Source organism: Oceaniglobus sp. K40-3 (genome assembly GCF_055808395.1).
The window spans coordinates 679321-734351 of sequence record NZ_CM147868.1 but is presented as its reverse complement, the minus strand read 5'-3'; the positions used below and the strand labels follow the sequence as shown (position 1 = coordinate 734351).

Below are 55031 nucleotides of genomic sequence, written 5' to 3'. Positions count from 1 at the left end.
GTGATCGCGCCGCCCTCGTCCGGGGTGACAGAGGGGCAGCGGATCAGATCAGCGGTCAGGGCAACGGGATCAATTGGGGTTTGCTGTGCGCTCATCGGTCCTGTCGTCCCTCTTCGCTGGTAACCGGGTCATAGAACGGGGTCATCTGGGCGACGATCACGGCATTTTCGGCGCGGGCGCGCGCCATCAGGGCCTGTTCATCGTCGTCGATGTCATGGCCTTCGGCCAGCCGCTCTTCCAACGTGCCGTACCCGGTGACATCCAGCGGCGCCATATCGGCCTGTTTCAGGATCGCGACGGTTTCGCGCACCGCCTCGCCTTCGTCTACGCCGCTGGCATAACACATGAGCGCGGCGCCGGTTGCCCCGTCGGGCAGACCGTCACCGGATTTGCGGCCAACCTCGACCAGCAGGGTATAGACGTGATGGGGTTTTTCAGATTTTGCCATGGCGCATGTGGTGGCAGGAACGCGCGCTTTGGGCAAGTCTTTAATCGGTCGCCGCGCACCCGCCCAAGACGGCTGCACTGCCCCCACGATAGCCCGAGATCAGCCGGCTTTTGCAACGAAATCAGCGCGGTCAGGCACAACCTGATGCAAGGATTCCTTATAGGGCCGCGCCGTGGGGGAGTTCGCGGCGAATGTAATACTCCGGGTCTTTGCGCAGCTTCCACATTGCCCCGGCCAGTTCACGATAGGCGTCCCAGATCGACGTGTTGGGCGGTGGCAGATCATCCTTTATCATCTCGTGCAGCCTGGGCAGGGCATGATAGGGAACCATGGGAAACATGTGATGTTCGATGTGGTAATTCATGTTCCAATACAACCAGCGGCTGATCGGGTTCATATAGACCGTACGCGAATTCAGCCGGTGATCGGTCACGTTTTCGGCCAGGCCGCCATGCTGCAACAGCCCGGTCATTATCATGTGCCAGCACCCATAGGCCCGCGGCCCGCCGATGATAAGCAGCGGAATGGCCGATTTCCAGCCCATACCACCCAGCAACATCGCCAGCGTCACCGCAAGCGTGGCCAGATAGATCGCCATATGGACCCGGCCCCAAAACACCACCCTGGGCCATTCGGATTCGGGAATGTAATCTTTCTCATCCGCTGTCAGCCGCCCCATGGCGTTGTTTGCGATCACTTTCAGCGACAGCACCAGATGATGAACCCCGACAAAGCTGAGCGCCTTGAGAAACAGGGTGATCGGGCGCATCCATGCGATTTCGGGGTCGCGGCCGACGATGATGGTGTCGGTGTGGTGGCGCGCGTGGCTCCAGCGCCAGTTGATCGGGTTGCGCATCACCTGAAACGACGCGATGTGATAGACGACATCATTCATCCAACTGGTGCGGAATGCGGTGCCGTGGCCACATTCATGCCAGCGTGAATCGCTGGCCGATCCATACAGCACCCCATAGGCCAGCCAGAACGGCACCGCGACCCACGATCCCCAGAAATAGATCCCGCCCAGCGCCAAAAGGATGTGCAGCGCGATCCAAAGCGCCGTGTCGCGCATAGCCGGGCCGTCGCGCCGCTTCATCAATTGTTTCATTTCCTTGCGCGGAATCTGGCTGTGATACCATTCCGCCGCAGCAAGCCCCGCCTCGACCGCATAGCGTGAATTTTCGCCGGTCAGGGCATAATCCCGCCCGGTCGGGGCGGTGGGCATATCAATGCTGGCGGTTGGCATGATACTTCTCACTTCGGGTTTATCGACATATGGGCCGTGACTGCGCCAATCTTGGCCGATTCAATGAATTCCGACAAGGGCGCCGCCACATGAATTTCGCGGCGTCGCTGGATAGGTTTTCGGTTGCGCTGCGAAGATAGGCCATCGCGCACACCCCCGTCGGTTGGCCTGTCCATGGTGCGGGTGGACGCGCCCAAGCGCGCCCGCTAACCTTTATCATGCGATGCCCCGATCCATCCCCGACACCGGAGCCCCTGATGCAAGACACATTCGCGCGCACTCTGGCCGGCGCCACCACACCAGAGGCCGCGCAGGCGGCACTGCACCGGCTGGCCGATGCCCTTGTCGGGGCGAAATTGTTCACCGTCATGCGCGTCGACCTCGCGGCGTCCGTCGCACGCCGCGCCTATACCAGCGATCCGGTGAATTACCCCGCTTCGGGGACCAAACCGATCGAGCCGAACGATTGGTTTGATGTGGTCGCCGGGCGGCACGAAATGTTTGTCGCCAACACGCTGGCGGATATTGCCCTTGTGTTCCCGGATCACGAACTGATCGGTGCGCTTGGCTGTGGGTCCGTGATCAACCTGCCGGTACTGCGGGGCGGGGCGCTGATCGGCACGATCAACATTCTGGATGCCGAACATCATTATACCCCGGAACGGCAGACCATCACGCGCCGGTCGCTGACCTTGCCGGCCATGGCGACACTGCTGACCGTGGATGCTCTGGCTCAGGATGCCGCGCCAAGGGTCAGTTCCGCCACGAAATCGTAACGATCCCCGCGATAGGACGATGTGGTCACCTCGATCGGCCGGCCGTTGGCCAGAAGCGATCGCCGCTCGACCCGCAGGATCGGGATCGTTTCACCGTTGCCCAACAGCCGGGACTCTTCCTCGGTGGAAATCGCCGCGTGAATCCGTTGCAAGGCACGACTGGGCATAACCCCCGCTGCCTGCATCGCGGCATAAAGGGAATCCTTGACCGCTGTATCCCCCAGACAGGCCGCCGGGATGACGGCACGTTCAATCGCCAGCGGTTCGTCATTCGCCAGCCGCACCCGATCAAGGCAAAACACCTTTTCGCCCGGTGACAGGCCCAGTTTCAAAACATCGACCGGCGAGGCATCCTCTGTTCCCTGGCGCAGAACAACCGACCGGGCGGCGGCGCCGCGCAGGCGCATGTCTTCGGTAAATCCCAACAGCACCGAAAGCGGCTGATCAATGGCACGGGCCACGAAATTGCCCGCCCCCTGCTGCCGGGTGATCAAGCCCTCATCGACCAATATATCAATCGCCCGCCGCACCGTCGCCCGCGACAGCCCCGTCGCGCCGGTAATCACCCTCTCGGGGGGCAGGGCCATACCGCCACGCCATTCGCCCAATTCGATCAGCCCGCGCATGGCCGCGCCAAGCTGGGCATAGCGTGGCCCGGTCGACACATCCGCGCGCCCCAGCCCCAGCAACAGCCGCGCCAGTGGCGTGGTGCCTTCGGAAACCTGCGCCTCGCTCATGTGGCGGCCTTCAGACGAGGATCAAGACTGTCGCGCAGGGCATCGCCCAACAGGTTGAACCCGAACGACAGAAACAGAATCGCAAGGCCCGCGAAAATCGCCGGTGACGGGGCCAGCAACAGGAAATTGCGCCCTTCCGACAACATCAGGCCCAGTGACGGCGTGGGCGGTTGCGCCCCAAGCCCCAGAAACGACAGCGACGCCTCCACTAGGATCGCGGCAGACAGCAACAGCGAGGTTTGCACCAGAATGATCGACGCCAGGTTGGGCAAGACATGGCTGGCCATGATCCGCAGATCCGACGCGCCAATCGCCCGCGCCCCTTCGACATATTCGCTTTCGCAGATCACCAAGGCCGGACCGCGCAGCAGCCGGGCAAAGATCGGGGTATAAACCACGGCGATGGCCAATGCCGCGCTGAGCGATGTGGCGCCGAGAATGGCAATCACCGCAATGGCCAGCAACAGGATGGGAAAGGCAAAGATCACATCCATCAGCCGCATCACGATCCGGTCAAACCAGCCGCGATAAAAGGCCGTCAGAATTCCGATGCTGCCGCCGATCAACAGCGCCAGCCCCACCGCCGTAAGGCAGGTCAGCAGAGAGGTGCGATAGCCATAGATGATCCGCGCCAGAACATCGCGGCCCAACTGATCGGTGCCCAGCCAGTTCAGGGCATTCGGCCCTTTCATCCGCTGCACGATCACCTGTGCAAACGGATCTTGCACCCCCAGCACCGGGGCAAAGATGGCCAGCACCACCTGAAACACCACCAATGCGGTGGCAAAGGCCAACAGGCGGTTATTGCGCAACAGAGTAATCATCGCCGGCGCACCCTCGGATCAATCACCGCATAGAGCAGATCAACGCCAAAATTCACCAGAACGAAACTGCCGGTCATCACAAGGATCGTCGCCTGCACCAGGGGATAGTTGCGTTCTGAAATCGCGCCCAGCACCAGCCGCCCAAGGCCGGGGATGGCAAACACCTGTTCCACCACGATGGCCCCGCCCAGCAGATACCCCATGGATACGCCGACGCTGGTGATGAACGGGATCAGGGCGTTACGCAGGGCGTGTTTATACACCACCCGCCGCCGCCCCGCGCCCTTGGCCCGGGCGGTGCGCACATAATCCTGCCCCATGGCATCGAGCATGGCCGAGCGCACAAGCCGCGACAGATTGGCAAGAATCGGCAGGGACAGGGCAAAAACCGGCAGGATCATCCGCCGCAGGTTATCAACCGGGTCTTCGGTGAACGGCACATGGCCCAGCACGGATGTGCCGGGCAAAAACTTGCTCACCAGCAGGATCGAAACGATACCCAGCCAGAATGACGGGATGGTCAGCCCAGCAATGGCGCCCACCCGCACGCCAACCTCACTCCAGTTGCCGCGCGCCTGTGCCATGAAGGCGCCCAGCGGAATCGACAGGCCCGCCCCCACCAGCAGCGACAGAAAGGTCAGCTCCAGCGTGGGCCAGAGCGCGGCACCGATTTCCTCGGTCACCGCGCGGCCCGTCCACACCGAGGTGCCCAGATCGCCCTGCGTGACGCCCACCGCCCAGTGCCAGTATTGCACCAAAAGCGATTCATCGAGGCCAAGGCGCGAGCGCAGCTCCGCCACCCGTTCGGGGGTGATTTCGGTATTGGCCCCCAACATGATCGTGACCGCATCGCCGGGAACAAGCCGGATCATCAGAAACACAAGGAACGACACGCCAATCAACACAAAGGCAAGATCGGCCAGCCGCCCAAAAAGGAATTTCATGCTCATGCCATGGTCCCCGGCGCGGGGGCGGGCAACATGCGCCCGCCCGCCACCTTCATTCGCTCATGGTTACATCGGCCAGATTGTTCAACCGGCCCAGAGGGTTGATCACGAACCCTTCGACCTTTGGCCCAACCGCCGTCATCAGATCGCCATAGGCGATATGGGCAACCGGCCCCTGACAGGCCAACCGGCGTTGCAGATCGTCATAGATCTCTTTGCGTTTGGCCATATCGGTGACGCTGCGCCCTTCATCCAGCAGGGCATCAACCTCGGGGTTGTCATATTTGAACACGTTGGTCGATCCGCCGCCGTAAAAGGTGCGATAGAAATACAGGTCAGGATCAATCGCGCCGCCGTTGGCCGATACGAACATGTCAAAGTTGGAATTGCGCCAGTCCTGCACGAACTGCCCGATTTCCTGATTGACCAGCTCCACCTCGACACCGCCGGCAGCAAGCTGCTGCTGTGCCACCTGCGCGATGTCGCGGGCATCCTGACGCGGCAGCACGATCATGCGGATTTTCACCGGGCCATCCACGCCCGCCTCGGCCAGCTTGGCCTTGGCGCCGTCAACATCCTGCGTATAACAAGGGAATTCAGCAGTATCGAGCGCCCAACTGGTCAGCGCGGGCGACAGCGGCCCGGCGGGAACACCGGCCCCGAACAGCGCCGCGTCGATGATGCTTTGACGATCCAGCAGCATGTTCACCGCTTCGCGCACCTCGGGATTGTCCAGCGGCGGCGCCGAGGCATTCATCCCGATCAGGGTATAGGACAGATCGCGCGTATCCTGAATTTTCACGTTCGGGTTGGTCGACAGGGTCAGCGATGTGGCCGGGTCAATCCCGGGCAACAAATCATAATCCCCCGCAAGGAACCCGGCCTGCGCCGTGGCGGATTCCGGTACGAAATGAAACCGCACTTCGTCGATCTTCGGCTTGCCTTCCATGTAATAGCCATCGAACGCGGTCAGGCTGATATAGCCGTTTGGCTGCCATTCGGAAAACGCGAATGGCCCGGTGCCAACGGGCGTCTTTTGCAGCGCGTCGGGGTCGTTTTCAAACTCGGCCGGCACGATCGCGACGGTGGCCAGCGATGCCAGCAAGGGCGCGAAAGGCGCGTTCAGGGTCAGGCGCAGGGTGACAGGATCGACCACCTCGATCCCGGTGATCGGGCTGATCCGGCTGGCCAGCGGCGAGGCGATCTTTTCCGACTGCACCCGCCGCAACGAAGCCGCCGCATCCTCGGCGTCAAAGGTGCTGCCGTCATGGAACGTGGCCCCTTCGCGCAGCTTGAATGTGTATGTCAGGCCGTCCTCGGAAATCTCCCAGCTTGTCGCAAGGGCGGGGGTGATATCGAGATCGGCGTTGATCCCGGTCAGCGCCTCGTAAATGTTCGGGCTTGCAATCAGCACCGAATTGAACGCCGTCACAAGATGCGGATCAAGCCCGGCAGGCGGCGAATTCAGCGCCACATCAAGGGTCTGCGCCGCAGCGGCCCCGCCCATGGCAAGGCTGGCCAGAATCGTGCCACCGACCAGCGCCGCCTTTGTTGTTCTGATAAACATTAAACATCTCCCTGAACTGTCGGCCGCCGGTTTGCGCGCTGGCGGCATTGTTATTTTCCGCCGTGGCCGGGTTGGTCGGTGCGTACAGACCAATCCAGAACCACACTGGACAGAATTGACGTTAGGGGATTAAGCTGATCCACGCAATACATGCGTTACCGTCGCACACCGGCGGTTTTGGCAGGTGGAAATATACACGCGACGGCAGGAAAGTAAGGCCAATACATGACCAATTCAGCCGAACTGACAAAGCGACGCGGGGTTATCACCGCCGATACACCCCTGTTGCAGATCGACGGCCTGACCTTAAGCGCCGGGGCCAATGCGGTGGTCGAAGGTATCTCACTCGACGTGGCGGCGGGTGAAATGGTCGGGCTGGTGGGGGAATCGGGCTGCGGCAAATCGGTGACGGCGCTGGCCATCCTGCGCCTTTTGGCCGAACCGCAAATCCGCCCCACCGCTGGCCGTGTGATGCTGGACGGGCGCGATCTGTTGTCGCTGCCCATGGGCGACATGGAAAACGTGCGTGGCAACGATGTTGCGATGATTTTTCAGGAACCCATGACATCGCTCAACCCGGTCCTGACCGTGGGCGATCAGGTAAGCGAGGCGATCCTGCTGCACCGTCGCGTTGGCCACGCCGAGGCGATGGACGGCGCCGAGGCCTTGTTGGCCAAGGTCGGCCTGCCCGCGCCGCGCCGCGCCCTGGGCCGCTATCCCCACGAAATGTCGGGCGGTCAGCGGCAACGGGTGATGATCGCCATCGCCCTGGCTTGTGGCCCCCGCCTGTTGGTGGCCGATGAACCGACAACTGCATTGGATGTGACCGTGCAGGCGCAAATCCTTGACCTGCTCGATGATCTGCGCCGTGAAACCGGGATGGCGGTTTTGCTGATCACCCATGATCTGGGTGTCGTGGCGCAATATTGCGACCGGGTGGCGGTGATGTATGGCGGGCGGATCGTGGAACAGGCCCCGTCAGATGCCCTGTTCGCCCACCCCCGCCACCGGTATGCACAGGCGTTGCTGGCCACCATGCCCGCGTCAAACCCACCGGGCACCCGCCTGCCCGCCATCGCCGGTCTGGTGCCCCCGCCGGGCAAACGCCCCGTCGGTTGCGCCTATCATCCGCGCTGCACCCACCCGGTGGCCGAATGCGCCGCAAAAATGCCGCCTCTTGCCCCGGTGCAGGGCGGCGAAAACCACCGCGTCAGATGTTGGAACCCCGCATGAACCTGCTCACCGCCCGCAACCTTTCCAAGGTGTTTCCCGGCAAAACCGGCGCGCCAATCCGCGCCGTCACCGATGTGTCGATCGATGTCGCCCCGGGCGAGGTTCTGGGCCTTGTCGGTGAATCGGGCTGTGGCAAATCCACTCTGGGGCGCACCCTGCTGCGTCTGATCGAACCAACGTCCGGCCAGATCACCTTTGATGGTCGCGATCTGACCACCATGGGCAAACGCGACATGAAGGCCCTGCGCCGGGATATGCAGATCGTGTTCCAGGATCCCTTCGGCTCGCTCAACCCGACCCACAAAGTGGGCCATGTGATTGCCGAACCGCTGATCGTGCAGGGGGTCGGCGACAAGACATCACGCCGCGCCCGGGTGGCCGAACTGATCGAACTCGTCGGCCTGCCCGAGGATGCCGCCACGCGATACCCTCACGAATTTTCCGGCGGGCAACGGCAACGCATCGCCATCGCCCGCGCGCTCGCGCTTGATCCGAAACTGATCGTCGCGGATGAGGCGGTCTCGGCGCTGGACGTATCGATCCAGAGCCAGATCATCAACCTGATTTCCGATCTGCGCGCCCGGCTGAATCTGGCCATCGTGTTCATCAGTCACGATCTGTCGGTGATCCGCCATGTGAGTGACCGGATCGCGGTGATGTATCTGGGCCGCGTCGTCGAAATCGGCCCGGCGGAACAGATCATGCAATCGCCCCGCCACCCCTATACCCGCGCCCTTCTGTCTGCGATCCCCCGGATCGGCGCGCGCCGCGAAGATAGGGTGCGCCTGAGCGGTGAAGTACCCGATCCATCCGCGCCGCCCCCCGGCTGTGCCTTTCACGGGCGCTGTCCGCAGGTGATGGAGGTATGCCGCAAGGTGATCCCGCCCCTGGGCAGCCCCGCCGACACTCCGGACACCCCCGGAGAAGTCGCCTGCCATCTCTATCCGGTGTCCGCCCATGACTGACGCACAAACACGGGTAAACCGCGCCATGCAACCCGTTCACGCCGCAGTGGCCGCAGGGCGTATACCTGGCGCCACCCTTGGCCTTGTCACCACCGACGGCACCCGCGCCGTGGCGGTGGATGGCATGGCACAACTGCGCCCCGAACGCCGCACGCTGAGCCGCGACACATGGTTTGATCTGGCCTCACTGACCAAGGTGATCTTCACCACCAGCCGCATTCTCGATCTGGCCGCCAAGGGGGCGTTTTCGCTGGACGATCCACTAACCGTCCTGATGCCCGACCTGCGCCAATACGACATGAACGCATGGGAACGGCAGGTCACGTTCCGCCAGTGCCTTGGCCATCAAACCGCCTTTCCGGGGGTTGAACCGCTCTATACCTACGGTTCAAACCCCGACACCCTGCGCGCCTTTGTGCTGCAACGGGAATGGCGCGCTGGCCCGCCCGTCTATTCCGACATCAACTTTATCCTGCTGGGCATCGCGCTTGAACGGTATCACGGCTGCCGGTTGCGCGATCTCGATCCCGGCCCGGGGTTCAGCTTTGCCCCCCACCCGGCACAAACCGCAGCAACCGAAGATTGCACCTGGCGCGGGCGGGTGATCTGCGGCGAGGTGCACGACGAAAACTGCTATGCGCTGCAAGGGTCGGGCCACGCCGGGCTGTTCGGCACCATCGACGCGGTGCTGGATTTCGCCCAGAGCCTGTTCGATACCCCCGCCGATGCCCCCATCCGCACCCGCCTGTCCCCTGACCGCACCCATGGCTGGCAGGCCCCCCATCCGGGGTGGAGCGGCAGTGCGCGCATTTCCGACAATGCCATCGGCCACACGGGATTTACCGGCACGGGCCTCTGGGTCGATTACGACCGGGGCCACGCCTGGGCGCTGCTGACCAACCGGGTACATCCATCGCGCCACACCGACAGCGGCATCGCCGCGCTGCGTATCGAAGTAGGGGATCTGATCAATGAATGACATCTGGGCGGCCGGCCTGATGACCGGCACGGTTCTGGACGGCAACATCGACGTGGCCCTGATCCGCACGAATGGCGAGGGCGTGGCCGAATTCGGCGCTTACCAACTGGTGCCATACCCCGACGATCTGCGCGCCCTGTTGGTCGAAACGCTGGCACAGGCCCGCACATGGGCCTTCAACGGTCCAGACCCCGCAATCTTTGCCGAGGCTGAAACGCGCCTGACCCTGGCCCAGGCCGAGGCAGTGCGCCTGGTGGCCGAGAAACACGGGCCGGGGTTGGCCAACCTCGGCGTCGTCGGGTTTCACGGCCAATCGGTGCTGCACCGCGCCCCCGAACCGGGGCGCAAGGGCCAGACGCGGCAATTGGGCGATGGCGCGGCCATGGCGAAAGTGCTGGGCGTTCCCGTGGTCCATGATTTCCGCAGCGCTGATATGGCCGCAGGTGGTCAGGGCGCACCGCTTTCGGGCACCTATCACGCCGCACTTCTGCGCTCACTGGGCCGGCCCGAAGGCACGGCAGTGCTGAACCTTGGCGGGGTGGCCAACGTGTCATGGCTCGGTCCCGACGATAGGCTGATCGCGTTCGACACCGGCCCGGCCAACGCCCCGATCAATGATTTCGTCACGGCGCGCGGCCTGGGCGACATGGATCGCGACGGCGCGCTGGCCCGGGCCGGAAAGGTGAATGAGGCGCGTCTGGCAAAAGCGCTGGAACACCCCTATATGACCGCACCTTTCCCCAAATCCCTCGACCGGTTCGATTTCGGCACCGCCTTGGCCGATGGCCTGTCCGATGCCGATGGCGCCGCCACCCTCACGGCATTCTCTGCCGCTGCCGTGGGGCGCGCGCTCGATCTGTTGCCGATCCGCCCCACACGGCTGATCGTCTGTGGCGGCGGGCGGCGCAATCCGGCCCTGATGACGGCCCTCAACCACCGCGCAAATGTCGAGGCCGTGACGGCAGAAACCCAGGGCTGGCGCGGCGACGCGATCGAGGCGGAATGTTTCGCCCTGCTGGCGGTGCGCACCCTGCGCGGCCTGCCGATCAGCTTTCCCGACACCACCGGCGTGCCAAACCCAATGCCAGGCGGCCAAATCGCCCGCCCCTGATTTTTTACTGATAAAAATACTCGCGCCGCAGGCACCGCGCGCCAGCGCGGTTCACTTGGCCAGCGCCCGGTACAACCGCCCGTCGGCCTTGTCCAGCGCGGCCTCGGCATCGGCGCGGCTCAGCCCGCGCAGCAACATCACCACCGCCAGCTTGATCGACTGACCGGCCGCCTCCAGCGCCTCTTGCGCCACATGGGGGGCCACATCGGCCAGATCGGCCACCATTTCAACCGCCCGCCCGCGCAGCTTGTCATTGCTGGGGTTCATTTCCACCATCCGCCCGCGATAAACATACCCCAGCCGCAGCATCACGGCGGTGGACAGGGTGTTCAGCACCGCCTTTTGCGCCGTCCCGGCCTTGAGCCGCGTTGACCCGGCCAGCACCTCCGCCCCCGTGGCGGCGGCAATTTCGATCTCGGCGGCGGCGCCCACGGCGCTGTCTGCGTTGTTCACCACCGCGATGGTCAGCGCCCCCAATGCCCGCGCATGGGTCAGCCCGCCCACCACATAGGGGGTGCGCCCTGATGCCGCGACGCCGATCACCACATCCCGGTCGCTCAGCCCGATGGCCGTCATCTCCTCACCAGCGGCCATCGCATCATCCTCGGCCCCTTCAACAGCCCGGGTAAAGGCACCCGGACCACCAGCCATCAATGCCACGGCGCGTTCATAGGGCCAGTTAAAGGTGGGGGGCAGTTCGGCAGCATCCAGCGCCGCCAGCCTGCCCGATGTTCCCGCCCCGAGATAGATCAACCGCCCGCCCCGTTCCAACCGCGCGGCAGCGGCATCGACGGCATGGCTCAGCGCTGCGGCCTGCCCCTGCACGGCTGCGATGGCGCCCAGTTGCCCTTCGATGATCGTCAGCACGATTTCATCCGTGGGCCAGTTTTCAACGCCGATAAACCGGGCGGCGGCGCTTTCGGTGGTTTTGCTCATGGGGTGGGTCCGATCTTGCTTGCCATCTGTGCGGCCTGGGCGGCGGCATCGATGCGGGGAAAGGTGGGGTGTTGGCCGTCCATGTCGGCTTCGATCCGGGCGCGGATCGCCGGGTGCAGCCCGATGATTCCACCGATGAATGAGACCGGCGCGGGACCGCCCCGCCGGATCAGCGCCCGGGCAAGGCGCACCAGTTCGGTGCCCGCCTCTTCGATGATCGACAGGGCCATGGTATCGCCGTCACAGGCTGCGGCGGCGACGGCCTGGGCAAGCTGGCCCACCTGCCCGCGGCCCCGGCCATAGACATAGGCGTTGATCGCATCGCGCCCGTCACCGCCGGTTGCCGCAAACAGGTGGCGGGCCAGAATCTCGGCCCCCTCGGGCGCGCCCGCATGGTCGATCAGCCGGAACAACCGATCCAGGGCGCGCAGGGCGATCCAACTGCCGGAACCGCCATCGTCAATCATGATCCCGCGCCCGCCGACGATGATGGGGGGGCCATCCCGCTCGATAGAGATCCCGATTGAGCCGGTGCCCGATGAAATCAGATAGCCCCGCCCTGTTTCGCCAAAGGCCGCATGCCACGCCAGCACCATGTCGTTGGAATAGGAATAGGCGGCGCGGGGCAGGCCGAACACCGCCTCGACCTGGCTTTCGATCCTTGGGTGGGGCTGAAACCCGGCGCCGGTAATGCCGAAATGCGCGCCGGTGGCGGCGCCCGGCATGGCATCGCGGATCGTTTCCAGCGCGCCGGCAAAGCTGGCCATGCTGGCCGCATCAAAGATCAGCCCGCTTCCCCCTTCGGCAAGCCCGCGCGCCACCTCGGCGCCACTCTGATCACAGACCACCCAGCGCGACGCGGTGCCGCCCATATCCACGCCAAGGTAAAGGCTCATGTCAAACCACCTGTGAAACCACGGGTGATTTCGCGGGGGTTGGTGATGGCGGTTCCCACGACAACGGCATGGGCGCCTGAATCCAAGGCTGCGTGCACGTCTTGCGGCGTGCGGATGCGCCCCTCGGCCACGATTGGCACGCTCAGCCGGTCGGCCAGTGCCCGGATCAGTGCAAGGTCCGGCCCGCCGCCCGGCGGTGCCTGGGTATAATCGGTATGGCCCGACAAGGTGGTCGCCACATAATCGGCCCCGGCATCGGCGGCAGCGATACCTTCCGCAAGGGTGGAAATATCGGCAAAGCTGGCGCAGCCCTGCGCGGCGATATGGGCGATGATGGCGCGCCAATCGTCGCCCTGCCGTGGCCTTTCGGTGCAATCCAGCCCGACAATCTGCGCCCCGGCTGCCATCACACCATCGGCGGCGGCAATCGTTGGGGTGATGTAAACCGGCACATCGTCGCAAAACACCTTGTGAATCCCGATCATCGGCAGGTCACTGACGGCGCGGATCGCGGCAATATCATCCGGCCCGTTGGCGCGCAAACCCCGCGCGCCGCCCTGTTCGGCTGCCTGCGCCATGGCCGCCATATGCACCGGCCCGTGCAGTGGGTTATCAGCGCGCGCCTGACAGGACACGATCAACGCACCTTTGGGCAGAGTCTTCATTTCACGGCTCCTGATGTCATCCCGTTGATGAACTGGCGTGACAGCAGGATGTAAAGAATGGTGATCGGCGCGGCCGCCAGCGTCAGCCCCGCGAACATCACCCCCCAGTTGGTGACGAATTCACCAATAAAGGTGGTCATCCCCTGGGGCAGGGTTTTCAGGTTGTCGTCCTGAATGAACACCAGAGGGAAAAAGAAATCGTTCCAGATCGGCACAAGGTTATAGATCGCCGCGATCACCATGGCCGGACGGCAGAGCGGCAGCATGATCGCCCACATGATCCGCGCCTCGGATGCACCATCCATGCGCGCGGCATCTTCCAATTCGCGCGGCAGGCTGCGGATAAAACCGGTCATGATGAAGATGGTCGAGGGCAGGCCCATGGCGGTGTAGACCGCAATCAGCGACAGGTACGAATTCAGGATGCCCAGATCGCGGAACAGGATGAACAGCGGAATGATCGCCAGTTTCAGGGGCAGCATCAGCCCCGCCATGAAAAACAACAAGACAAACGCCGAGCCGCGAAAGGCATAGCGGCCCAGCGCGTAAGAGGCCATCAGCCCAAGGACCAGGATCAGGGCGATGGACACGCCCGTCACAAGGAACGAATTGAACAGATAGCGCAGGAAATTGCTTTGGGTTGCCATGGCGGCAAAGTTCGACAGATCGGTGAAATCGGGGATTGAAAATGGCGACTGGAAAATCTCCATGTTCGATTTGAAGCCCGAGAAGATCATGATGACGATCGGAAACAGCATCAAAAAACTGTTGGCGATCAGGATGATCTGCATCAACCCGTCACGCCCGAAGGTGGCCAAAAGGCCCCGGCCCGTGTCCGGTGCGCTGCTCACAGGTCAAGCTCCTTTTTGCGCAGGTGCAATGTCCAGAATGTGGCGACCACGGCGATGAACAGGAACATGATGACCGCCAGGGCCGAACCCAGCCCAAAATCCTGAACCCCGGCCGATTGGTTGCCAAACGCGGTGCGGTAAAAGAACAGGCCCAACACATCGGTTGACCCGAATGGCGACCCGTCAAGCCCGGCCATGATATAAGGCAGCTCAAACCAGTTGAACGAGCCAATGAACAGCAGAATAAACACCACCGTGGTCGAGGGCGCGATAAGGGGCCAGACGATCTTGCGGATCAGGTGCCATTCGCTGTCGGTTTCCATGCGCGCGGCGTCGATCAGTTCAGACGGGATGCGCTGTAACCCGGCCAGAAACACCAGCGTGGGAAAACCGACCCAGGCCCAGGCGTTGACAAAAATCAGCGCCGCCAGCGCCGTGTCGCTTTGGCCCAGCCAGGGTTGCACCAGATCACTCAGCCCCATGGCCTTGAACGATTGATTGACCACGCCGAAAATCGGGTGAAAGAACAGTTTCCACAGATAGCCGATGATCACGGTGGACAGGACCACTGGCAAAAACACCGCCACCCGGTGAAACCGCGCGCCGGGCAGATCGCGCCACAGGGCATAGGCCAGAACAAAGCCCACGCCATTCTGCACCACCATGAGCGAGGCAAAGACGATGATATTATGTTTGAATGCCCGCCAGGTGGTGCTGGCATAGGGTTCGTCAAACAGGATGGTGCGGAAATTTTCCAGCCCGACAAATCCGTCGCGGCGCAGCCCTGTCCAGTCATAAAACGCATAGGCCAACGCCGAAACGATGGGATAGATCACGAACAGCAGCATCACCACCAGCGGCGGCACCAGCAGGAACGTGATCCATGTGCCGCGCCCGGTGATCCAGCCGCGCGGGCGGTTGGCGGCGATGGGGGCGACGTCGGGCATTCGGAGTGATCCTTAAACGGGGGGCCGGGCGCCCGAAAGCGCCCGACGTTATCTTATTTCTGGAACGGCGCGTAATAGATGGCGATGCCGTCGGTCACGGCCTTGCCTGCCGCTTGCGCGTCACTTTCCCCGGCCAGCATGCGCTGTACTTCAGCCTGAATCAGGACCGAACCCGATGGCTCCTGAAAGCGGAAGTTGGTGAGGAAAATATAGGGAACCGAACTTTTGTTCAGGTTGGCCACGTCCTGCAACAGCGGGTTTTCCAGCGTCACGCCGGGAACCGGGCTGATGTTGCCCAGTTGGTTGGCGAAATCCTGTGCAAACCCCTTTGAGGCAAGGAAGGAAAGGAATTTCTTGACCGCTTCGGGGTGTTCGGTTTTCACATTCCCGGCATACCCGCCGTCAAAGAACACGCCCACCAGTTTGGGATCATCCGCCGTAACACCGGGGGCAGCAAAAACGCCCAGATTGATGTCGGGGTTCTGGCTTTGGATATTGGCCAGTTCGAACGACCCGCCCGCAAACATGGCGGCAAGGCCCGAGGCGAACAATTGCTGTGCCGAGGCGTAATCAAGGCCGGTAAACCCATCGGGGAAATAGGCGCTGTACTCCTGCAATGCCTTCAGCCCGCCGATAAAGCGTTCATCGGTGAAATCGGTCTTGCCCGCCGAAATGTCGGCATAGAACTCCGGCCCAACGATGGACGAGGCAAGCGCCGAAACGATGGTTTCGTTCTGCCACGCGGTGGCCGTGCCGTTGGCAAAGGCATACATGCCCGCATCCTTGATGGCCTTGGCATTGGCCAACAACTCATCCTTGGTCTGGGGGATGGACAGGCCCAGCTTTTCGTAGATGTCCTTGTTATAGATCACCAACATGGTCTGGCTGGCAAAGGGAACGGCATAAATCTTGCCATCTTCGCGCAGGGTTTCGGCGCTCAGCGCAGCCTCGGGGAAATCACCGAGGCCCGGAATGGATTCGGCATCCAGCGGCATCAGGTATCCGCCCGCCGCGACGGTTTCAAAGGCGCCATAGGCCCGCACCATCATCACATCCGGCCCCTGACCACCGGCCAGCCCGGTTGACAGGACGGTGTTGTAACTTTGGGCCTCGAAAGCTTCGAACTTGACGCTCACGCCTTCATTTTCGGCCTCGAACTTGTCGATCAGCGATTCGTAAACGGCGCGGTCTTCCTGCCGCCAGCTCCAGAATGTGATGTCCTGTGCCAATGCGGGCGCGGCGATCGCGCCGGCAATCAGGCCGAGGGTGGCAAGGGTAAAGGGGTGTTTCATGTGGCTCTCCTGTCGGTTGTCTTTTGATATTGCCCGTCCGGGGTCGCGTTACAGCCGCAACCCGGTTTCGGGGTCGAAAAAATGCAAGGCATCGGGGCGCGGGGCAAGGCGGATCTTGCCGCCCGATGCGGGTGCATCGACCGAAGGATCAACCCGGGCCGACACCAGCGTGCCATCGCCCAGCCGGGCATAGACATAGGCATCATTGCCCAGATATTCGGAATAGACGAAATCGGCGGTGAACCCCGGACCATCCGGCGTTACGCTCAACGCATCGGGGCGCAGGCCCAGCGTGATGTCGCGCCCGCTGTCGGGGGCGCCGGGCAGGTCCACCGCGCCGCTGCCTGCAATTTCAAAGCTGTCACCGCTGCGCTGCGCCTTGACCAAGGTCATCCGGGGCGACCCGATAAAGGTGGCCACAAAGGTATTGCGCGGGGTTTCGAACAATTCGCGCGGGGTGCCCACCTGTTCAACCGCGCCGCCGTTCATCACCACGATCCGGGTGGCAAGGGTCATCGCCTCGACCTGATCGTGGGTGACATAGATCATCGTGCCGCCAATATCCTCGTGCAGCTTGGCAATTTCCAGCCGCACATCGGCGCGCAGGGCGGCGTCAAGGTTGGACAGGGGTTCATCCAGCAAGAACACATCGGGTTTGCGCACCAAGGCCCGCCCGATGGCCACCCTTTGGCGTTGCCCGCCCGACAGTTCACGCGGCTTGCGGTCCAGCAATTCATCCAGCCGCAGCATGGTTGCGGCCTCGGTGATGCGGGCGTCGATTTCCGCCCGGGGCAGACCCATCAGTTTGACCCCGAATGTCATGTTTTCGCGCACCGACATATGTGGGTACAGGGCATAGGATTGAAACACCATGGCGATGCCCCGCTTGGACGGGGGAACATGGGTCATGTCGCGCCCGTCGATGGAGAATTCCCCGCCCGACGTGGGATCAAGCCCGGCAATCAGCCGCAACAGGGTGGATTTGCCACAGCCCGACGGGCCGACGAACACCACCAGTTCGCGGTCGCCGATCTCAAGATCAATGCCGCGCAACACTTCGGTCGTGCCGAATTGTTTGCGAATGCCCCTGAGCGAAAGCTTGGCCATGTGATATGGTCCCCCTTGCCACAGGCCTAGCAGGAAGGCTTTGGGTCGGTCAAACCATTTCAATACCTGTTGTCGGGCAATGGTCCGAATTTACCTCAATGCAACCGTATTGGTTGCGCCTTCCGGAAAATTGGCCTTATATTGGCATTGAAAATAAGCCGGGCGGACCAGACCTGTGACAGCCGAAGATGCACTCTTTGCCGATGCTCTGGCCCGGAACCGGGCGCCAGGGCCGCTTTATCGGCAGTTGGGCAATGCGATCTGCGAATTGATCGCTGATGGCACCCTGCCCGAGGGCGCCAGCCTGCCCGCCGAACGGGATCTGGCCCGGATGACCGGAATCAGCCGGGTCACTGTGCGCCGGGCCATGCAGACCCTGATCGAAACCGGCAAACTGGTGGCGCGGCAGGGGTCTGGCACCTATGTCGCCCCGCAACCCCGGCCCGCCACGCCCCCTGCAACATCTTACCTCGTTTTCCGAGGATATGCGCCGCCGTGGCCTGACCGCCGGATCACGCTGGCTGGCGCGGGGGTTACATGCGCCAACCAACGAAGAAATGATGTCGCTGGGCCTGTCGATGGCTGACCGGGTGACGCGGCTGGCCCGAGTGCGGCTGGCCAATGACCGGCCCATGGCGGTCGAGCGCGCCTCCCTGCCCACGACATTCCTGCCCGACCCGGACGTGGTGACAGGCTCGCTTTATGAGGTGTTGCAGGCGCGCGGGGTCTGCCCGGTGCGCGCGGTCCAGCGGATCACGGCGATCAACGTCACCCCCCGGGACGCCGAGGCACTGGGCGTTTTGCCGGGGGCCGCCGCGCTGAAGGTTGAACGGGTGTCCTACCTGCCCTCCGGGCGCGCGGTTGAACTTGTCCGTTCGCTGTATCGCGGAGATGCCTATGACGTGGTGGCCGAACTGACCTGAACCTGCATCGCCGCATCAATACTGGCCAGATGCCTGTCCATCGCCAACCGCGCGCCATCGGCATCGCCAAGGGCAATGGCATCGACGATCTGGTGATGCTGGGCGCTGTGCAGGCCGGTGAATTCGCTCACCCCGATCCGGCGATAGATCCGGTCCCATTCCCGTTGCCATGTGGCCCGGCGCCGCGCCCCGGACAAATAGCGTAGCAGGGCAATCAAAACCGGGTTGCGCGCCACCTGCGCGACGGCCTGATGAAAGGCATCATCGGCGGCCTCGCCTGCGGCCCGGTCGCGCGCCCGGCGCCCCGCCTCGACCCGCGCGTGCAGGAATGCGATGTCACCCGGCCCGTGCCGCACCGCTGCCGCCGCCGCGACCTGTGGTTCCAACAGCCGCCGCGCATCCATGAGATCCTGTGGCGTCACCGCCTCGATCAGCAGATTGTCGCGGATCGGCTGCCCGCGCGGTGTCGGGCCGCGAAAGGTGCCTTGCCCCACATGGCGCCAGATCTGGCCCTCGGCCTCAAGCGTGGCAAGGGCAGCGCGCAGGGTTTCGCGGCTGCACCCCACCAGCGTTTTGAGGCTGCGTTCCGGGGGCAGACGATCACCGGGGGCGGGGGCTGTTTCCTCCAGGATACGCCAAAGCACGCCGCGCACGGTTTCACGCCCCATTCCCACGCCACGCCCCTTTCAGACCAATTTGCAGACCAATCATGATGCCTGCCATAGAGCGCTGTCAATCAAACGGAGCCGCTATGCTGTCCTTTTTCGTCCTTGCCGTTGCGGGGCTTCTGGCGGGCGGCCTGAACGCCGTGGCCGGGGGCGGCACCTTTCTCAGCTTTCCGGCCCTTGTATGGCTGGGCGTTCCACCCGTGATGGCCAATGCAACGGCCACCCTCACGGCCCTGCCCGGTTATTTCGGCAGCGCCTGGGCCTATCGCCACGACCTGCGCGCCGAAGGCACGCTGAGCCTGCGGGCGATCATTGCGGTTGCCGTGGTTGGCGGTCTGGGCGGTGCCGTTCTGCTGTTGTTGACCCCGGGGGACGCCTTTGTCGGGATCGTGCCCTGGCTGCTTTTGGCGGCGACCCTACTGTTTGCCATCGGGCCGAATGTCATAAGGGCAATCAAGGCACGGGGCGCGACCGGCGCCGGCCCTGTGGTTTCGGCAGGCGCGATTTTTGCGGTGTCCGTCTATGGCGGCTATTTCAATGGCGGGTTGGGGATCATGCTGTTGGCCGTTCTGGGCCTGATCGGGTTCACCAACCTGCATGGCATGAACGGGCTGAAGAACATGCTGGCAGCGGTTCTTTCGGTGGTATCGGTCAGCACCTATGCCGTTGCCGGGCTGATCGCATGGGATTCGGTGCTGGTTCTGGCGGTTGCCACTGCCATTGGCGGCGTTCTGGGCGCGCAAATGGCCCGCCGTATCCAGCGCACCGAACGCTTGCGCGCGGCAATCGTCGCGATCGGCGCGGTCATGACAGTGCTGTTTTTCGTCACCTGAACACACGGCCCTGCCGCACTGGCGGTGGGTCATACAGATTCTCGATTCCCTGGATTTCACAAGATTGCGCGTGGTTATTGCGCTGCGACAACGTTTTGCCGCGGCGCAGCGCATAGGTACGGGTCAAGCCAAAATGATACATTGAAGGAGTAGCAAGATGGTAACCCGAAGAGCCGCGTTGCTGGGTGTTGCAGGCGCTGCCGCGCTGCCCATGCTGGCCAAGGCCGCCACAGCCGAAGAAATCATGGATACCTCCATGGCGGCGCCGGTCGATCTGTCGATGCTGAAACGCGTCAAGGGCAAACTGGTGCGCCCGCCCATGGTGCCCCCCCACGATCAGGTGGTCCCCCCTGAACCCCGGGTGGTTCAGTTCGAAATGCAGATTGTCGAAAAAGAGGTCGAGATCGACAACGGTGTCTATCTTCGGGCAATGACATTCAACGGATCGATCCCCGGGCCTTTGATGGTGGTCCACGAGGGCGATTATGTTGAACTGACGCTGTTCAACTCGCACGAGAACCTGATGCAGCACAACATTGATTTCCATGCGGCAACCGGCGCATTGGGCGGTGGGTCGCTGACCCTCGTAAACCCGGGCGAAAAGACGACCCTGCGGTTCAAGGCAAACCGCCCCGGCGCTTTTGTCTATCACTGTGCCCCCGGTGGGCCGATGATCCCGTGGCACGTCGTCAGCGGCATGTCGGGTGCGATCCTGGTTCTGCCCCGCGACGGGTTGAAAGACGCCGAAGGCCAGCCCGTCAGCTATGACCGGGCCTATTACATCGGCGAGAATGATCTCTACATTCCCAAGGATGAAAACGGCGAATACAAGCGGTTTGAGGATGTCGGCGAAAGCTATCCTGACACGCTGGAGGTGATGAACAAACTGACCCCCAGCCATGTCGTGTTCAACGGCAGGGTCGGGTCGTTGACCGGCGACAATGCCCTGACCGCCAATCAGGGCGAAAGGGTGCTGTTCATCCACAGCCAGGCCAACCGCGACACCCGCCCCCACATCATCGGCGGGCACGGCGATCTGGTCTGGGAACGGGGCAAATTCAACAACCCGCCCCAAAAGGACATGGAGACATGGTTCATCGCCGGCGGCTCTTGCGGCGTTGCGCTTTATGAATTCCGCCAGCCAGGCGTCTATGCCTATGTGAACCACAATCTGATCGAGGCGGTGAACCTTGGCGCAACGGCCCATATCGTGGTACAGGGCGACTGGGACAACGACCTTATGGAACAGGTGCAGGCGCCTGTTGAATACGACGCCGCCTATGAAGGGCGCACCGCACTGCCCTGATCCGGTGTTCAGAAACGAAGGGGGCGTCCGGATCACCGGGCGCCCCACTGTTGTTTTGACCCTTCGAACGGGGAAAGGACAGTGACATGGGACGCTTTGGAAAATTGGCATCAATCGCCCTCGCAACCTGCGCGGTGGCCGGTGTGGCACTGTGGCTCAACGCCCCGGACCAGCCATCAGGTGACGGCCCCGAAACCACACATATTGCAGCAGGCGATCTGACCTTCCGCCCCATCGGCAGCTTTCAACAGGCCACCAAGACCGTGACACCCCCGACACGACAGGTTTCAGTGGCCGCCTTCGACATCATGACCTATCAAGTGACGGGCGGCGACTATCGGGCCTGTGTCATAGCCGGTGCCTGCCCCGCTGCGGACACATCGCGTTCCGACACCATGCCCCAGACCAACGTAAACTGGAACGACGCCAACGCCTATGCGGCCTGGTTATCGGCCAGAACCGGCGAGATCTGGCGCCTGCCCACCGCCGAAGAATGGCAGCTTGCAGCGGCAGAACGGTTTGGCGATGCCGCCCCCGACGACTCGGTTCTGGACCCCGGCCAGCGGATGCTGGAACAATACGAACGGGGCATTCTGCTGCGCGGGCGGGTCACCTATGCCCTGCGTCCCTCGGGGGGTTCGGCGCCAATTCCCATGGTGTGGCCGACATGGCCGGCAACGTGTGGGAATGGACCGACGGCTGTATCGAAAACGGCACCCTTGCCGCCGATGGCACCGTCACCAGCGCCGAGCCCTATTGCGGTGTGCGCATCGCGGGGGCTGCACCGGGCGGCCGTGATTGATTTCGTCCGCGATGCCAGCGTCGGCGGTTGTGCCGTTGGCCTACCTCCTGATTATCTGGGTTTCCGGCTGGTGCGCGGCAAATGATGCCGGGCGTTCACGACGCCCGGCTGTAACGCACCCCGTCGCGCACATGGGCATCAAACGCGCTGGCCACGATCCGGGTCAGGGCGCGCCCCTCGGGCAGGATCGTCAGCGCATCGTCGCTCAGCGCAACCAGATCCCCGAACCGGGTGGCAACCGCCGCGCAGGTGGCATCCAATGCCACCGCCTGATCGGGGAATCCGGCGCGCAATTCCTGGCGATCCAACCGGAATTCGCACATCAGCATTTCGATGGCGCGGGCACGCAGCACATCCTCACCGCGCATCACATGGCCCCGTGCCCCGGCCAGTTGCCCGGCTTCGATCCGCTGAATATAGGCGGGGGTGGCGGCGGCGTTCTGAACATAACCCTGCGGCAGGCGCGAAATGGACGACGCCCCCAGCCCGATCAATGTGGCGCAGGTATCGGCGGTATAGCCCTGAAAATTGCGCCGCAACCGGCCACTGCGCGCGGCGGTTTCCAATTCATCCCCCGCCCGCGCAAAATGGTCGATCCCGATCGGGGCAAACCCGGCCTCGCGAAATTTCGCGCCCGCCAGCTCGGCCAGATGATACCGGGCCAGATCACCGGGCAGCACCGTTTCGTCGATCAGCTTCTGGCGCTTTGACACCCATGGCACATGGGCATAGCCAAACAGCGCCACGCGGTCGGGGCCAAGGGTCAGAACCTTGTCCACCGTATCGGCAATGCGCGGGTTGTCCTGATGGGGCAGCCCATACACCAGATCGGTATTGAGCGAGGAAACCCCCGCCCCGCGCAGATCGTCAACGCAGGCGCGCGTCACCTCAAACGGCTGGGCGCGCCCGATGGCGGCCTGCACCTTCGGGTCAAAATCCTGAATCCCGATGCTGGCCCGGTTCATCCCCTCGGCGGCCAGCGCATCAATCTTGGCGCGGTCCACCATGGTCGGGTCAATCTCGACCGAAAATTCCCAATCGCCGGCGGGCGGGATCACCGCCTTGACCGCCCTCGCCAGCCGATGAATCAAATGCGGCGGCAGGATCGTCGGGGTGCCCCCGCCCCAATGCATCCGCCCCATGCGCACCCCTTCGGGCAGCACCGCGCGCAACAGCGCCAACTCCTGCTCCAGCGTGCCAAGATAGCTTTCAACGGGGCTGAGCGTGGTTGTCCCCTGGGTGTGGCAGGCGCAAAACCAACACAGGCGTTCACAAAACGGGATATGCAGATACACCGACACCGGCACATCCGGGGGCAGCGCCGCCAGGGCCGTGGCCTGATGATCCGATCCAACCGCAGGTGAAAACACCGGCGCAGTGGGATATGACGTATAGCGGGGCACGCGCGCATCAAAAAGCCCGAGGGCGCGGAGGCGGTCAATTTGTTCCATATTCAAGGGTATGGCGATTCCCGCCATTGCCGACTTTGCGCAGGATCAAAGTCAGACGGGAAAGGGCGAAACCCCGATCACAAAGGTGTGCAGATGCAGAACGGCAAACCACAGCACCAGCGCAATCGCACAGCGCAGCAAAAGGCGCCGCCCACTGGCATGCCACCAGCGGCGATGAGCAAGCGGAGCGAGCGAAAAGCGCGCCGTTGCCGCAAAAAATGCCGGCGCGTCCGGCCCCAGCGCCCGCCGCGCCCGGTTATCAAACAGCGGCATGGCCCCAAAGGCCAGCAGGGCAAAGCCGCCAAACAGAATCACATGGGCAAGATCACCGTTGGGCACCATATGCGATGCCGCCCAAAGCCCCAGCGCCATCAACAACGGGTGACGGCAGACAGCGGCAAAACCGGGATTGGCCGGATTGAACGCCCGCTTTGGCCTGCCCCCCAACGTGTGGGGCTGTGCCATCCCGATGCCACAACAGGTCAGCAAAATGGCCAGCGGCATCGCCACATTCGGCACCCAGCGCATCCACGGCCATTGCGGCCAGAGTTCGACATAGGGCGCCCGCCCCGCCGCCACGACGATCCAGACCAGCAGCGCCAGCGACGCCAGCCCGTAAAGCGAAAAATACGCCCGCCGCCCCATGGCCGCGATCAACCGCTCACGCAGCCCCCCGACACGGGGCAAAAAATGGCTGCCCATAAACAGAGCCATCGCCAGCGTGAATTCACCCCAACCGTTCATCCGCCATCCGCCTTTCGCATGAGCCGGGCAATGTGACAGCCAAAAACCCATGTGGCCGGAACACCCAGCAACAATCCCCAGCCCGCCGCCTGCCAGGGTGTCAGCATGGGCCAGCCCAGCCAACCGCCGATCAGCGAGGCGAAAAACAGGTTCACCCCCGCAGCCCCAGCGCCGAACGGGTATAACCCTGCAAACAGGCGAAGGGACGGTCGCGGTTTCATCTGCGGTGCACCACGAAATGCACCGCCGCCAGCGCGACGATCAGGGCGATGGAGGCGATCAGAAACCAGAATTCCGCGGCCTCGGTCTGGGGTTGCGGAATCGGGCGCTCAAACGGTTCGGCCAGCGCGGCAACCGGCAGAGTGGCAAACAGAAAGATCAGGAAACGCATGTCAGTGCTCCGTTGTGAGTGATTGATAGATCTCGGGCAAGGCCCGTGGCAAGCGGCCCGGGTCGGGCAACAGGGTAAAACCGGCGCGCCCAAAAATCCGGGCGAACCAATCCTGCCCATCGGCATCGACAATGACACCATGCACCGATTGGCCCAGCGCGCGGGCCTCGCGCACCGCCATGCGGCTGTCTTCAATCCCGTGGATGCCTTCGTAATGGTCCAGATCGTTGGGTTTGCCGTCGGTGATCACCAACAACAATTTGCGCGTGGCCCCCTCGCCCGCCAAGTGCGCCGAGGCATGGCGCAGGGCGGCCCCCAACCGGGTATAATGGCCCGGGCGAAACCCGCCGATGCGCGCCGTGACCGCCGAATTCATGGGATCGTCAAACCCCTTGGCACGGGTCACAAACACCCGGTCGCGCCTGAGCGACGAAAACCCCCAGATGCCCAGCCGGTCCCCCGCCGTGGCGATGCCTGCGGCCAGCGCCGCCAACGCCTCGCGCCCCGTGTCGATCACCGAATGATCGCCCATGGCGGCCTCGGTCGAACGGGAACAATCGAGCAGGACCGCCACCGACAGATCCCGCGCCATGGGGCGGGTCGCCTGCCAGACACGGTCGCTTCCCTGGTGCCCCGCCGCCAGATCGCAGCGCGACGCAATCAACGCGTCAAGATCCAGATCGTCGCCATCCATCTGCCGGGGCAGAATGACCCGTCGGGGATGTAACGGCGCAAACTGCCGTCGCACCCGCGCGACCAGCCGGGCGTCGGGTGTGTAGTGGGCCGCTGGCTTGCCCTCGACCTCGAGAATTCGGGTGTGGCCGGGCATGTGGCTGGCGGTGCGGTGGTTCCATTCGGGATAGGTGAATTGGCCCGCCAGCCGTTCGTGTTCGGCGTCCTGCGGTGACAGATCCAACGAGACACGCAGCCGGGTGGCGGCGCGTTTCATTTGCTGGGACAGGCTCAGGTGATCCTGATCCTCGGCGGCCTTGGCGGCATTGTCGGGGTCGTCGTCATCAACCATCCGGTTGATGTTCAGGCTTTCCGCCCATGACATGATTGTTTCGAACCGGTGAATGATGAAACTGTCGGGGCGATCCGCCTGATCGCGGTTTTCGCGCCTGGCATCCTTGCGGGTTTCGATGCCAAAGGCGGGCTGTTGTTCTTCGGCGGCGTCGGGCGTGGCACCGGCCCCGCCTATGCGCGCGCGCAGGCGCAGCCAGATCGGCACCGGCGCAAATGTGCGGTATCCGCGCGGTGCGGGGCAGACAAGGCATTCTTCTGCCTCGGCCACGCCGTTCAACTGATCGAGGATCAACCGTTCAACCCCCGCTTCGCACCGGGGCAGCCCCCCACGGCGACGGGTGCTGGCAATCTGGCGGCAACAGGCCGCGTAAGCGGCGCGCAAACCGGGGCAAGCGGCATAGGCCCGATCAGCAGCCCGGGCCAGCGCGGTGATTTCAGCCCGGTCATCGGCCAAAAGATCGCCCGTGGCCACCGGCAGTTCAACCATGGCACCAAGGGCGGCCAGCCACAGAAAGGCAGAGCGGTTCAGATCGCGGGTGGGAAAGCCATCAATCACCGGCGGCAGGCGCAGCCGCTCACCGTCAAAATCGGCCACATGCACCATTTCACGGGGCGTGCCGATCCGGCGAAGCCGGTCAGGGCGGTGGTCGGACGCGGCGGCGGGTGCGGCGACAATCTCGGTCCCCGGCGCCCCGCCCAGTGCGCGGAACAGGGTGGCAATGCTGGGGCGCATGGCATCAAACGCGACGGCGCGCTGCGCATGCCCGTCGGCGCGGCCCACCCGCGTGGACATGTCGTGCCAGAGGTTGCCGACGGTTTCCTCTGGCTCCATCAGATCAAGCAGGCGGATCATGACGTCACCCGTAAACGCTGGCCGCGAGATCGCGCAGCGCCTGTTGCACATCGGGTTCATCGGACAGCGGCTCAACGATCGCGGCCTCGATGGCGCGGTCCACCTTCATGCCTTTGGCGACCATGGTGGCGGCATAGATCAGCAAGCGGGTGGACACGCCTTCTTCAAGATCCATGCCCGACAATCGCCGGATATGCCCGGCCAGCCGCACCAGCGCCCCGGCGCGGTCGGCGTCCAGCCCGCTTTCGGCCGCAACAACGGCGGTTTCCACGTCGGGTTGCGGAAAATCGAACCCGATCGAGATGAACCGCTGCCGCGTCGAGGGTTTCAGCTTTTTCAGGATATTCTGATAGCCGGGGTTGAAACTGGCCACGACCATGAAGTTTTTCGGTGCTGCCAATTCTTCGCCGGTGCGGTCGATCAGCAGGCGGCGGCGATCATCGGTCAGCGGATGCAGAACCACGGTCACATCCTTGCGCGCCTCGACCACCTCATCAAGATAACAGATGCCGCCGGTGCGCACGGCCCGCGTGAGGGGGCCATCGACCCAGATCGTTTCGCCGCCCTTGAGCAGATAGCGCCCGATCAGATCCGCCGCCGACAGATCATCATGGCAGGCCACGGTGTAAAGCGGCAAGCCAAGGCGCGCCGCCATATGTTCAACAAAGCGGGTTTTGCCACAGCCGGTCGGCCCCTTCAAAAGAAGGGGCAAACCGTTTGTGTGGGCCGTTTCAAACACGTCGCATTCGTCGGCGACAGGCTGATAGAACGGTAGTTCAGGATGGGATTGCATGTTCATTGCCTATTCCCCCGGTTGCGCGATGGGGCCGGGTTTCACAACTTCGCGGCGCACCACCAGCATCGAATAGATGAACAACAGCGCTCCCAGAACAACCGCCACGCCTGACCCAAAACGCATCATGTAGAACAGACCAAGATCGTCCTGCACATCCATGTAATAATCACCGATGATCCGCTGCATATGGGTCTGGATGGTTCCGGCAAAGGTAAGCGTGAAGGTCATGAACGCCATGCCCCCCGTCATCAGCCAGAAAGACGCCATGTTCAGCACCTGATTATAGGGCGCGCGGCCCCGCAGCACTGGCATGGCATAGGTGAACATTGCCAGGTTAAGCGCCACATAAGCCCCATAGAACGACAGGTGCCCGTGGGCCGCCGTGATCTGGGTGCCATGGGTGTAAAAGTTCACCCCGTGGAACGTGTGCAGGAACCCCCAGACGCCCGCGCCAAAGAACGCAACGGTCGATGCCCCAAGCGACCACAGAAGCGCCGCCTTGTTGGGGTGGTTCTTGCGCCCTTTCCAGACCATGAGGAACGCAAAGCTCATCATCGCAAAGAACGGAACCACCTCAAAGGCCGAAAAGATCGAACCGACCCACTGCCAATAACCAGGCGCGCCGATCCAGTAATAGTGGTGGCCAGTGCCAAGGATGCCCGAAAACAGGGCGGTGGCAACGATGACGTAAAGCCACTTTTCGATCACTTCACGGTCGACCCCGGTGAGTTTCAGCATCAGAAACCCAAGGATCGCCGCCATGACCAGCTCCCATGTCGCCTCAACCCAGAGGTGTACGACAAACCACCAGTACATTTTATCAAGCGACAGGTTGTCCGGGTTGATGAAGGCAAAGACCCAGAGCAGCGACAACAGCCACAGCCCCATCATCAGAATGTTGGTGATCGCCGTCTTGCGCCCGGCCAGAACCGTCATCGACACGTTGAACAGAAAGATCACCGCCGCAACGAGAATGCCGAATTTAACCCAGAGCGGTTGCTCCAGAAATTCGCGCCCGCCATGGATGCCCACAAGATAAGAGCCGACAGCCCCCAGGGTGCCAACCACCAGAATGACAAGTTGCAGATAGGCCAGCTTGACCGAGAAAATCTCGCGTTCGGATTCCTCGGGGATCAGGTAATAGGCGGCACCAAAGAACCCCAGCAGCAGCCAGACGATCAGGGCGTTGGTGTGGATCATCCGGATAACGTTGAACGGCAGCACCTCTGACAGGGTGTTGGGCGATACATAGATCCACCCGGCCAGAAGCCCGCCCAACACCTGAATTGCAAACAGGCCCATGGCCGTGAGAAAGTAGGCATATGCCACTTTTTGCGATTTATATTTCATTTTGTTCTCCTGACGCGCGATTTGGCCCGAACCCCGGTTTGCGGTTTTCGGATCGCGCATGTCTCTCTCAGCCTGCGTCGGTCGGCGGCCAGCCCTGGGTGTCGGTCTGATCGGCCCAGCGGAGGAATTCGGCAAGGCCGCGCATTTCCTCATCGGTGATCTCGAAGTGGGGCATCTGGCGACGGCCCTCGATGCCCGACGGTTGCGCCTGCATCCAGCCATCGAGGATTTCATAAGCCAGTTCAGGGTCGTCCGTCGCGCCCCAGCGGGTCATCACATTCCCCAGTTCAGGCGCGAAATAGGCGCCTTCGCCGTGCAGGGTGTGGCAATTGATGCAGGAGTGCCGCTCCCACACATGTTTGCCCAGAATCACTGCATCGGACAGCGGCATTCCGGCGGTCGATTTCTGGACGATGTAACGGTGGCTGTGCACCGTCAGGGCGATGAACACGACGACGAAGAAAATGGATCCTCCGTAGAACACGTTCCTGGCCCGGGTTTTGGTAAGAATTTCTGACATGTCGCGGTCCCGGTGACAATTTCCGATGACCGGTGAATATCGGCATGGTTGTGTTCGCTTATTGCGCTGGCGCAAAGAACACCAAGAAAGAGCGCGGCAAAATATCGGTTCTGATGGAGGAGCAGATGCGTCGCACCGATTTCGACAATCCAGACCTGACGCTGTCTGACCTGTTCAGACGCTGGCCAAAAACAGCAGCGGCCTTTCTTGAGCGCGGCATGCTGTGCCCCGGCTGCCCCATCGCGCCCTTTCACGGAATCAGCGAGGCCTGCGATGAACACGCGCTCAGCGAGCCGGAGTTTCGCGCCGAGTTGCGCCGAATCGCCGGGATTCCGGATTAGCCCTGTGCGCCGCTGATCATCACCAGGTGGTGAGGGTCAGTCACCACGATATGTTTGCGGGTAGAGCGGACGATGCCGTTCTTTTCCCAGGCCGACAACAGGCGGCTGACAGTGTGCAGCGTCGTGCCGGTCATATCCGAGATGTTCTGCCGGGTGACCGGAAAGGCGATTTCGATACCCTCGCTGGTTTTGCGCCCGCTTTGGGTCGCCATCCGCAGCACAGCCGCCGCCACGCGTTTTTCGACCGCCTGTGTTGCCATTTCGGTCAGCGTTTCCTGAACCTGCCCCATCCGTTGCCCCACGGTGCGGTAACTTTCGGTGGCAAACCCTTCGTATTTTTCGGTGAAACTGGGCCAGAGCCGGGCAGGCCATGACAGGGCAAGCGATTCTGCCGCCGCAATCGCGGTTGCCGGATAGGTATCGCGTTGCAATGCCGGAGCGATGCCAAAAAGCTGGCCCGGGGAAATATGCAGCACGATGATCTGATCGCCGTCCGGCGTGGTGCGCACAACACGCAGATACCCGTCAAGCAACAGATAAAACCGGTCTACCCCGTGCCCTTCACGAAAAATCGCCGTGCCTTCGTCAAACCGGCGTGGGGTGGCCAGATCCAGGATCTCGCGAATCTGCGGCCGTTCGAGACGACAAAAGGGCGGCAGGTTGGTCAGAAGAGTTTCATCAAGTTTTGACACGAATATCCCAGGAGTTTGTTTCAGAGCAACGTCCGCGCCCCGCTGATACCCCACATCAGCGTCAGACAAAACAACCGGATGACGACGAAAGGAAAATCCGATGATGAAAACTCTGTTGATGAGCGCAGCCCTGGTTATTGCAGCCGGAGCGGTGAATGCCGAAACCCATGAGGTTCACATGATGAACAAGGGCGAAGCAGGGGCGATGGTGTTTGAACCCGCCTTTGTTGCCGCGCAGCCCGGCGACGTGATCCACTTTATTCCCACCGACAAGGGGCACAACGTGGAAAGCATCAAGGGGATGCTGCCCGATGGGGTGGAAGCGTTCAAGACCAAGTTCAATGACGAATTTGAACTGACGGTCGATGCCGAGGGTCTTTATGGCGTCAAATGCACCCCTCACTATGCCATGGGCATGGTCGCCCTGATCCAGGTGGGCGATGCGACAAACCTTGAGGCTGCCGAAGGCGTCAAACAGCGTGGCAAGGCGAAAACACGCATGGACGATCTTTTTGCGCAGGTGAAATAACCAATCCTTCCCGATTGGGCAATCATGCGGGGCGGCGCCAAAGGCGCGGCCCCGTTTGCGTTTTGAGAACGCCCGTCGCAGGCCTTATAAACTTGCCCGCCGCCGAACATTCGTTCATATTCCAATAAGAGAATTTGGGAGGCGGCGATGACATTTACCAGACGGAGTTTTCTTGCAGGGGGCGCCGGGCTGACGGCAGGCACCACGTTGGGGTTGTTGCCCGGTCTGGCCCATGCCCAACTTGCTCTGGGTAATACCCGGTTGGATGTGGTCAGCGATGGCAACCTGACCCTGCCGGGCAGTTTCATTTTCGGACCGATGCCCAAAGATGAACTTGCGCCGATCCTTGCGAAATATGACCAACCTGCCGATGTTCTGACCCCGCCGTGCAATGTAACACTCATGCGGCGCGGGGATCGGACCGTGCTGTTTGATGTCGGTTCGGGGCCGGACTTTTCGCCCAGCGCCGGCATCCTGCTGGACTCACTTGACGCGCTGGGGGTCACCCCCGATGACATCACCGATGTCGTCTTTACCCATGCCCACCCCGATCACCTGTGGGGGCTGCTGGATGATTTTGATGATCCGCTGTTTCCCCAGGCAACCTATATGATCGGCAAGACCGAATGGGATTACTGGGTAAACCCCAATACCGTGGATAACATCGACGAAACCCGTGTTTCGTTTGCGGTGGGGGCCGCCCGCAGACTGAAAATGATCGAAGACAGCGTTGCTTTCTTTAACGACGGCGATGAAATCATGCCCGGTGTCGCCGCCCGCGCGACCTTTGGGCATACGCCCGGCCATATGTCGCTAGAGGTGCGGGACGGATCGGATTCGGTGATGATCCTTGGGGATTGCATCGGAAACCATCACATTGCCTTTGCACGCCCCGGTTGGAATTCCGGCTCGGATCAAGACCCGGAACTGGCCGCCAAAACACGGGTCTCGCTCATGGATCAGCTTGCCCATGAAAAGACGCGCGTGATCGGGTATCACCTGATTGGCAACGGTGTTGGCTATGTTGACAGCACGTCAGATGGCTATGCCTTTGTTCCGACGGCCTTGTAAGGGGCGCGCTGGCCGGTGCCACAGGCCATGGCCAGCGCAGGAAACGTGACGCTTTATTCCGCCACCGCGTCTTTTGCGATCTCATCCAGAAGGGTCTGAACCTCTTGCATCGGCCCTTCGGGATACTTGCGATAGCCGATCGTGACCTGCCCTTCGCGGTCTGCAACGAACACGCTGTAAGGGCAAAAGGCGACATTCATCGGGTCGGCCTCCATCACATGGCGGGACACAACGGCAGAGCAAAAGACATATATTTCCGCATTGTCGAACAGCTTTACGTCACTGCCGACATCGGCGCCGGTGCGATCCAGCATTTCACCAACATGGCTGACATATTCCACCACCAGGCCCTTGCCGATAATGGCGTTTTCCAGACTGAAGATCGCGTCCTCGAAACTGCCGTTAAACGGATAGGTCGTCGTTGCCCCGTCCGCCGTCGCAATGCCCGCAGAAACCCCGAGCAGAAAGCCGCCCAACAAAAGTGATCGCATGATGTGATTCTCCCATTCGTTGGTCAATCTGACCAAAAATCCGATGAAGCGCCCGGATTTTCATCAAGGCGCCCCGACGAGCGTATCATGACAGGCCGCTATTGCACTGCATAACGCCCGGCCCTCAGTCGGCCACCGACTTTAGATACTCGATGACGGCAACCTGATCGTCCTTTTTGCGAAGGCCGGCAAAGCTCATTTTTGTGCCCTTCAGATAGGCCCGTGGTTTTTCAAGGAATGCCGCGAGTTCGTCTTCTGTCCAGATCAACCCGGCGTCAGCCGCTTCGGAAAGTGCGGTAGAGTAGTTGAAATCGTCAACCCCAGCCGCCGGGTGGCCGACGACACCTGTAAGGATCGGGCCGGTTCTGTTTTTGGCCCCTTCCCCGATCTGGTGGCAGGATTTGCATTTCCTGAACACCTTTTCACCCTCTGCCGCCAGCTCTGGGTCAAAGGCGGCGGCGGTTTCCTCGGCGGCGGCGGTTTCCGGTTCTTCCGGCGTTTGCGCGGCGTCTGGGGTGGTATCAACCACGTCTGGGGTAACATCCAGAACCATCGCCCGCATGGTCACTTTGGCCTCGTCCTTGCATTTTGTCATGCAGGGTTCGCCCGTCCATTGCGCATATTCCGTTTCCGCCCGATCATCGACGATGAACCCGTCCGCATTGGGCATCTCAACATCCAGAAGCGTTTCATCCGACAAGACGAAATCATCCTCGATCAGGTCGTTCGAATAAAGGATATAGGCAAGGATTGCGTAAACTTCATCATCGCTCAACGTCCCGGCGTTGCCATAGGGCATGGACCGTCTGATATAATCAAAGGCGGTCGTCAGGTGTGGCCAGTAGGATCCGACCGTCTTGAGCGGGTCATCGTGATCGAGCGTGTCGGCCCCCCCGCCAGTTTGGGCCAGTTGCCGATCCCTTCGGCAAAATCACCGTGGCAGGATGCGCATCTGTCGGCAAACAGCTCTTCTCCGATCAGGGCATCGCCCGATCCGGCAGGAAGCCCGGTGCCATCAGGGCTGATGTCGTGATCCCAGGCTGCAATCTCGGCGGGTAAGGCCGGGCGACCCAAACCGAAGGTTTCGGCAAACGCCGGCCCGCCCACGACACCCAACGACGCCGCAACGATCAAAGCTGTGGATTTAAGAAACCTCGACATTTTCAGCCTCGCCGTTAGGACGCACCAACCAGGTTTGGATGCAGTTATTGTGATAGATCGAATTGACGCCCCGCACCGCGCGCAACTGGGTTTTGGTGGGCTGGACATAACCGGTGTCGTCCATGGCGCGCGATTGCAGCATCATTTCTGACCCATCCCAATCCGTATCGAGATAAAACCGGGCCAGCGCCATTTTCTCGCCCGGCTTTGCCAGACGGGCCGTTTCCCAAGTCACGCCGCCGTCTTTTGAAACATCCACACGGGTGATCGCACCGCGCCCGGACCATGCAAGCCCGGTGATCACCAGTGGCCCCTTGCCATGTTTGATCGGCGCTTGCGGGCTGGGGCTGGTGACGACGGATTTCGCATCCATCACCCATGTCCATTTCCGGCTGATGCCGTTTTCCAGCGTGTCTGTGTATTTGCTGGTTTCTTCGCGGCTTTCGACCGGGCCATCCATGACCTCGATCCGGCGGATCCATTTGACCCACATGTTGCCTTCCCAACCCGGAACGACAAGGCGCACGGGATAGCCGTGTTCCTTGCGCAAGGCCTCGCCGTTGGCCTTGAACGCGACAAGCACATCGTCCAACGCCTTTTCCATCGGAATGGACCGGCCGTTGGACGAGGCATCGGCCCCTTCCACATAGACCCATTTGTCTTTCAGGTCGCCCGCAGTATCCAACCCGGCTTCCTCCAGCAGGGTGCGCAGGGGAACGCCGCTGTATTCCATGTTGTGAACCATGCCATGGGTGAACTGCGCACCGTTCAACTGCGCGCCTGCCCATTCCATGCCGGTGTTCGCGGCACATTCGCAGAAATACACATGGTTTTGTCGGGGGAACCGCTCCAGATCAGCATAAGTGAACACCAAAGGCGTATCCACCAACCCATTGATCATCAGACGGTAATCTTCTTTTTTCAGATCGATCGCGCCGGAATGGTGCCGCTCGAACGCGCAACCCTGCGGGGTGATGGTGCCATCAAGGGCATGAATGGGCGTGAAGTTGACCGAACTTACCGTGTCGGCCGTCAGCCAATCAACATTGCGGCGGATAACATCGCTTTCATATTCGATAGGCAGGCCATAGGGCGTTGCATCCACCCCATCGCCAAAGGACTGCGCCCAAGGCTGAACCTCTGTGATCAACGGGTCCGGCGTCTTGGCCTGTGCGCTTCCGGCGGTGGAAATCGCGGCGCCTGCCACGATACCGCTTGCCAGAAACTCTCGACGTGACGATTTGTTCGTCATCGCAAATTCCTTTCAGTTAGGGTCGTACATCAAGCCGGAAAAAATCAGGGCCGGACGTAAGCATAGTCATTCTCTTGCAACTCGATCAGCCGCACGATTCCCGATGGCACCACTTCGGCTTCATCCATCAGCGAAATCTTTTTGCCCGCTTTCTTTTCCATGCCGGCCAGGGTGTTGGCGCAGGCGGAAAACGTCAGGTTGTCCATCCCCAGTGACATGGTGGAAATGCGGTCTTTGACCGGGCTTTTGTCCGCGACAAACATGTTCAGGCCGGGGCCATAGGCGACAAGTTCGATCACGACGGTATCGCCCTTGCCCTCGTAATAGCTGGTCACGTTTTCGGCGTTGTTCAGGGCCATGTTCATGACATGCGGGTCGTTCTGATCCACATGAATTGCCACATGATGCGTCACACCTTCGGCCCATGCGCCCGTTGCAAGCATCGCCGCGACACAGGCGCCACCAATCATCTTCATCATATCTTCTCTCCCTTTTTAACGGGTTGGATTATGCTCCAACCACTTTCACGCTGTTGTTCGGATCAAGTGATATTGTCCCCTGACGGGCGATATGCGCCTCGACGACATCCCAGATCTGCGGGCCTTCGGTGCCTTCGTTGACCGATGCCCAGCCTGCGATCTGATACGTTCTGGAGGGATCAATCGCCTCGCCTGTCTTGAGCAGGGTCATTTCCGTGATCCGTTCGCCCTGCGGTTTGGTAATATCAATGCGATAACCAAGCCCGCCAACGCGCACCATATCGCCGCCCTGCTGGTAATAGGGATCGGGGTTGAACAGGTTGTCGGCCACATCTTCCAGAACCACATGAAGAAATTCGCCGGTCATTTCGGTTCTGTAGGCCTGACCATAGGTCATCGAGGTGACATTCCAGATGTCCTCGCGGGTGATGTCCTGACCGGGCAGAATGGACGGCCCCCAGCGCACACCGGGCGACAGGGCAATATCGGCCTCGCGCTCTGAAATCAGGGCGTCGCAGATCAGATCATCCCATGTGCCGTTGAAGTTGCCACGCCGGTAAAGTGTCTGATCGTCGGCGGTGCGGCCTATCACCTCGGACAGCGCATCCTGATAGGGCGCGCGTTGCGCATCAATCACCTTGGCCACCTCGGCATCCGGCGTGATCACATCGGAAAAAATCGGAATAAGTTTGTGGCGGAACCCCATCATCCGGCCATCGCGCACATCCAGATCAACACGGCTGACAAATTTACCGTTCGACCCCGAGGCGACGATGATCGTTTCGCCAACCAGAACCGGTTCGGGCAGCGCGTCATGGGTGTGGCCCGACAGGATTACATCAATCCCACTCACTTTGCCCGCCATCTGTTTATCGACGTCAAAGCCATTGTGGCTGAGACACACCACCAGTTCGGCGCCTTTCGCGCGCACCTCGTCGACCATTTCCTGCATCCGTTCATCGCGGATACCAAAGGAATATTCCGGGAACATCCACCCCGGATTTGCGATGGGCATATAGGGGAACGCCTGACCGATAACGGCAATCTTGACCCCACCACGTTCAAAGAACTTGTAAGGCGGGAAAAGTTCGGTCGGCTCATCCCATTCGGCATCAAAGATATTCTGCCCAAGGGCCGCAAACGGCAGGCCCTCGACGATTTCATTCACCCGCTCAGATCCCAGCGTGAATTCCCAGTGGAACGTCATCGCATCGGGTTTGAGGGCGTTCATGACGTTGACCATGTCCTGCCCGGCGGTCTGATAACAGGTATAGCTGCCATGCCATGTATCGCCGCCATCCAGCAGCAGGGCGTCAGGGCGGGCGGCACGGATGGAATTGATCACGGTTGCAACCCGATCCAACCCGCCAACGCGGCCATAGCCCTGCGCCAGCGCCGCAAAGTCGTTATAGGTCAGCGCATAAGCCGACGGGCTGCCATCATCGATACCGTAAAGTTTCCTGAAATCCGCACCCGTAACATGGGGAACGGCGCCTTTGTTGGCGCCCACACCAATGTTGACCGAAGGTTCGCGGAAATAGATGGGTTTCAACTGGCCGTGAATGTCGGTGATATGGATCAACGACACATTACCGAACGTGTCGAATTCCAGCAGCTTATCCTGTGTCAGAGCCTGCTGCGCAGCGACCCTTGCCCAATTTCCAAAACCCGAGGTGCCATAGATGGCGGCGGCGGCCATGCTGGTCTGCAAAAAATCGCGACGAGAGATCATTTGAGGCTCCGAATCATGCGCACGTATGCGCATTTATGAATAGGATTGAGAGGAAACAGCCCCACGCCATCAAATGGGTGGGGCCGTCAGGAAAATCAGTTACGGACGGCGGGGCCCTCGACGCTCAGGCCATTTCCGCGTGAACCGACATACAGTTCAAGCGCAACAAACTCGGGGCTGCCGGGTTTATACGTTTCGGCCCGGGTATCGCGCACACAGCCTTTGAACCGGGATTGTACGGCGTTCAGCTTGGTGTTTTTCAGGCGGTAGACGGGAAAGCCGTTGATCTGTCCCTGCGAAAGGTGGTCGGCGCGGATCATCCTGCCATAGTTGTCTTCGTGGCAGTTGGCACAGGACAGTTCAAGCTGCCCGGTGCGGGTATAATACAGCTCTTTGCCCTGCTCCCATGTTGCATGGGCAGGCCCGTCAATCGCAACATTCACCGGCTTGCCACGCGCCACAGAGGCCAGAAGCGCCGTCATGTTCACCATGTCGCCACCGGTATATTTCCACGGCTCTGCGCCCATCCGGTTTTCGCGGCAATCGTTGATCTGCATTTCCAGCGTGCGAACCTCGCCTGCCGCTTCGTTCCACTTGGGATAGGTGGGCCGCACATCGGCCATATCCGCCGAGTCGCCATGACAACTGGCGCAGGATTTCCCTTCGGTGCCATCCGCAGTATTCCAGACCTCTTCTGCCTCTTCGACAAAGATCATGCCCGGGTTGTCAAAATCATCGGCCTGCATCGCCCGGGTTTCTGTACCGCGAAAAAGCCAGCCTGACATCACCTCGTCCAGTACATCAGAGAGATGCGCCGGCGCCGCTGTCCGGGTTACCAACTCTGTCTCTCCATTCAGGATCAGCGTGTCGTCGACCGGGTCCGCAAAGGCTGCGGCGGTTGTCAGCAATGTAGCCAGAATGGCTCCCGTCAGTATTCTCATGATGTCCCTCCCAAGACTTTGCCGTTCAGCCGATGGCGATCTTTTTGGATTCCTCGTAGACCGATCCATCATCGTCATACCAGGTGAACTTGAATTCACCGGCCTCGGGGACACGCGCCTCGAATTCCAGAAAAGGATTGGTCGAAATCGCAGGTTCCAGCGTCACGTCCAAAACATTTTCACCGTTAAAGTCACAGGTGAAACGGTTGATGATCGAACGCGGAATGACGTTGCCGTCATCGTCTTTGCGCTGGCCGGATTCCATCTTGTGGCTGATCAGCGTCTTGATGGTGATCACCTCACCTGCCTCAGCAGATTTCGGAACCTTGACGCGGGGTTTTACACCGGATGCCATGTTAGTCTCTCCTTCGAACCTTAGCCGCCGCAGCCGCCGATTGTAACTTTCACCGTGCTTGATGCCTTGACGAACGATCCGTCCGCAAGCTTGGCAATGGCGACCACATCCTGCGTTCCGGCAAGGCGGATGCGCGTTGATGCGGCGCTTGCCCCGGACAGCTTGCCGAATTTGAAGGTCGCGACCTTCGGAGTTGGATTCCCCAGCGCAAGAACCAGAATTTCGGTCGCCGAATCCGACGATACCTCGATTGGCACGGTATTGCCGTTTTCGGCGATTTCCGGCGCCGTCAGCTTGATATCGCCCGTGCCGACATCCGCGCCGCCGGTAAAAGCCGCGATCGCCTCATCGCTGGTGGCCGCAGCACCCTGTTTGGGCAGACCCGCAACAAAAAGCGCGCTTGCACCCAGAACGATGGCGTTCCGTCTCGTCAGTTCCATGAATTGCTCTCCTTCATTCCCCGAAGGGTTTGACTATTCTTTCAGCGTGGACAGATAGGCCACCACGTCTTCGATTTGTTGCGCCGTCAGAAGCGGCCCAAAGGTTTCGTCGGCCGCTTCGCCGGTATAGGCATTGCCGGGACGGATGAAGCCTTCGGTCTTATAGAAAGACGGCATCATGCTGTCTTGGAATGTCATCTTTGCATTGGCCACGATGCCGCGCAGTTCGGCCTCGTTCCACCGCGCGCCCGCACCATCCAGCATTGGGCCGATTTCACCCTGGAACGGAACATCGGCAAGATCCGAAACCTGATGGCACGCCACGCAGTTGCCTTTCTTCTTGTCGCCCACGATCAGGCGACCGTTCGCAGCATCGCCGGGCACGCCCGACAAAGACATTTCAACCGCACCGTCAGTATAAGCCACAGCAGTTGGCAGAACCTCTTCGGCCTGCACACCCGAGCCGATAATCCCGATGGCGACAGCCCCAATGAAAGAAATCTTCATGCGTCCTCCCAAACACTAAAGTTCCGTACACTTTGTCGCACCCTAACGCGCAAAGGCAGCCCGGCGCAACAACGAATTCACTTACATGAATTTTACTATCTGATCCTCAAAGGCGCAGGTCACCTGCCCGCGCCCACGATACCTTATTGAGATTGCTCGGCAATCTTTCGGGCGTGATATTTTTGAAAACTTTCGTCGCCATCGTACCCTTTTTCTACAACCCAGTTGAGCAAGTCGAACGTCGTGTGGCGCCCGAACGCCCCGGGCATCTGTGCAACAGCGGCCTGCGCGGCGGTCACGCCGTCCTCTACCTCTTCGGGCAGAAACAGGATCATCGGCGTGAACAACGCGCCCCACCTTTTGACCATGTCTTTTTCGGGCAAGGCGGTGCCATCGAAATCGGTGACCTCGACATCGCCGAACATGTTGATCTGAATGACGAAATAATTCTCGTTGATATAGTCCGCGATCTCGGGGACGGGAAACACCTCTTCGTGCATCTTGGTGCAATAAATACAGCCGCGCTGTTCGATGATCACCATAAGCCGCTTGTCCTCGGCCTTTGCTTCGGCAAGGTCGTCACGAAGATCCTTGAAGGTATCCCGCATCCACGGCTCTTTGTGCAAACCGTCGTCACCAAGTTCGGCGGCAAGCGCGCCAAACGTCATGGCGCACAGCGCAGCGCACGCAATAAGTAGTGTTCTCATCCCAAGTCCTCCCGATCAGCGCAGGACGCCAATATCCGGCGCGATTTCAAGCATCCATTGTGCGATATAATTCATCGAATTGGTGGCAATCAAAAGGCCGAATACAATCAGCATCGCGCCCATGACCTTTTCGATCATCCCCAGATGCCGTCGGAACCGTGACATCCAGCGCATGAATGGTCCGATGAACAGGGCCGCCAGAATGAACGGCGCGGTCATTCCCAGCCCATACACAAACAACAGCCAGGCGCCATTCGATGCGGTTTCCGCACCCGCCGCCGTGAACAGGATCGCGGCAAGCACCGGCCCGACACAGGGTGTCCAGCCAAAGGCAAAGGCCAGCCCGATGACATAGGCGCCGATCAGGCTGACATTGGAGGTATTGCCTGCATCCGCGCGCAACTGGCGGTACAGGATACCGATCCGGATCACCCCCAGAAAATGCAGCCCCATGGCAATGATGATTGCCGCCGCCACCCAGCGCAACACATCAAAGTATTCGCGCACCACCTGCCCGAACACCGTCGCCGCCGCCCCCAGCCCCATGAAAATCGTGATGACCCCGGCGGCAAAAAAGCTCGCGGCAAGCACCGCGCGCAGCCGTGTTTTTCCGTCTATCCTGGCGTCGGCCGAGATCTGATTCATCCCGACACCGGCGAGATAGCTCAGATAGAACGGCACAATCGGAAGGATGCAGGGTGACAGGAACGACAACAAGCCCGCAAAAGCAGCGCCGACCAACGTAATTTCCATCATATCCGGTGCCCGCCCTTGTATAATTCACATATTCATATTATGATATCTAATCAACAAAGGTCAATTTCGAATGTTCATTCGTCAACTCTTTCTGGGCACTGTGTTGCTGGTGGCGTCAACGGTCGGTTCGGCTGCTGATACCGCGCTGATTATGATCGAGGAACAGGGTTGCGTCTGGTGTGCCCGGTGGAATGACGAAATATCGCACATCTATCCCAAAACCAACGAGGGCAAGGCCGCCCCCCTGCGCCGGATCGACATCCGCGCCGCGCCAAGCACCGACATAACCTTTGCACGCGCGCTGCATTTCACCCCCACTTTCGTTCTTGTGGTTGATGGCCACGAGGTTTCGCGCATCGAAGGGTATCCCGGCGAAGATTTCTTCTGGGGATTTCTGGAGCAGATGCTCGTCAATGCCAACATTGATATGACAGGATGAGGAAAACATGGGCCTCCCGGTTTTCGATACAAATATGTGCGCGGAAGACATGGATAAGATGGCGGCCAGCGCCATGCAGGCGTCCAACTTTCTCAAGGCGATAAGCCACGAAGGCCGCCTGATGATCCTGTGCCATCTCGCCTCTGGCGAAAAATCCGTGACCGAGCTTGAATCGTTGCTGTCCGCACGCCAGGCTGCGGTGTCACAACAATTGTCACGTCTGCGCCTTGAAGGTTTGGTCACGCCCAGACGGGACGGCAAAACCATTTATTACAGCCTTGCAGACGACCGGCCAAGACAGATCATGGAAGTTGTCTACGATTTGTTCTGTCGCAATAAGTAAGGCGATGTTTCTCGCCGGTCGCAGATTGCAAGTTGGATCGCGACAATGCTCGATGTGATTTCAGAGCCTGTGTTTGTGGCACTTGTCGGCCTGTTTGGCGGCATGTTGCTGGGGCTGGCCGCGCGTCTGGGGCGGTTCTGCACCCTCGGGGCCATCGAAGACCTGTATTATGGCGAAAGCACGCTTCGCCTGCGCATGTGGGGAATTGCCATCGGGGTGTCCATTGTGGGCACTTATGGTCTTTCTGCCGCAGGTTTTTTGAATCTCGAACAAACCCTTTACCTTGAACGAAGCTGGAACCCTGTCGCCAACATTTTCGGCGGCCTTCTGTTCGGCTATGGAATGGCCCTGGCGGGGAACTGCGGATATGGGGCGCTGGCGCGGGTTGGTGGTGGCGATCTGCGGTCTTTGCTGATCGTTCTGGTCATGGGCATTTCCGCCTATGTCACTTTGGGCGGGCCACTTTCGGGGCTGCGCCTCTGGGCCTTTGGCGCCCCCAAACCCCCAAACGACATTCCGTCCTTTGCCCACATCCTTGGGAATTACACCGGGTTTTCGACTGAATTCATCGGCATTTCAATCGGCTGCGCCATCCTTGGGCTGACCCTGCTTGATCGTAATCTGCGGGCGTCGTTCAGCCATGTTTTTTGGGGCATCATCGCCGGGTTGGCGATTGTTTCCGGGTGGGCCGGCACGCAATGGGTTGCCAGCAACGGCTTTGATGCCACATCCGTCGTCAGCCACACGTTTTCGGCCCCCATCGGGGAAACGGTTCTGTTCGCCATGACATCATCTGGCAACTCGATCGGTTTTGGAACCGGCTCGGTGGTCGGGGTGCTGTTGGGGGCATTGCTGGGCAGTCTGATCAAGGGCCATTTTCGCTGGGAAGCCTGCGATGACCCGCGCGAACTTCGCCGTCAGATACTGGGCGCCGCCCTCATGGGGGTCGGGGCCGTGGTCGCAATCGGGTGCAGTGTCGGGCAGGGTTTGTCTGCCTTCTCGGTGCTCGCCTACAGCGCGCCCCTCACTCTCATCTCGATCCTGGCAGGCGCGGCGATTGGCCTGCGCCAGTTGATTCTGGGGTTCGCCCCTTCCGTTTGAGGCGCCTGTTTCCGGCGCAAACCCCACTTCGTGCAGGATCCCCCTGTCATTTCGCCCGCCCCACCCCTAGGTAGTGACGAACCGATATGAGGGTGCAATGCGAAAATCCGATCTTCCCGAACGCCCCGATTGGCGCGCCGAGGCCGAGAGGCTGGGCTTTACCTTTGCCGACATGCACGGCGAACCCTATTGGGATGAAACCTCGGCCTATTGTTTTACCCTGTCCGAGGTTGAGGACCGGATCGAAGACCCGTCAACCGAACTGCACGCCATGTGCCGCGAGGCGGTGGCCCAGATCATAACCAGCGAAGAATTGATGACCCGCCTCGCCATTCCCGAGGCGCACCGCGATCTGGTCGCTGAAAGCTGGAACAGGGGCGACCCCGAGCTGTATGGCCGGTTCGATCTGGCCTATGATGGCAAGGGCGACGCCAAGCTGTTGGAATACAACGCCGACACGCCGACATCGCTGTATGAAAGCGCGTCGTTCCAATGGGCGTGGTTCGAGACGCAGCTTGAACGCGGCGTACTGCCCGAAGGCTGCGATCAGTTCAACGGCATCCACGAGGCCCTGATTGAACGGTTCGGCGAAATGTTTCCCGTCGGAACCGACCTGCACTTTGCCGCGGCCACCGGCAACCCCGAGGATTACAGCACCGTCGAATGCCTGGGCTGGGCCGCGCGCGCGGCCGATCTGGGCGCCCATTATACCGATCTGGAAAAAATCGCGATCAGCACCGACGGGCAGTTTCTGGATGACGAAGACCGGGTGATCGGCGCCCTGTTCAAACTGTACCCATGGGAAGACCTTCTGCGCGATGATTATGCCGATCACATTCAGGCGTCGGGCTGTCAGATGATCGAACCACCCTGGAAGGCGCTGCTGTCCAACAAGGGGCTGCTGCCGGTGCTGTGGCAGATGTTCGAAGGGCATCCAAACCTGTTGCCCGCATTCTTTGAGGCCGACATCCGCGACGCGATTGACGGTCATGGCCCCCCCGCCCCGCAGGTTGCCGATGCCTTTGGCCGCGCCCGCGATGTGCTGACCCACGGTCATGTCTCCAAACCGATCTTTTCACGCGAAGGCGCCGGAGTGCGGATCATGCAGGACGGCACGCCGCTGGAAATCTCGCCCGATGGCGAGTATGGTGCGCATCCGCGTATCGTTCAGGCCTATGCCCCCCTGCCCGTGTTTGGCGGGTTTCGCCCGGTGATCGGCGCATGGATCGTCGGCGAAACCTGTGTCGGCATGGGCCTGCGCGACGACGCCAGCCGCATCACCCGGGATCTGTCCCGTTTCAAACCCCATTACATTCAGAACTGACCGCTGAAAGGACGCCCTCATGAGAAAACGTTCGCACAAGGTTGCGCTTTGCATCGTCGGGGCCGCCGCCTTTGCCCTGAGCGGCTGTCAGGAAGAACAGGTTGACGCACAGGCCTTTCCTGACCGCGAAAGCTGCGAACGTGCGGCGCTGAACGGTGGCCTGCTGACCGCTGCGGATTGTGACACCGCCTTTGACGAGGCGCAGGAATTGCACGTCGAAACCGCGCCCCGTTATGACAGCCTGCAAGTCTGCGAAGAACAGCACGGCGAGGGCGCCTGTGGCAGCGAGGCACAGGCAAGCGGCGGCAGCGGATCCGGCGGCATCTTCATGCCACTCATGGCCGGGTATCTGGTTGGCAGCATGCTGTCGAACCGGGCGGGAACGGCGCGCGCACAACCCCTTTATCGCACGCCCGGGGGTGGTTTTGCGGGGCCGGCAGGCACCACCACCTATTCCAGCAATTCGGGCAAGGCGAAACTGGGCGCCGGGCAATTCAACCGCCCCGCCGCCACTGTCGGCAAACCCCCGATGAGCCGCGCCACCGCCGCTTCACGCGGCGGATTTGGCAGCAGCCGGGGCTTTGGCGGCTGAAATCGCGAGTCAGACACTCGTGTCGGGCGTGGCAGCGCCAACCCACGTCCGGCATTTATCGTATGAACCCACAACGCCAAAGTGGTTCATGAATTGCTGCCCCCACGAAGGACAGGACCATGAACCGCTCAGCCTAACCAGCGCTCACAAGTTCCGGCGATCATGATAGAGCTTTCTGCTGCAATCGGCGGCGGGATCTGCCCGTGATCGGAATAAATTTGCACCCGCTATCCGAGTTCATCCGATTAAAGTGGTGCCCAGGAGAGGACTCGAACCTCCACACCGTTGCCAGTACTAGCACCTGAAGCTAGCGCGTCTACCATTCCGCCACCTGGGCCACCGTGGGGTGCGATTTACGGCAGGGGTTTGGGGGTGTCAACGGGATTCGCATGCAGATACCGCAGTTTATCCATTTGAAGACGTATTTCCCGGACACGGTGGAAAGGTTGAGTGTGAATTGCGCCTTGTGCCATTGGGGGGGCGCTTAAACCATGGGGCAACAAACTGTGTGGGACTACGATATGTCGAACCTTGTCACGATCTTTGGCGGCTCGGGTTTTGTCGGGCGGTATGTGGCGCGACGGATGGCCAAGGCCGGTTGGCGTGTGCGTGTTGCGGTGCGCCATCCCAATCTGGCCATGTTCGTTCGCCCTTATGGCGCCGTTGGTCAGGTCGAACCGGTGTTCTGCAACATCCGCGACGACAATTCGGTGCGCGCCGTGATGAATGGCGCCGACGCGGTGGTGAACTGTGTGGGTATTCTGGCCGAAAGTGGCAAGCAGCAATTCGAAGCGGTACAGGCCGACGGTGCCGGACGTGTGGCGCGGATCGCCGCATCAATGGGCGTGGCGCGGATGGTGCATATCTCGGCCATCGGGGCCGATGCCGAGAGCGATAGCGAATATGCCCGCACCAAGGCACAAGGCGAGGCGAACGTTTTGGCACATATGCCTGATGCGATGATCCTGCGCCCCTCTATCATCTTTGGGCCAGAAGATCAGTTCTTTAACCGCTTTGCCAGCCTGACCCGGTTTGGCCCGATCCTGCCGGTAATCGGCGCCGACACCAGATTTCAGCCGGTCTATGTGGATGACGTCGCGAAGGTTGCTGTCATGGGCGCTTTGGGGCAGGCTGACGGTGGCGTTTATGAGCTGGGCGGCCCGGATGTGGCCACGTTCCGCGCCCTCATGGACGAGATGCTGACGACGATTCAGCGGCGGCGTCTGGTGATGAATATTCCGTTCCCGCTGGCGCGCCTCCAGGCGTGGGGGTTTGACCTGATTGGCAAGCTGTCGGGCGGGTTGATCTCGGGGCCGTTCACCGCCGATCAGGTGCGTAATTTGCGCCATGACAATGTGGTGGTCGACGACGCCAAAGGATTTGCCGCGCTGGGGATCAGACCGACAGCAACCGAGGCGGTGCTGCCGGAATATCTGTGGCGCTTTCGTCCATCCGGGCAATATGCGGCAATCAAAAGGTCTGCCAAGAACCTGCGCACCCGTCAGCCATAGGCGATGGCCAGCAGGATCACCCCGAGGATCACCCGGTAGATCACATAAGGCGTGAAGCTGACCGATTTCAGCAGCCGCATCATCAGTGACAGCGCCAGAAGTGCCGAAATAAAGGCAAAGAATGCACCGATGGCGGCGTCGTGAAGGATGGCAAAATTGGCGTCCTTCACCACCTCTGCCCCCAAAAGAATGCCGGATGCCAGAATTGTCGGGATCGACATAAGCATGGACAGCCGTGCCGCATCCTCTCGCTTATAGCCCAGCATCCGCGCCGCCGAAACGGTGATGCCTGACCGGGACGTGCCGGGGATCAGGGCAATGGCCTGCCACAACCCCATAATCAGTGCGTCGCGCAACGTCCAGTTTTCAGCGGTTTTCGTGGTGTCGCCCCTTTGATCGACCCAATAGAGGACAAGCCCGAAAATCAGCATGGTCCAGCCGATAACGGCGGTGGAACGGAGCATGTCATCAAGGCCGGTCAGTTTCATGATCAGGCCAAGGATAACCACCGGGACCGTGCCGACAATCAGGCCAAGGGCCAGCCGGTCGCCCGGGGTTTCCACCCGACCGCGCAACACGTTGGGCAGGCCGGCAAGGCCCATCCTTACGTCAGACCAGAAATAGAGGATCACCGCGCCAAGGGTGCCGATATGCACCGCAACATCAATGGCCTGCCCCTGATCCGCCATGCCTGTGAGATGGGGCAACAGAATCAGATGACCCGATGAAGAGACTGGCAAAAACTCGGTAATGCCCTGAACGATTGCGATCAGCAGAAGATGGAACGTTGTCATGTGCAGATGCCTGGCTGTTTTGACCCCGGATATAAGGCTTTGAATTGGCGTTGGGAAATTAATAATATGGCAGCATAAGTTACCTATAAATCAACATGTATCGCAGATTCCAGGCGGGTGTCAGAAATTTTTCTGCATTTAGGTCAGCATAAGTGACTTTTCTTTTGGATCGGACCGCCTTAAAGAAGGCGCGAAAGCTTTAGATTGGGGATTTCTCTCATGGCCAAGAACGTGATGCTGAAATTTGTGGACGTGGGACGGGATATGCCCGAAAAACGTGCACCCAATTTGCGTCGAAAGGATTTCGACGAGATTTACGGCGAGTTCGCCCGCGAAAAAGCCGCAGAGCAGGCCGCACGGTGCAGCCAATGCGGCGTGCCCTATTGTCAGAGCCACTGCCCGCTGCACAACAACATTCCAGACTGGCTGCGCCTTACTGCAGAAGGGCGGTTGCAGGAAGCCTATGAACTGGCGCAGGCAACGAACACCTTCCCCGAGATTTGCGGCCGGATCTGCCCGCAGGATCGCTTGTGCGAAGGCAACTGCGTGATCGAACAGGCGGGCCACGGTACGGTGACCATCGGCGCGGTCGAAAAATATCTGACCGACACGGCGTGGGAACAGGGCTGGGTCAAGCCGATCACGAACAGCGGCGAACGGTCGGAATCGGTGGGGATTATCGGCGCCGGGCCGGGCGGTCTGGCGGCGGCGGATGCCCTGCGCCGCGCCGGGGTGCAGGTGACGGTTTATGACCGCTATGATCGCGCCGGCGGGTTGATGACCTATGGGATTCCAAGCTTCAAGCTGGAAAAAGATGTGATAATGCAGCGCATTGCACAGTTGGAACAGGCCGGTGTCAGCTTTGTTCTGAATTGTGATGTGGGCGTTGATCTGTCGTTTGATGCAATCCGGGGCAAACATGATGCCGTACTGATCGCCACGGGCGTCTACAAGTCGCGCGAATTGAACGGCCCCGGGTCCGGTGCCGAAGGCATCGTGCGAGCCATTGATTATCTGACGGCCAGCAATCGCAAAAGCTTTGGCGATGATGTGCCGGATTTTGACAGTGGCGATCTGAACGCCGCTGGCAAAAAGGTGGTGGTGATTGGCGGCGGTGATACGGCCATGGATTGCCTGCGAACGGCCATTCGGCAAGGGGCAGAATCGGTTAAATGCCTGTACCGGCGGGACAAAACCAACATGCCGGGCAGCCAGCGCGAGGTGGCCAATGCCGAGGAAGAAGGCGTTGAATTTGTCTGGCTGAGCGCGCCCAAAGGGTTTGCCGGCGATGCCGTAACCGGCGTGATGACCCAGCAGATGCGCCTGGGCGATCCCGATGCAACCGGGCGGCAGATGCCCGAGGTGATCGAAGGGTCGGATTACATCGAAGACGCCGATCTGGTGATCAAGGCCCTGGGGTTTGAGCCCGAGGATCTGCCCAAGCTGTGGGGCGTTGAAGGGCTGGAGGTCAGCCGCTGGGGCACGGTGATTGCCGATTTCCAGACCCACGAAACCAGCCTTGAGGGCGTGTATGCCTGTGGCGATATCCAGCGGGGCGCATCCCTTGTGGTTTGGGCAATCCGCGATGGTCGCGAGGCCGCCGAGGCGATGCTGGAATACATCAGCGGCGCGGCAAGCATCGCCGCCGAATGACCCTTTTTTGGCGTTTACTGGACAGTGAATAATGGCTTCGGCCCTTTTCGGAGAGGAAGAACGACATGACCAAATATGATGCCGAATGGGTTGCCGCCGAGGAAGCCAAACGCGCATGGATGGCCGAAAACGGGCTGTACCGCGATGACGACGAACATGCGTCCTGCGGCGTCGGCCTTGTGGTGACGGTGAATGGCAAACCCACCCGTCAGGTGGTGGAAAACGGGATTGCCGCGCTCAAGGCGATCTGGCACCGGGGCGCGGTGGATGCCGATGGCCGCACCGGCGACGGCGCAGGCATTCACGTGCAGATCCCGGTAAAATTCTTTTACGATCAGATCAAGCGCACAGGCCATATCCCCCGCGAGGATCAGTTGATCGCCGTGGGTCAGGTGTTTTTGCCCCGCACCAATTTTGGCGCGCAGGAAACATGCCGGACCATCGTGGAAAGCGAAGTTCTGCGCATGGGCTACAACATTTACGGCTGGCGCCATGTGCCGGTAAACATCGACGTTCTGGGCGAAAAGGCCAACGCGACGCGCCCCGAGATTGAACAGATCCTGATTTCCAACGCCAAGGGCGTGGATGAAGAAACGTTTGAGCGCGAGCTGTACGTCATCCGCCGCCGGATCGAAAAGGCCGCCGCCGCCGCCGGTGTCGCGCAGCTTTATCTGGCGTCGCTGTCATGCCGGTCGATCATCTATAAGGGAATGATGCTGGCGCAGGATGTGGCCGAATTCTATCCCGACCTGAAGGATGAACGGTTCGAGAGCGCCTTTGCGATCTATCATCAGCGGTATTCAACCAACACGTTCCCGCAATGGTGGCTGGCGCAACCGTTCCGCATGTTGGCCCATAACGGCGAAATCAACACGTTGAAGGGCAACCTCAACTGGATGAAATCCCACGAAATCCGCATGGCCAGCAGCACCTTTGGCGACATGGCCGAAGACATCAAACCGATCGTGGCCCAGGGATCGAGCGATTCGGCCGCCCTGGATGCGGTGTTCGAGGTGCTGGTGCGCGCGGGCCGGTCGGCCCCCATGGCCAAAACCATGATGGTGCCCGAAAGCTGGAGCAAGCAGGCCGAAGATTTGCCCGACGCCTGGCGCGATATGTATTCCTATTGCAACTCGGTGATCGAACCCTGGGATGGCCCTGCCGCGCTGGCGATGACCGATGGGCGCTGGGTCTGCGCGGGCCTTGACCGGAACGGTCTGCGCCCCATGCGCTATGTGGTGACGGGCGACGGGATGGTAATTGCCGGGTCCGAGGCCGGAATGGTCCCGGTGGATGAGGCCGACGTGGTCGAAAAAGGCGCCCTTGGCCCGGGTCAGATGTTGGCCGTGGATATGCACAAGGGTGTTCTGTTTCACGACGTTGACATCAAGAACAAGCTGGCCGCGGCATTGCCATTCTCGGATTGGGTCGCGCGGATCAGCGAGCTGGACAATGAACTGGCCGGCGAAAGCGAAGCGCCGCTGTTTTCCGGCGCCGAACTGCGCCGCCGTCAGATCGCGGCCGGCTATACCATTGAAGAGCTGGAGCAAATTCTGGCGCCCATGGCCGAGGATGGCAAGGAAACGCTGGCCTCGATGGGGGATGATACGCCCTCGGCGGTGCTCAGCACCAAATACCGCCCCCTGAGCCATTTCTTCCGGCAGAATTTTTCTCAGGTCACCAACCCACCGATTGATTCCCTGCGGGAATATCGGGTGATGAGCCTGAAAACCCGGTTCGGAAACCTCAAGAACGTGCTGGACGAAAACAGCAGCCAGACCGAAATTCTGGTGCTGGACAGCCCCTTTATGGGCAATGCGCAGTTCACCCGCCTTCTGGCCGCTTTCAACACGCCCTGCACGGAAATTGATTGCACTTTCCCTGTGGGCGGGACGCTGTCCGACGCGTTGCGCCGCATCCGCGCCGAGGCCGAAGATGCCGTGCGCAGCGGTGCCGGGCATCTTGTTCTGACCGATCAGCATCAGGGCGAGACCCGCGTGGCGATGCCGATGATTCTGGCCACCTCTGCCGTGCATTCATGGTTGACGCGGCAAGGGTTGCGGACCTTCTGTTCGCTGAACGTGCGCAGTGCGGAATGTATTGATCCCCATTATTTTGCCGTGCTGATCGGTTGTGGCGCCACCGTGGTCAACGCCTATCTGGCCGAAGATTCACTGGCCGACCGGATAGCGCGGGGGTTGCTGGATTGCGATCTGACCACGGCCGTCAGCCGGTATCGCAATGCCATCGATCAGGGATTGTTGAAAATCATGGCCAAGATGGGAATCTCGGTCGTGTCGTCCTATCGTGGCGGGCTGAACTTTGAGGCGGTCGGCCTGTCGCGCGCCATGTGCGCCGAATATTTCCCCGGAATGCACAGCCGGATTTCGGGCATCGGTGTGTCGGGCATTCAATTCAAGGCCGAAGAGGTTCACGCCAAGGGCTGGCGCGGGGGGCAGGATGTTTTGCCCATCGGCGGGTTTTACAAGGCACGCCGCAGCGGCGAAACCCACGCGTGGGAGGCAACGTCGATGCACATGCTGCAATCGGCCTGTGATCGCGCGTCCTACCAGATGTGGAAGCAATACAGCGCCAAGATGCGCAGCAACCCGCCGATCCATCTGCGCGATCTGCTGGATATCAAACCCCTGGGCAATGCTGTGCCCCTGGAAGAGGTGGAAAGCATCACCGCGATCCGCAAACGGTTTGTGACGCCGGGCATGTCACTTGGCGCACTGTCGCCCGAGGCGCACAAGACCCTGAGCGTGGCAATGAACCGGATTGGCGCCAAGTCGGATTCCGGCGAGGGCGGCGAAGATCCGGCGCATTTCGTTCCCGAACCGAACGGCGACAACCCCAGCGCCAAGATCAAACAGGTGGCATCGGGGCGGTTTGGCGTCACGGCGGAATATCTGAACCAATGCGAAGAATTGGAAATCAAGGTCGCCCAGGGGGCCAAGCCCGGCGAAGGCGGCCAGTTGCCCGGCATGAAAGTGACCGAGCTGATCGCCCGGCTGCGCCTTTCAACCCCCGGCGTGACCCTGATTTCCCCGCCGCCCCACCACGATATTTACAGTATCGAGGATCTGGCCCAGCTTATTTACGATCTGAAACAGATCAACCCGCGCTGCAAGGTGACGGTGAAACTGGTGGCCTCATCCGGGGTTGGCACCATCGCCGCTGGCGTGGCCAAGGCCAAGGCCGACATCATCCTGATTTCCGGCCACAACGGCGGCACCGGGGCCAGCCCCGCGACCAGCATCAAATATGCCGGTCTGCCGTGGGAAATGGGCCTGACCGAAGCGCATCAGGTTCTGGCGATGAACAACCTGCGGGGCCGGGTGACATTGCGCACCGATGGCGGGTTGCGCACCGGGCGTGACATCGTGATGGCCGCGATGATGGGGGCCGAGGAATACGGCATCGGCACCGCGGCCCTGATCGCCATGGGCTGTATCATGGTGCGCCAGTGCCAATCCAACACCTGCCCCGTGGGTGTGTGTACCCAGGATGACAAGCTGCGCGAGAAATTCACCGGCACCGCGGACAAGGTGGTGAACCTGATCACCTTCTATGCGCAGGAAGTGCGCGAAATTCTGGCCAGCATCGGCGCGCGGTCGCTGGACGAAGTCATCGGGCGGGCCGATCTGTTGTCTCAGGTGTCGCGCGGCAGCGCCCATCTGGATGATCTGGATCTCAATCCGCTGCTTGTCACGGTCGATGGCGCCCAGTCGATCATCTATGACCGCAACAAGGATCGCAACGCGGTGCCCGATACGCTGGATGCCGAAATCGTCAAGGATGCCGCGCGGTTCCTTGATGACGGTGAAAAGATGCAGCTTTCCTATGCGGTGCAGAACACACACCGCACGGTCGGCACCCGCACCTCAAGCCACATCGTGCGCCGGTTCGGGATGCGCAATAACCTGCAACCCGACCACCTGACGGTAAAGCTGACCGGATCGGCGGGGCAATCCCTTGGCGCCTTTACCGCGCCGGGACTGAAGATCGAAGTGTCGGGCGATGCCAACGATTATGTGGGCAAGGGCCTGTCGGGGGGAACAATCGTCGTGCGCCCCCCATGGCATCGCCGCTGACCGCCGCCGACAACACGATCATCGGCAATACCGTGCTTTATGGTGCAACGAACGGCTATCTGTTCGCGGCGGGGCGTGCCGGTGAACGGTTCGCCGTGCGCAACTCGGGCGCGATGGTGGTGATCGAGGGTTGCGGCAGCAACGGTTGTGAATACATGACCGGCGGCGTTGCCGTGATTCTGGGCCGGATCGGCACCAATTTCGGGGCCGGGATGACCGGTGGCATGGCCTATCTTTATGATCCCGAAGGTGCGGCCGAGGCGTTGATCAATCGCGAAACGCTGGTCACCTGTCCGGTGCAGGTGGATCACTGGCTGGATCAGCTCCACGGGCTGATCACGCGTCACGTTGCGGAAACCGGCAGCCGCCGGGGCGCCACGATCCTGCAGAACTGGGCCGAGACACAGCATCACTTTCTTCAGATCTGCCCCAAGGAAATGCTGGCCCATCTGCCAGCGCCCCTTGGCATGGAGGACACGGCAATTCCCGCCGAATGAGCGGTGACGCATGAAAACCGCAAAAGCCTCGCCTGAAAAGGCGGGGCTTTCATCGCAGTGGAATTAACCGGTTGTTTCTGACATGGTGGTAAGAAAACCAATATTGAGCAGTCAGAGGCGAAACCATGGCGACTTTTCGCGAACAATTTTTCAGTTTCGATCCGGCGAACCCGCCAACAATGGGAAGCACCGTTACCTTTGAACGGTTGGATATTACCGATGCCAACAATGACGGCGACGTGGATCGGTTCAACGGCGACTCGGTGAACGGTTCCGATGTCACGCAATCCTATCCCGGGGATACCGTGACCATCGACACCGGTTCGGAGACCATTACCTACACGGGAATCACGTTTTATACCGCCAGTGGCATTCAATATTTCACGCCGACGGACGGTCAGGTTCTGCAAAACGGCACCCTGACCAGCACGACATGGGTGACCACTCAAGGCCCGCTTTTGGTGTCGCAAACCGGGCCATCGTGTCTTGTGACCGGCACCCGGTTGCGCACGCCCCAAGGCATGCGCCCGGTTGACGATATCGCGGTCGGCGACGAGGTAAAGACCCGCGACAACAACGTGCAGACCGTGCGTTGGATCGGGTGCAGCACCGTGCGCGGTGCGGGTGTTCTTGCCCCGGTGCATTTTGCGGCTGGGACCATCGGCAACACCCGCGCGTTGCGGGTCAGCCAACAACACCGGATGCTGTTGCGCGGGCCTATGGCCGAACTCTATTTCGGAACGACAGAAATCCTGGCTGCCGCCAAGCATCTGGTTAACGGCCGCGATATCACGCTGGCCCCCTGCCCCGAGGTGACATATTGGCATCTGCTGTTCGACCGGCACGAAATTGTCTTTGCCGAGAATGCCGCCTGTGAAAGTTTCCACCCCGGCGATGCGGTGACTGACGAAGATGCCGCCGTGATGGCCGAATTGCGTGAATTGTTCCCCGATTTCGACCAACGCAGCCATGATGGTGCGTGGTCCATGGCCCGTCCGGTGATCCGCGGCCGCGAGGCGGCGGTGCTGGCCCGCTAGGGTGGCTTGACGCTGTTCTTGCTCTTATGACTAAGGTGCGCTGTGGCAGGCCGTAAAAAGACATCCAAGGCAAAGACCGCCCCAAAGGCTGCGCGCCGGTTTCATCCGGGGCGGTGGCTGTTGCGATGGGGGCTGCGCGGCGCGATACTGGCGGCATCGGTCCTGTTGATCTGGGTGTCGTTCCACGGCGTGTTTAACCCGTCCTCGACCCCCTATATGCGGGCCGAACGGGCGCGCCTTGGGGCGGTGGATTTCCAATGGGTGCCGATTGACGATGTGGCCCCCGCCATGGCCCGGTCGGTGGTCGCGGCCGAGGATGCCAATTTCTGCACCCACTGGGGTTTCGACATGGCCGCGATCCGTCAGGCGCTGGATCAGGGCGCAGCACGCGGCGCGTCTACAATTTCCCAGCAGGTGGTGAAAAACCTGTTCCTGTGGCAGGGCCGCAGTTGGACGCGCAAGGCGCTGGAAGCGGCAATCACCCCCGTGATGGAATCCATCTGGACCAAGCGCCGCATCCTTGAGGTGTACCTGAACGTCGCCGAGTTTGATGAGGGCGTCTTTGGCATTGATGCCGCCGCGCACCATTATTTTCGTCGCGCGCCCGCCGATCTGACAAATACCCAATCGGCCCGACTGGCCGCGATCCTGCCCAACCCCAAAGGGCGTTCGGCCAGCAAGCCCAGCGATTTCGTGCGCCGCCGCGCCGCGTCAATCCGGGATGGCGCCGCAACCATCGCCCGCGACGGGCGCGCCGCCTGTTTTGAAGGTTGAAATCCGGTGACCCGGCGCATCTGCCACGGTCCCAATGGGTTTGAGCGGTTGAAATGCCGGGGCGTTCACGGCATTGAAGGGGAACCCAGCAAGATGGTCAATCTCAATGAATCGCCTGTTCCACGTCCCTCTGTCACCGTTTTCCCGCAAAGTGCGCCTGTCTCTTGCGGAAAAGAAGATCGAGGTCGATCTGGTCGAAGAACGCTATTGGGAGCAAGACCCGGA

The 55031-nt window shown here is 61.0% G+C and carries 58 protein-coding genes, 1 tRNA gene and 3 pseudogenes (2 of these 62 only partly in view); 25 read left to right on the top strand and 37 right to left on the bottom strand.

Annotated elements, in window-relative coordinates:
* The 3 genes from dapE to AC0L7P_RS03860 all read right to left on the bottom strand — a co-directional run.
* On the bottom strand, nt 1-95 hold the start of the coding sequence (gene dapE / locus AC0L7P_RS03870) for a succinyl-diaminopimelate desuccinylase (RefSeq protein ID WP_473434578.1). Its footprint begins 1063 nt before the window's first position; 95 of the gene's 1158 nt are visible here — the first part of the coding sequence; its start codon is at nt 93-95; its stop codon lies off the left edge, out of view.
* On the bottom strand, nt 92-448 hold the full coding sequence (locus AC0L7P_RS03865; RefSeq protein WP_473434577.1) for a hypothetical protein: 357 nt from the start codon (nt 446-448) through the stop codon (nt 92-94). Before AC0L7P_RS03865 ends, dapE begins: the two co-directional genes overlap by 4 nt.
* A gap of 157 nt (nt 449-605) precedes the next feature.
* Nucleotides 606-1694, bottom strand: coding sequence for a fatty acid desaturase family protein (locus AC0L7P_RS03860; protein WP_473434576.1), 1089 nt, complete (start codon nt 1692-1694; stop codon nt 606-608).
* Nucleotides 1695-1951: 257 nt separating this feature from the next.
* On the opposite strand from AC0L7P_RS03860, the gene AC0L7P_RS03855 reads away from it, so the two are divergent.
* A complete protein-coding gene (locus AC0L7P_RS03855) occupies nt 1952-2470 on the top strand; it encodes a GAF domain-containing protein (protein ID WP_473434575.1) in 519 nt (172 codons plus the stop codon).
* Here AC0L7P_RS03855 and AC0L7P_RS03850 read toward each other — a convergent pair.
* The 4 genes from AC0L7P_RS03850 to AC0L7P_RS03835 are packed head-to-tail and all read right to left on the bottom strand — an operon-like array spanning nt 2428 to nt 6545.
* Entirely contained in the window at nt 2428-3207 is a 780-nt protein-coding gene (locus tag AC0L7P_RS03850) for a GntR family transcriptional regulator (RefSeq protein WP_473434574.1), read from the bottom strand. The genes AC0L7P_RS03855 and AC0L7P_RS03850 overlap by 43 nt on opposite strands.
* On the bottom strand, nt 3204-4031 hold the full coding sequence (locus tag AC0L7P_RS03845) for an ABC transporter permease (protein WP_473434573.1): 828 nt from the start codon (nt 4029-4031) through the stop codon (nt 3204-3206). Before AC0L7P_RS03845 ends, AC0L7P_RS03850 begins: the two co-directional genes overlap by 4 nt.
* Nucleotides 4028-4975: an ABC transporter permease gene (locus AC0L7P_RS03840; protein ID WP_473434572.1), complete on the bottom strand. Its 948-nt coding sequence runs from the start codon at nt 4973-4975 to the stop codon at nt 4028-4030. The genes AC0L7P_RS03845 and AC0L7P_RS03840 overlap by 4 nt, the downstream gene beginning before the upstream one ends.
* A gap of 55 nt (nt 4976-5030) precedes the next feature.
* Nucleotides 5031-6545 (bottom strand): ABC transporter substrate-binding protein, encoded by a 1515-nt coding sequence (locus AC0L7P_RS03835; RefSeq protein ID WP_473434571.1) that lies wholly within the window; start codon nt 6543-6545, stop codon nt 5031-5033.
* A gap of 225 nt (nt 6546-6770) precedes the next feature.
* On the opposite strand from AC0L7P_RS03835, the gene AC0L7P_RS03830 reads away from it, so the two are divergent.
* The 4 genes from AC0L7P_RS03830 to AC0L7P_RS03815 are packed head-to-tail and all read left to right on the top strand — an operon-like array spanning nt 6771 to nt 10833.
* On the top strand, nt 6771-7778 hold the full coding sequence (locus AC0L7P_RS03830; RefSeq protein ID WP_473434570.1) for an ABC transporter ATP-binding protein: 1008 nt from the start codon (nt 6771-6773) through the stop codon (nt 7776-7778).
* Nucleotides 7775-8743, top strand: coding sequence for an ABC transporter ATP-binding protein (locus tag AC0L7P_RS03825; protein WP_473434569.1), 969 nt, complete (start codon nt 7775-7777; stop codon nt 8741-8743). The genes AC0L7P_RS03830 and AC0L7P_RS03825 overlap by 4 nt, the downstream gene beginning before the upstream one ends.
* Entirely contained in the window at nt 8736-9722 is a 987-nt protein-coding gene (locus AC0L7P_RS03820; RefSeq protein WP_473434568.1) for a serine hydrolase domain-containing protein, read from the top strand. Before AC0L7P_RS03825 ends, AC0L7P_RS03820 begins: the two co-directional genes overlap by 8 nt.
* A complete protein-coding gene (locus tag AC0L7P_RS03815) occupies nt 9715-10833 on the top strand; it encodes an anhydro-N-acetylmuramic acid kinase (RefSeq protein WP_473434567.1) in 1119 nt (372 codons plus the stop codon). The genes AC0L7P_RS03820 and AC0L7P_RS03815 overlap by 8 nt, the downstream gene beginning before the upstream one ends.
* Before the next feature lie 51 nt (nt 10834-10884).
* Here AC0L7P_RS03815 and AC0L7P_RS03810 read toward each other — a convergent pair whose 3' ends face one another.
* The 7 genes from AC0L7P_RS03810 to AC0L7P_RS03780 are packed head-to-tail and all read right to left on the bottom strand — an operon-like array spanning nt 10885 to nt 17527.
* Nucleotides 10885-11769, bottom strand: a complete 885-nt coding sequence (locus AC0L7P_RS03810; RefSeq protein ID WP_473434566.1) for an N-acetylmuramic acid 6-phosphate etherase — start codon at nt 11767-11769, stop codon at nt 10885-10887.
* Nucleotides 11766-12665 (bottom strand): N-acetylglucosamine kinase, encoded by a 900-nt coding sequence (locus tag AC0L7P_RS03805; protein ID WP_473434565.1) that lies wholly within the window; start codon nt 12663-12665, stop codon nt 11766-11768. Before AC0L7P_RS03805 ends, AC0L7P_RS03810 begins: the two co-directional genes overlap by 4 nt.
* The gene (locus AC0L7P_RS03800) at nt 12662-13330 is read right to left on the bottom strand and encodes an N-acetylmannosamine-6-phosphate 2-epimerase (RefSeq protein ID WP_473434564.1); all 669 of its coding nucleotides are present in this window, start codon (nt 13328-13330) and stop codon (nt 12662-12664) included. Before AC0L7P_RS03800 ends, AC0L7P_RS03805 begins: the two co-directional genes overlap by 4 nt.
* Nucleotides 13327-14181, bottom strand: a complete 855-nt coding sequence (locus AC0L7P_RS03795; protein ID WP_473434563.1) for a carbohydrate ABC transporter permease — start codon at nt 14179-14181, stop codon at nt 13327-13329. The genes AC0L7P_RS03800 and AC0L7P_RS03795 overlap by 4 nt, the downstream gene beginning before the upstream one ends.
* On the bottom strand, nt 14178-15128 hold the full coding sequence (locus AC0L7P_RS03790; RefSeq protein ID WP_473434562.1) for a carbohydrate ABC transporter permease: 951 nt from the start codon (nt 15126-15128) through the stop codon (nt 14178-14180). The genes AC0L7P_RS03795 and AC0L7P_RS03790 overlap by 4 nt, the downstream gene beginning before the upstream one ends.
* 53 nt (nt 15129-15181) lie before the next feature.
* The gene (locus AC0L7P_RS03785; RefSeq protein ID WP_473434561.1) at nt 15182-16420 is read right to left on the bottom strand and encodes an extracellular solute-binding protein; all 1239 of its coding nucleotides are present in this window, start codon (nt 16418-16420) and stop codon (nt 15182-15184) included.
* Between the two features lie 48 nt (nt 16421-16468).
* On the bottom strand, nt 16469-17527 hold the full coding sequence (locus AC0L7P_RS03780; RefSeq protein WP_473434560.1) for an ABC transporter ATP-binding protein: 1059 nt from the start codon (nt 17525-17527) through the stop codon (nt 16469-16471).
* Nucleotides 17528-17702: 175 nt separating this feature from the next.
* On the opposite strand from AC0L7P_RS03780, the gene AC0L7P_RS03775 reads away from it, so the two are divergent.
* Nucleotides 17703-18113, top strand: coding sequence for a GntR family transcriptional regulator (locus AC0L7P_RS03775; RefSeq protein ID WP_473434559.1), 411 nt, complete (start codon nt 17703-17705; stop codon nt 18111-18113).
* Entirely contained in the window at nt 18013-18450 is a 438-nt protein-coding gene (locus AC0L7P_RS03770) for a GntR family transcriptional regulator (protein WP_473434558.1), read from the top strand. The genes AC0L7P_RS03775 and AC0L7P_RS03770 overlap by 101 nt, the downstream gene beginning before the upstream one ends.
* On the opposite strand, the gene AC0L7P_RS03765 is transcribed toward AC0L7P_RS03770, so the two are convergent.
* Entirely contained in the window at nt 18423-19118 is a 696-nt protein-coding gene (locus AC0L7P_RS03765; protein ID WP_473435536.1) for a FadR/GntR family transcriptional regulator, read from the bottom strand. The genes AC0L7P_RS03770 and AC0L7P_RS03765 overlap by 28 nt on opposite strands.
* A gap of 83 nt (nt 19119-19201) precedes the next feature.
* Here AC0L7P_RS03765 and AC0L7P_RS03760 point away from each other — a divergent pair, with 83 nt between their 5' ends.
* From AC0L7P_RS03760 to AC0L7P_RS03745, 4 genes and pseudogenes are all read left to right on the top strand, one after another.
* Nucleotides 19202-19951: a sulfite exporter TauE/SafE family protein gene (locus AC0L7P_RS03760; protein ID WP_473434557.1), complete on the top strand. Its 750-nt coding sequence runs from the start codon at nt 19202-19204 to the stop codon at nt 19949-19951.
* Between the two features lie 157 nt (nt 19952-20108).
* On the top strand, nt 20109-21257 hold the full coding sequence (gene nirK, locus AC0L7P_RS03755; protein WP_473434556.1) for a copper-containing nitrite reductase: 1149 nt from the start codon (nt 20109-20111) through the stop codon (nt 21255-21257).
* Between the two features lie 86 nt (nt 21258-21343).
* Nucleotides 21344-21757, top strand: a pseudogene (locus AC0L7P_RS03750) (formylglycine-generating enzyme family protein); the annotation flags it as partial.
* Nucleotides 21751-22059, top strand: coding sequence for an SUMF1/EgtB/PvdO family nonheme iron enzyme (locus AC0L7P_RS03745; protein ID WP_473435535.1), 309 nt, complete (start codon nt 21751-21753; stop codon nt 22057-22059). The pseudogene AC0L7P_RS03750 and the gene AC0L7P_RS03745, both read left to right, overlap by 7 nt.
* 95 nt (nt 22060-22154) lie before the next feature.
* Here AC0L7P_RS03745 and hemN read toward each other — a convergent pair whose 3' ends face one another.
* From hemN to AC0L7P_RS03705, 8 genes are all read right to left on the bottom strand, one after another.
* A complete protein-coding gene (gene hemN / locus AC0L7P_RS03740) occupies nt 22155-23510 on the bottom strand; it encodes an oxygen-independent coproporphyrinogen III oxidase (protein WP_473434555.1) in 1356 nt (451 codons plus the stop codon).
* Nucleotides 23511-23561: 51 nt separating this feature from the next.
* The gene (locus AC0L7P_RS03735; RefSeq protein WP_473434554.1) at nt 23562-24254 is read right to left on the bottom strand and encodes an NnrU family protein; all 693 of its coding nucleotides are present in this window, start codon (nt 24252-24254) and stop codon (nt 23562-23564) included.
* A complete protein-coding gene (locus tag AC0L7P_RS03730) occupies nt 24251-24409 on the bottom strand; it encodes an NnrT protein (protein ID WP_473434553.1) in 159 nt (52 codons plus the stop codon). The genes AC0L7P_RS03735 and AC0L7P_RS03730 overlap by 4 nt, the downstream gene beginning before the upstream one ends.
* Nucleotides 24410-24471: 62 nt before the next feature.
* Complete coding sequence (locus tag AC0L7P_RS03725; RefSeq protein ID WP_473434552.1) at nt 24472-24645, bottom strand: hypothetical protein; 174 nt, start codon at nt 24643-24645, stop codon at nt 24472-24474.
* Nucleotide 24646: 1 nt separating this feature from the next.
* Nucleotides 24647-26524, bottom strand: coding sequence for a nitric oxide reductase activation protein NorD (locus AC0L7P_RS03720; protein ID WP_473434551.1), 1878 nt, complete (start codon nt 26522-26524; stop codon nt 24647-24649).
* A gap of 4 nt (nt 26525-26528) precedes the next feature.
* The gene (locus tag AC0L7P_RS03715; protein WP_473434550.1) at nt 26529-27323 is read right to left on the bottom strand and encodes an AAA family ATPase; all 795 of its coding nucleotides are present in this window, start codon (nt 27321-27323) and stop codon (nt 26529-26531) included.
* 3 nt (nt 27324-27326) lie between these two features.
* Nucleotides 27327-28670 carry a cbb3-type cytochrome c oxidase subunit I gene (locus tag AC0L7P_RS03710; RefSeq protein ID WP_473434549.1) on the bottom strand — a complete coding sequence of 448 codons (1344 nt, stop codon included), beginning with the start codon at nt 28668-28670 and terminating at the stop codon, nt 27327-27329.
* A 67-nt stretch (nt 28671-28737) separates the two neighbouring features.
* Complete coding sequence (locus AC0L7P_RS03705) at nt 28738-29190, bottom strand: c-type cytochrome (RefSeq protein ID WP_473434548.1); 453 nt, start codon at nt 29188-29190, stop codon at nt 28738-28740.
* A 32-nt stretch (nt 29191-29222) separates the two neighbouring features.
* Between AC0L7P_RS03705 and AC0L7P_RS03700 the strand changes: the two genes are divergently transcribed.
* The gene (locus AC0L7P_RS03700) at nt 29223-29531 is read left to right on the top strand and encodes a DUF1858 domain-containing protein (protein ID WP_473434547.1); all 309 of its coding nucleotides are present in this window, start codon (nt 29223-29225) and stop codon (nt 29529-29531) included.
* Here the strand turns inward: AC0L7P_RS03700 and AC0L7P_RS03695 are convergent.
* Complete coding sequence (locus AC0L7P_RS03695; protein WP_473434546.1) at nt 29528-30223, bottom strand: Crp/Fnr family transcriptional regulator; 696 nt, start codon at nt 30221-30223, stop codon at nt 29528-29530. The two genes, AC0L7P_RS03700 and AC0L7P_RS03695, sit on opposite strands and share 4 nt — an antisense overlap.
* Before the next feature lie 100 nt (nt 30224-30323).
* Here AC0L7P_RS03695 and AC0L7P_RS03690 point away from each other — a divergent pair, with 100 nt between their 5' ends.
* Together AC0L7P_RS03690 and AC0L7P_RS03685 are read left to right on the top strand one after the other, a co-directional pair.
* Entirely contained in the window at nt 30324-30752 is a 429-nt protein-coding gene (locus AC0L7P_RS03690; RefSeq protein ID WP_473434545.1) for a pseudoazurin, read from the top strand.
* 147 nt (nt 30753-30899) lie between these two features.
* Nucleotides 30900-31823 carry an MBL fold metallo-hydrolase gene (locus AC0L7P_RS03685; RefSeq protein ID WP_473434544.1) on the top strand — a complete coding sequence of 308 codons (924 nt, stop codon included), beginning with the start codon at nt 30900-30902 and terminating at the stop codon, nt 31821-31823.
* A gap of 53 nt (nt 31824-31876) precedes the next feature.
* On the opposite strand, the gene AC0L7P_RS03680 is transcribed toward AC0L7P_RS03685, so the two are convergent.
* The 11 genes and pseudogenes from AC0L7P_RS03680 to AC0L7P_RS03630 all read right to left on the bottom strand — a co-directional run bounded on the left by AC0L7P_RS03680 (nt 31877) and on the right by AC0L7P_RS03630 (nt 40644).
* Entirely contained in the window at nt 31877-32314 is a 438-nt protein-coding gene (locus AC0L7P_RS03680; RefSeq protein WP_473434543.1) for a DUF302 domain-containing protein, read from the bottom strand.
* A 124-nt stretch (nt 32315-32438) separates the two neighbouring features.
* Nucleotides 32439-33475, bottom strand: a pseudogene (locus tag AC0L7P_RS03675) (c-type cytochrome).
* Nucleotides 33459-34727, bottom strand: a complete 1269-nt coding sequence (gene soxC, locus AC0L7P_RS03670; RefSeq protein WP_473434542.1) for a sulfite dehydrogenase — start codon at nt 34725-34727, stop codon at nt 33459-33461. The pseudogene AC0L7P_RS03675 and the gene soxC overlap by 17 nt, the downstream one beginning before the upstream one ends.
* A gap of 44 nt (nt 34728-34771) precedes the next feature.
* Nucleotides 34772-35206, bottom strand: coding sequence for a DsrE family protein (locus tag AC0L7P_RS03665; protein ID WP_473434541.1), 435 nt, complete (start codon nt 35204-35206; stop codon nt 34772-34774).
* Between the two features lie 28 nt (nt 35207-35234).
* Nucleotides 35235-36938: a thiosulfohydrolase SoxB gene (gene soxB, locus AC0L7P_RS03660; protein ID WP_473434540.1), complete on the bottom strand. Its 1704-nt coding sequence runs from the start codon at nt 36936-36938 to the stop codon at nt 35235-35237.
* A 95-nt stretch (nt 36939-37033) separates the two neighbouring features.
* Nucleotides 37034-37879: a sulfur oxidation c-type cytochrome SoxA gene (soxA, locus tag AC0L7P_RS03655; protein WP_473434539.1), complete on the bottom strand. Its 846-nt coding sequence runs from the start codon at nt 37877-37879 to the stop codon at nt 37034-37036.
* Nucleotides 37880-37904: 25 nt separating this feature from the next.
* Entirely contained in the window at nt 37905-38234 is a 330-nt protein-coding gene (gene soxZ, locus AC0L7P_RS03650) for a thiosulfate oxidation carrier complex protein SoxZ (RefSeq protein WP_473434538.1), read from the bottom strand.
* Between the two features lie 20 nt (nt 38235-38254).
* Complete coding sequence (gene soxY, locus AC0L7P_RS03645; RefSeq protein ID WP_473434537.1) at nt 38255-38674, bottom strand: thiosulfate oxidation carrier protein SoxY; 420 nt, start codon at nt 38672-38674, stop codon at nt 38255-38257.
* A 33-nt stretch (nt 38675-38707) separates the two neighbouring features.
* Entirely contained in the window at nt 38708-39181 is a 474-nt protein-coding gene (gene soxX, locus AC0L7P_RS03640) for a sulfur oxidation c-type cytochrome SoxX (protein ID WP_473434536.1), read from the bottom strand.
* A gap of 143 nt (nt 39182-39324) precedes the next feature.
* Nucleotides 39325-39888, bottom strand: a complete 564-nt coding sequence (locus AC0L7P_RS03635) for a thioredoxin family protein (RefSeq protein ID WP_473434535.1) — start codon at nt 39886-39888, stop codon at nt 39325-39327.
* Between the two features lie 15 nt (nt 39889-39903).
* Nucleotides 39904-40644: a cytochrome c biogenesis CcdA family protein gene (locus AC0L7P_RS03630; protein WP_473434534.1), complete on the bottom strand. Its 741-nt coding sequence runs from the start codon at nt 40642-40644 to the stop codon at nt 39904-39906.
* 70 nt (nt 40645-40714) lie between these two features.
* On the opposite strand from AC0L7P_RS03630, the gene AC0L7P_RS03625 reads away from it, so the two are divergent.
* The 5 genes from AC0L7P_RS03625 (at nt 40715) to AC0L7P_RS03605 (ending at nt 44443) form a co-directional block, all read left to right on the top strand.
* Nucleotides 40715-41083, top strand: a complete 369-nt coding sequence (locus tag AC0L7P_RS03625) for a hypothetical protein (RefSeq protein WP_473434533.1) — start codon at nt 40715-40717, stop codon at nt 41081-41083.
* A gap of 7 nt (nt 41084-41090) precedes the next feature.
* Nucleotides 41091-41426 carry an ArsR/SmtB family transcription factor gene (locus AC0L7P_RS03620; protein WP_473434532.1) on the top strand — a complete coding sequence of 112 codons (336 nt, stop codon included), beginning with the start codon at nt 41091-41093 and terminating at the stop codon, nt 41424-41426.
* A 45-nt stretch (nt 41427-41471) separates the two neighbouring features.
* Nucleotides 41472-42527, top strand: a complete 1056-nt coding sequence (locus AC0L7P_RS03615) for a YeeE/YedE family protein (RefSeq protein ID WP_473434531.1) — start codon at nt 41472-41474, stop codon at nt 42525-42527.
* Nucleotides 42528-42624: 97 nt separating this feature from the next.
* The gene (locus AC0L7P_RS03610) at nt 42625-43851 is read left to right on the top strand and encodes a glutathionylspermidine synthase family protein (RefSeq protein ID WP_473434530.1); all 1227 of its coding nucleotides are present in this window, start codon (nt 42625-42627) and stop codon (nt 43849-43851) included.
* 19 nt (nt 43852-43870) lie between these two features.
* On the top strand, nt 43871-44443 hold the full coding sequence (locus AC0L7P_RS03605; RefSeq protein WP_473434529.1) for a DUF1190 domain-containing protein: 573 nt from the start codon (nt 43871-43873) through the stop codon (nt 44441-44443).
* A 251-nt stretch (nt 44444-44694) separates the two neighbouring features.
* Here AC0L7P_RS03605 and AC0L7P_RS03600 read toward each other — a convergent pair.
* Nucleotides 44695-44780, bottom strand: a tRNA-Leu gene (locus tag AC0L7P_RS03600).
* Between the two features lie 184 nt (nt 44781-44964).
* Here AC0L7P_RS03600 and AC0L7P_RS03595 point away from each other — a divergent pair.
* Entirely contained in the window at nt 44965-45954 is a 990-nt protein-coding gene (locus tag AC0L7P_RS03595; protein WP_473435534.1) for a complex I NDUFA9 subunit family protein, read from the top strand.
* On the opposite strand, the gene AC0L7P_RS03590 is transcribed toward AC0L7P_RS03595, so the two are convergent.
* The gene (locus AC0L7P_RS03590) at nt 45945-46748 is read right to left on the bottom strand and encodes an undecaprenyl-diphosphate phosphatase (RefSeq protein WP_473434528.1); all 804 of its coding nucleotides are present in this window, start codon (nt 46746-46748) and stop codon (nt 45945-45947) included. The genes AC0L7P_RS03595 and AC0L7P_RS03590 overlap by 10 nt on opposite strands.
* Before the next feature lie 219 nt (nt 46749-46967).
* On the opposite strand from AC0L7P_RS03590, the gene AC0L7P_RS03585 reads away from it, so the two are divergent.
* The 5 genes and pseudogenes from AC0L7P_RS03585 to fzlA form a co-directional block, all read left to right on the top strand.
* Nucleotides 46968-48401 carry an NAD(P)-dependent oxidoreductase gene (locus tag AC0L7P_RS03585; protein ID WP_473434527.1) on the top strand — a complete coding sequence of 478 codons (1434 nt, stop codon included), beginning with the start codon at nt 46968-46970 and terminating at the stop codon, nt 48399-48401.
* A gap of 65 nt (nt 48402-48466) precedes the next feature.
* Nucleotides 48467-52995: pseudogene (gene gltB, locus AC0L7P_RS03580) on the top strand (glutamate synthase large subunit).
* A 125-nt stretch (nt 52996-53120) separates the two neighbouring features.
* Complete coding sequence (locus AC0L7P_RS03575; RefSeq protein ID WP_473434526.1) at nt 53121-54032, top strand: Hint domain-containing protein; 912 nt, start codon at nt 53121-53123, stop codon at nt 54030-54032.
* Nucleotides 54033-54074: 42 nt separating this feature from the next.
* Entirely contained in the window at nt 54075-54806 is a 732-nt protein-coding gene (gene mtgA, locus AC0L7P_RS03570; RefSeq protein ID WP_473434525.1) for a monofunctional biosynthetic peptidoglycan transglycosylase, read from the top strand.
* Between the two features lie 106 nt (nt 54807-54912).
* A protein-coding gene (gene fzlA, locus AC0L7P_RS03565) for an FtsZ-binding protein FzlA (RefSeq protein WP_473434524.1) crosses the window boundary here: on the top strand, nt 54913-55031 show its 5' portion. Its footprint extends 547 nt past the window's final position; the window shows 119 of its 666 coding nt (coding positions 1-119); it begins with the start codon at nt 54913-54915; the stop codon falls past the right edge of the window.

What these genes read in the sequence shown, in the direction of transcription:
- AC0L7P_RS03790 (WP_473434562.1), bottom strand. Translation starts at nt 15,128, where the DNA reads ATGCCCGACGTCGCCCCCATCGCCGCCAACCGCCCGCGCGGCTGGATC.
- AC0L7P_RS03835 (WP_473434571.1), bottom strand. Translation starts at nt 6,545, where the DNA reads ATGTTTATCAGAACAACAAAGGCGGCGCTGGTCGGTGGCACGATTCTG.
- AC0L7P_RS03680 (WP_473434543.1), bottom strand. Translation starts at nt 32,314, where the DNA reads ATGCGATCACTTTTGTTGGGCGGCTTTCTGCTCGGGGTTTCTGCGGGC.
- AC0L7P_RS03760 (WP_473434557.1), top strand. Translation starts at nt 19,202, where the DNA reads ATGCTGTCCTTTTTCGTCCTTGCCGTTGCGGGGCTTCTGGCGGGCGGC.
- AC0L7P_RS03605 (WP_473434529.1), top strand. Translation starts at nt 43,871, where the DNA reads ATGAGAAAACGTTCGCACAAGGTTGCGCTTTGCATCGTCGGGGCCGCC.
- AC0L7P_RS03805 (WP_473434565.1), bottom strand. Translation starts at nt 12,665, where the DNA reads ATGAGCCTTTACCTTGGCGTGGATATGGGCGGCACCGCGTCGCGCTGG.
- AC0L7P_RS03705 (WP_473434548.1), bottom strand. Translation starts at nt 29,190, where the DNA reads ATGTCAGAAATTCTTACCAAAACCCGGGCCAGGAACGTGTTCTACGGA.
- AC0L7P_RS03610 (WP_473434530.1), top strand. Translation starts at nt 42,625, where the DNA reads ATGCGAAAATCCGATCTTCCCGAACGCCCCGATTGGCGCGCCGAGGCC.
- AC0L7P_RS03725 (WP_473434552.1), bottom strand. Translation starts at nt 24,645, where the DNA reads ATGCGTTTCCTGATCTTTCTGTTTGCCACTCTGCCGGTTGCCGCGCTG.
- AC0L7P_RS03850 (WP_473434574.1), bottom strand. Translation starts at nt 3,207, where the DNA reads ATGAGCGAGGCGCAGGTTTCCGAAGGCACCACGCCACTGGCGCGGCTG.
- soxX (WP_473434536.1), bottom strand. Translation starts at nt 39,181, where the DNA reads ATGAAGATTTCTTTCATTGGGGCTGTCGCCATCGGGATTATCGGCTCG.
- AC0L7P_RS03810 (WP_473434566.1), bottom strand. Translation starts at nt 11,769, where the DNA reads ATGAGCAAAACCACCGAAAGCGCCGCCGCCCGGTTTATCGGCGTTGAA.
- AC0L7P_RS03615 (WP_473434531.1), top strand. Translation starts at nt 41,472, where the DNA reads ATGCTCGATGTGATTTCAGAGCCTGTGTTTGTGGCACTTGTCGGCCTG.
- AC0L7P_RS03735 (WP_473434554.1), bottom strand. Translation starts at nt 24,254, where the DNA reads ATGAACGGTTGGGGTGAATTCACGCTGGCGATGGCTCTGTTTATGGGC.
- AC0L7P_RS03625 (WP_473434533.1), top strand. Translation starts at nt 40,715, where the DNA reads ATGTTCATTCGTCAACTCTTTCTGGGCACTGTGTTGCTGGTGGCGTCA.
- AC0L7P_RS03710 (WP_473434549.1), bottom strand. Translation starts at nt 28,670, where the DNA reads ATGAAATATAAATCGCAAAAAGTGGCATATGCCTACTTTCTCACGGCC.
- AC0L7P_RS03800 (WP_473434564.1), bottom strand. Translation starts at nt 13,330, where the DNA reads ATGAAGACTCTGCCCAAAGGTGCGTTGATCGTGTCCTGTCAGGCGCGC.
- AC0L7P_RS03820 (WP_473434568.1), top strand. Translation starts at nt 8,736, where the DNA reads ATGACTGACGCACAAACACGGGTAAACCGCGCCATGCAACCCGTTCAC.
- AC0L7P_RS03840 (WP_473434572.1), bottom strand. Translation starts at nt 4,975, where the DNA reads ATGAAATTCCTTTTTGGGCGGCTGGCCGATCTTGCCTTTGTGTTGATT.
- AC0L7P_RS03720 (WP_473434551.1), bottom strand. Translation starts at nt 26,524, where the DNA reads ATGATCCGCCTGCTTGATCTGATGGAGCCAGAGGAAACCGTCGGCAAC.
- AC0L7P_RS03745 (WP_473435535.1), top strand. Translation starts at nt 21,751, where the DNA reads ATGGCAGCTTGCAGCGGCAGAACGGTTTGGCGATGCCGCCCCCGACGA.
- AC0L7P_RS03785 (WP_473434561.1), bottom strand. Translation starts at nt 16,420, where the DNA reads ATGAAACACCCCTTTACCCTTGCCACCCTCGGCCTGATTGCCGGCGCG.
- AC0L7P_RS03845 (WP_473434573.1), bottom strand. Translation starts at nt 4,031, where the DNA reads ATGATTACTCTGTTGCGCAATAACCGCCTGTTGGCCTTTGCCACCGCA.
- AC0L7P_RS03620 (WP_473434532.1), top strand. Translation starts at nt 41,091, where the DNA reads ATGGGCCTCCCGGTTTTCGATACAAATATGTGCGCGGAAGACATGGAT.
- AC0L7P_RS03770 (WP_473434558.1), top strand. Translation starts at nt 18,013, where the DNA reads ATGCGCCGCCGTGGCCTGACCGCCGGATCACGCTGGCTGGCGCGGGGG.
- nirK (WP_473434556.1), top strand. Translation starts at nt 20,109, where the DNA reads ATGGTAACCCGAAGAGCCGCGTTGCTGGGTGTTGCAGGCGCTGCCGCG.
- soxB (WP_473434540.1), bottom strand. Translation starts at nt 36,938, where the DNA reads ATGATCTCTCGTCGCGATTTTTTGCAGACCAGCATGGCCGCCGCCGCC.
- soxZ (WP_473434538.1), bottom strand. Translation starts at nt 38,234, where the DNA reads ATGGCATCCGGTGTAAAACCCCGCGTCAAGGTTCCGAAATCTGCTGAG.
- AC0L7P_RS03855 (WP_473434575.1), top strand. Translation starts at nt 1,952, where the DNA reads ATGCAAGACACATTCGCGCGCACTCTGGCCGGCGCCACCACACCAGAG.
- soxY (WP_473434537.1), bottom strand. Translation starts at nt 38,674, where the DNA reads ATGGAACTGACGAGACGGAACGCCATCGTTCTGGGTGCAAGCGCGCTT.
- AC0L7P_RS03685 (WP_473434544.1), top strand. Translation starts at nt 30,900, where the DNA reads ATGACATTTACCAGACGGAGTTTTCTTGCAGGGGGCGCCGGGCTGACG.
- AC0L7P_RS03575 (WP_473434526.1), top strand. Translation starts at nt 53,121, where the DNA reads ATGGCGACTTTTCGCGAACAATTTTTCAGTTTCGATCCGGCGAACCCG.
- AC0L7P_RS03865 (WP_473434577.1), bottom strand. Translation starts at nt 448, where the DNA reads ATGGCAAAATCTGAAAAACCCCATCACGTCTATACCCTGCTGGTCGAG.
- AC0L7P_RS03585 (WP_473434527.1), top strand. Translation starts at nt 46,968, where the DNA reads ATGGCCAAGAACGTGATGCTGAAATTTGTGGACGTGGGACGGGATATG.
- hemN (WP_473434555.1), bottom strand. Translation starts at nt 23,510, where the DNA reads ATGGAACAAATTGACCGCCTCCGCGCCCTCGGGCTTTTTGATGCGCGC.
- AC0L7P_RS03590 (WP_473434528.1), bottom strand. Translation starts at nt 46,748, where the DNA reads ATGACAACGTTCCATCTTCTGCTGATCGCAATCGTTCAGGGCATTACC.
- AC0L7P_RS03715 (WP_473434550.1), bottom strand. Translation starts at nt 27,323, where the DNA reads ATGAACATGCAATCCCATCCTGAACTACCGTTCTATCAGCCTGTCGCC.
- AC0L7P_RS03630 (WP_473434534.1), bottom strand. Translation starts at nt 40,644, where the DNA reads ATGATGGAAATTACGTTGGTCGGCGCTGCTTTTGCGGGCTTGTTGTCG.
- AC0L7P_RS03690 (WP_473434545.1), top strand. Translation starts at nt 30,324, where the DNA reads ATGATGAAAACTCTGTTGATGAGCGCAGCCCTGGTTATTGCAGCCGGA.
- AC0L7P_RS03635 (WP_473434535.1), bottom strand. Translation starts at nt 39,888, where the DNA reads ATGAGAACACTACTTATTGCGTGCGCTGCGCTGTGCGCCATGACGTTT.
- AC0L7P_RS03665 (WP_473434541.1), bottom strand. Translation starts at nt 35,206, where the DNA reads ATGATGAAGATGATTGGTGGCGCCTGTGTCGCGGCGATGCTTGCAACG.
- AC0L7P_RS03765 (WP_473435536.1), bottom strand. Translation starts at nt 19,118, where the DNA reads ATGGGGCGTGAAACCGTGCGCGGCGTGCTTTGGCGTATCCTGGAGGAA.
- AC0L7P_RS03815 (WP_473434567.1), top strand. Translation starts at nt 9,715, where the DNA reads ATGAATGACATCTGGGCGGCCGGCCTGATGACCGGCACGGTTCTGGAC.
- soxA (WP_473434539.1), bottom strand. Translation starts at nt 37,879, where the DNA reads ATGAGAATACTGACGGGAGCCATTCTGGCTACATTGCTGACAACCGCC.
- AC0L7P_RS03595 (WP_473435534.1), top strand. Translation starts at nt 44,965, where the DNA reads ATGTCGAACCTTGTCACGATCTTTGGCGGCTCGGGTTTTGTCGGGCGG.
- soxC (WP_473434542.1), bottom strand. Translation starts at nt 34,727, where the DNA reads ATGACGAACAAATCGTCACGTCGAGAGTTTCTGGCAAGCGGTATCGTG.
- AC0L7P_RS03830 (WP_473434570.1), top strand. Translation starts at nt 6,771, where the DNA reads ATGACCAATTCAGCCGAACTGACAAAGCGACGCGGGGTTATCACCGCC.
- AC0L7P_RS03780 (WP_473434560.1), bottom strand. Translation starts at nt 17,527, where the DNA reads ATGGCCAAGCTTTCGCTCAGGGGCATTCGCAAACAATTCGGCACGACC.
- AC0L7P_RS03825 (WP_473434569.1), top strand. Translation starts at nt 7,775, where the DNA reads ATGAACCTGCTCACCGCCCGCAACCTTTCCAAGGTGTTTCCCGGCAAA.
- AC0L7P_RS03860 (WP_473434576.1), bottom strand. Translation starts at nt 1,694, where the DNA reads ATGCCAACCGCCAGCATTGATATGCCCACCGCCCCGACCGGGCGGGAT.